Raw genomic sequence first — 57,671 nt, forward strand, 5'->3', positions numbered from 1 at the left:
CCAGCAAGCTGCTGGTACAGCATGAATCCAGCGATGCCGGAGATGGACAAAAAACCCAACAAAATAAGTTGTGCAATGCGTGAACTCATTCTTATGTTTTTTTTGAACATAAGTTCTTTAGCATAGACCAGTGTGATTGTGGCGCTCAAAAATACTAATAGTGCCCCCGCAGCCGTGCTGATACCCGTAGCTATCGCAGCCATGAAATACTTTTTCTTGCGGAGCGACAGAAAAGTAAGGATGACCAGTAGATTCATGATCGAAGTGGGGTAAGCCGATGCAAAAAAAGTGGCGCCTGGATACAGCGCGTAGGCCGCTGTGGCAAATAATGAGGCATTTTCGTTTAATAAGGTTTTAGCGAGCGCATGAAAAGCATAAATGGAAGTGATGCCAATGAACAGCGCTGGAAGAACAGTGGCGATACCGTTGTGCAAACCAAAAAATTGCCCAAAAAATTTCATGATAATTGGATATAAAGGAAAAAAGGCGATATTTTGTTGCAACAAATCGTTACCATTATAATGATAGCCGTGCTGAACAATATCCAGGTACCAACCAGCATCCCAATGAATCATTGCTTGTAAGATATTTGCTGTATTGTTGTAATTGTACGTGACGCCGGGAATAAAAAAATAATAACCTAACCAGATGCCAATCCAGATGGTCAGTAAAAATGCAATTACAATTTTGTCAATTGGTCTTATTTTCAATGTGGTTATCATGACTTTGTGAGTGTCTTTCCCATGTTTGCCGCACCAAATAAATCGGTCGATGTTTGCTTTCTTCATAGATGCGTCCCAGATATTCTCCGATTACTCCCAGCGCCATGAGTTGCACGCCTCCCAGGAAAAGCAAGGTGACCATCATGGAGGGATAGCCTTTGACGGGGTTGCCGTAAACCAGAGTGCTGATCACCAGCCAGATGGCATAGAGAAAGGCCAGCAAAGAAACCACAAAGCCCAGATATGCGGCCAGTTGCAGGGGTATCTGGCTGAATGAAGTGATACCTTCTACGGCAAAATTCCAGAGTTTCCAGTAGTTCCAGGTGGTTTTACCGCTATGGCGGGGGGCGCGATGATAGTAGACATTGGTGCTACGAAAACCGACCCAGGCAAACAGTCCTTTCATGAAGCGCCGCCGCTCCGGAAGGCTGTGCAAGGCGTCCAGTACCGGGCGCGACAGAAGCCGGAAGTCACCCGTATCAGCGGGTATATCTACTTCACTCATGCGGTTGATCACCCGGTAAAAAAAATGGGCAGATGCGCGCTTGAGCCAGGATTCACCGTCACGGGATAAACGCACGGCGTTGACCACATCAAACCCTTCTTTCCAGCGCTTGATGAGCTCGGGGATGACTTCGGGAGGGTCCTGAAGATCAGCATCGAGGGGGATGGCGGCATCTCCCCGGGCTGCGTCCAATCCCGCAGTCAAGGCTGCTTCCTTGCCAAAATTCCTGGATAGATCAATGATATGAATGCGGGAGTCGCGCTGATGCAGGGCAATGAGATGGAGGAGGGTGTCATCCGTGCTGCCATCATTGATGCAGATCATTTCCCAGGGTTCCTGGCAGGCATCCATGATACTGCAAATGCGTGCGTACAATGTCGCCAGGTTGGCCGATTCATTATGACAGGGAACGATGATGGAAACGGTCATGAGCAGTGGATTGTTATAATATCTCTGAATTTTCTCGAAAGTTACCGGCGATTGCCGGGTAAGTCAATTTTTTGAGCCAGATATCCCACTGGAAAATCCCCGATGCTTTGGCTATATTACGGGATGCCTTTTATCATGGGGCTGGGATGCCAAACCCGGCCCTTTTTCTGTTTAGGGGTGACTCAACTATGCAATTGATCGGCGAAGCTCTCACCTTTGATGACGTATTACTGGTTCCTGCCCACTCTGCTGTACTCCCCCGCGATGTCCAGATTGCGACACCGTTGACCCGCCGTCTGCGGCTCAATGTGCCGCTGCTTTCCGCCGCCATGGACACGGTGACTGAAGCCGCGATGGCGATTGGCATGGCTCAGGAGGGAGGCATCGGAATTGTGCACAAGAATATGTCGCCGGATCAGCAGGCGGCATTGGTTCGGCGGGTCAAAAAATTCGAAGCCGGCGTCATCAAGGACCCCATCACCACGCGTCCCGAAGTGAGTATTCGGGAGGTCCTGCAAGTCATGGCCCTGCATGGCATTTCCGGGGTGCCAGTAGTGGAGGATGAGCGTCTGGCAGGGATTGTCACCCATCGGGATCTGCGCTTTGAAACCCGCATGGATGCGCCGGTGAGCAGCGTGATGACGCCCCGGGAGCGTTTGGTGACGGTGGCCGAAGGCACCAGCCTCGATGCGACCAAGGCTTTGCTCCATCAACATCGTATTGAAAAAATATTGGTGGTCAATGATCGCTTTGAGTTGCGGGGTTTGATTACGGTCAAGGATATTCGCAAGGCTACGGAACATCCGCTGGCCTGTCGTGATGCCCAGGGTCGCTTGCTGGTGGGCGCGGCGGTGGGCGTCGGCGAGGGTACGGATCTCCGGGTGCAGGCGCTGGCGGAGGCCGGTGTCGATGTCATCATCGTCGACACGGCCCACGGCCACAGTCAGGGCGTGCTGGATCGGGTGCGCTGGATCAAGGAGCATTATCCCGACGTGGACGTGATTGGCGGCAATATTGCCACCGGAGAAGCGGCCCTGGCGCTGGTGGAAGCGGGCGCAGACGGGGTGAAGGTCGGGATTGGCCCCGGCTCCATTTGCACGACCCGGATTGTCGCCGGGGTCGGTGTGCCCCAGGTGACGGCCATCAGCAACGTCGCTGATGCCCTCGCCCATACGGGGGTGCCCTTGATTGCTGACGGAGGCATTCGTTTTTCCGGAGATTTTGCCAAGGCTCTGGCCGCCGGCGCACATTCGGTGATGGTCGGCGGCCTTCTGGCGGGTACCGACGAGGCTCCGGGAGAAATCGAACTTTATCAGGGGCGCTCATATAAAGCCTATCGGGGTATGGGCTCATTGGGCGCCATGCAGCAGGGATCGGCAGACCGCTATTTCCAGGATGCCAGCCCCGAAGCGCCCAAGCTGGTGCCTGAAGGCGTAGAAGGCCGGGTGCCTTACAAGGGGCCGGCCGGTCAGGTGATTCATCAATTGCTCGGGGGCCTGCGTTCCAGTATGGGTTATTTGGGCGCCGAAGATCTGGTCGCCTTGCGCAACCGCGCGCGCTTCATCAAAATTACCCAGGCAGGCGTCCGCGAAAGTCACGTCCACGATGTCAATATTACCAAAGAAGCCCCTAATTACCGGGTGGAGTAGCGCATGCAAGAACGCATCCTGATTCTCGATTTTGGTTCCCAGTTCACTCAGCTGATTGCCCGGCGGGTGCGCGAAGCCCATGTGTACTGTGAAATTCATCCCCATAGCATGTCCCTGACTGACATTCAGAACTGGGAGCCCCAGGGGATCATTTTGTCGGGAGGCCCTTCTTCGGTGCATGATCAGGATGCGCCTATGGTCGATCCGGGTATTTTTGTGCTGGGACTGCCTATTCTCGGTATTTGCTATGGGTTGCAGCTGATGGCCCATGTTTTGGGTGGCAAGGTGGCCAAGGCGGAGCACCGGGAATATGGTCGGGCGCATTTACAGATTCACGATGCCCTGGGCCCTTTACTGCCCTTTAAAAGCAGTGAAGATACGGAAGAAGTCTGGATGAGCCACGGGGATCGTATTGAAAAAATGCCCGATGGTTTCCGGGTGCTGGCCAGCAGCACCAATTCACCTCTGGCGGCCATTGGTGATCCCATCCGGCATTTTTATGGCGTGCAGTTTCACCTGGAAGTGGTGCATACCCCCCGTGGTGCCGAAATGCTGACGGCTTTCGTCCGGGGGGTATGCGCCTGTAACGGGCAATGGACCATGCATTCCTACGTGGAAAGCGCCATCGCCAGTATTCGTGCTCAAGTGGGCAAGGGTAAAGTCATTGCCGCCCTGTCGGGCGGAGTGGACTCGGCGGTGGCCGCTGTGCTGATTCATCGCGCCATTGGCGATCAACTCACCTGTATATTTGTGGATAATGGTCTGTTGCGCTTTGGCGAGTCAGAGAAAGTTCAGACAGTGTTCCGCAATTATTTTCAGATTCCACTGCAGGCCATAGATGCGCGGCAGCGGTTTTTGGATGTGCTGGCGCAGGTGACGGACCCGGAAAAAAAGCGCAAGGCCATTGGCAATTTGTTTATCGAAATTTTTGAGGAGGAAGCCAAAAAGGTGGAGGGTGCTGATTTTCTGGCCCAGGGCACCCTTTATCCCGATGTGATTGAATCGGTTTCCTTCAAAGGCCCCAGCGCCACCATCAAGTCCCATCATAATGTCGGAGGACTTCCCGAGCGGATGCATCTCAAGCTGGTCGAACCCCTGCGCGAGTTGTTCAAGGATGAGGTCAGGGAACTGGGGCGGGAATTGGGTATGCCGGAAGAAGTCATTCGTCGCCAGCCCTTTCCTGGCCCCGGTCTGGCCATCCGTTGTTTGGGAGCGATTGATGCACAGCGCTTGGAAGTCCTGCGCCGCGCCGACCGCATTGTCATGGAAGAAGTCCGCGAGGCGGGCTTGTATGACCGCCTCTGGCAGGCCTTTGCCGTATTGCTGCCCGTGCGCAGTGTGGGCGTCATGGGCGATGCCCGTACCTATGATGAGACCATTGCCCTGCGGGCGGTGGAGTCTTCAGATGGCATGACCGCAGACTGGGCGCACTTGCCCTATGACGTTTTGGGCCGTATTTCCACGCGGATTATCAATGAAGTGGCCGGTATCAACCGGGTGGTTTACGATATTTCTTCCAAGCCACCGGCAACGATTGAGTGGGAGTGATTCGGCGTCTGGCACTGGCTGGCACCTATTGGCACGAGAAAACGCAGGACAAGACGTGAGCGCCCCGCAGAACGACAGCAGCCAGGTGGCAACGTCCCGAGGGGGGGCTGCACGCCCATGAACGCCGTAGAAATTGAACAGGCCATCACAGACCTGGCGGCGCAGCCCTTTGATCCCGCTGAATTCCCCTATGCGTTCCTTGAAGCCTTTGGCAATAAAGCAACGACCATCAAGCGCCTGCGCGCCGGGGCGTCGAACAAGTCCGACCTCGGCGGGGTGCTCCAGACCAGCAACATCCACATCCTGAGCTGCGAGGCAGGGCAGGTGACCCAGACACTGGCCGCGCTCAAGGCCAGCCCTGCCACAGCCAAGGGCAAGGCCAAGTTCATCCTCGCCACCGACGGCACGGACTTCGAGGCGGAAGATCTGACCAGCGGCGAGACGGTCGCCTGCGCTTATCCTGACTTTCCCGACCACTTCGGCTTCTTCCTGCCGCTGGCGGGCATCAGCACCGTCCGCCAGATCAGCGAAAACGCCTTCGACATCCGCGCCACCAGCCGCCTCAATCGCCTGTATGTCGAACTCTTGAAAGACAACCCCGCATGGGGCACGGCGGAGCGCCGCCACGACATGAACCACTTCATGGCGCGGCTCATTTTCTGCTTTTTCGCCGAGGACACCGGCATCTTCGGCGGCAAGGGCAAGTTCACCGAAACCGTCGCGCAGATGAGCGCACGGGATGCGTCCAACACGCACGAGGTCATCAGCACCCTGTTTCTTGCCATGAACACCCCGCGCGAGGAGCGGGCAGCGGCCCATCTTCCCCGCTGGGCCAACAGCGACGACTTCCCCTACGTCAACGGCGGCCTGTTCTCTGGCAGCATGGACGTGCCGACATTCAGCAAGATCGCCCGGACCTACCTGCTGCACGTCGGCGGCCTCGACTGGACCCGCATCAACCCCGACATCTTCGGCTCGATGATCCAGGCCCTCGCCGAGGACGAAGAGCGCGGCGAGCTGGGCATGCACTACACCAGTGTCCCCAACATCCTGAAGGTGTTGAACCCGCTGTTCCTCGACGACCTGCGGGCGAAGCTGGAAGAGGCGGGCGACAACCCGCGCATATTGCTCAACCTGCGCAAGCGCATGGCGAGAATCCGCGTTTTCGATCCGGCCTGCGGATCGGGCAACTTCCTCGTCATCGCTTACAAGGAAATGCGCGCCATCGAGGCCGAGATCAACCAGCGGCGCAACGAACGTGATCGCCGCTCGGACATTCCGCTTACCAACTTTCGCGGCATCGAACTGCGTGACTTCCCGGCGGAAATCGCCCGCCTCGCGCTGGTCATCGCAGAGTATCAGTGCGACGTACTCTATCGCGGGCAGAAGCTGGCGCTGGCCGAGTTTCTGCCCCTGAGCCATGACAACTGGATCACCTGCGGCAACGCCCTGCGGCTGGACTGGTTGAGCATTTGTCCGCCGACTGGCACGGGTGTGAAGGTGCAGGCGGATGATTTGTTTGAAACGCCGCTCGATCAGGCGGAGATCAACTTTCAGAACGAAGGGGGCGAGACATACATTTGCGGGAATCCGCCGTACCTTGGGAGTCAGTGGAGAAATGATTCACAACAAGATGATATGGATGCGGTATTTTCGAATGAGACAAAGACCTACAAAGATCTCGATTATGTAGCTGCGTGGTACTTGCAGGCAGCGCGCTATTGCTCGACCGAGAATGCTGACTTCGCACTGGTTGCGACAAAAACAATATGCCAAGGGATTCAAGTGGCGATGCTGTGGCCTCTTATCCTAGGTCGCGGTATGACAATTTTCTTCGCCCATAGATCATTCACTTGGGGCAACTTGGCCAAAGACAAAGCTGGTGTGACATGCGTAATCGTTGGCGTATCCAAGAGGAATATTCGGCCAAAGAGAATATTTGAAGGGGAGACGATCAAGGAGGCGGACAACATTGGGCCATACCTTATAGATATGCCTAATGTCATCGTTCAAAAGCAGGCTCTGCGATCAGATGCTCTGCCAATCATGGACTATGGAAATAAGCCGTCTGATGGTGGCAACCTTATCTTTGAGGACCGGGAAAGCGTTGATATCTTTTTGCAAAAACATCCTGAGGCAACGCACCTCATTCGCCGCTATGTAGGCTCACAAGAGTTCGTCAGATCGACCGCACGTCATTGTCTTTGGATTGAAGAAGAAGACCTTGACCTAGCAATGAGCATACCGCCCATTGCGGAAAGACTCGCGCGAGTTCGGGCGCTGCGAATGGCGAGCAAGGGAAAACAGTCGAACGACAACGCGAAGACACCCCATCGTTTCGTCTACACCCCTCATCGTGACGGAAGTGCGCTCGTGGTTCCGAGGGTCACATCAGAGAATCGCCCCTACCTACCTTGTGGATTCGTTGATGTCGGAACAGTGGTGGCTGATACCGCAGCCGTGGCGTATGACGCTCCAACGTGGATGTTGGCGATCGTAGCAAGTCGTCTGCATCAACAGTGGATTGCGACTGTATGCGTCAGGCTGAGAACCGACTACCGCTATTCCAATACCCTCGGCTGGAACACGTTCCCGGTGCCGACGCTTACCGAGAAAAACAAGGCCGACCTCACCCGCTGCGCGGAGGACATCCTGCTGGCGCGGGAGCATCATTTCCCGGCCACGATTGCCGAGCTCTACGCTCCCGATAAGATGCCCGCCGACCTGCGGGCGGCGCACGCGCGCAACGACGAAGTACTGGAGCGCATCTACATTGGCCGCCGTTTCAAGAACGACACCGAGCGGCTGGAGAAGCTGTTCGAGCTGTACACGAAAATGACGGCAGAGACCAAGCCTGCTTCGAAAACAAGGAGAGGCAAACCCCAATGAGCGGACAACGCACACTGGCTCTGATCGATGAATCGCGCCATCTTCCGGCGGAAACCGCGTGGGTGGAGTTCAAGGTAAACAATGCCGACGCTGACATGATCGGCAAGCATATTTCGGCCATGTCCAATGCCGCCCGACTGGCCGACAAAGCTTATGCTTACCTGCTTTGGGGAATTGCTGATGCCGACCATGCTGCGGTCGGCACGACATTCGAGCCTTCCAGTCAGAAGCAACAGAGTCAGCCCCTGGAACTGTGGCTGGCACAACGCCTGCAACCAGCCATCGACTTCCGTTTCGAGACCGTCGATTACCATGGCACAAGGCTGGTGTTGCTGGAAATTCCAGCGGCCACCAGCAGTCCAGTGGAATTTGATCGGTTGGCGTATATCCGTATCGGCAGCGCCACGCCCAAGCTGTCCGATCACCCGGAACGCTTGAAGGTTCTGTGGGCGAAATTGCAGTCCTATGCCTGGGAAACGGGCATCGCGGCGCAATTCTTGAGCGGCGATGAGGTGTTGTCGCGTATGGATTATGCCGCCTACTTTGATCTGACCGGCCAGCCTTTGCCGGATAACCGGCAGGGCATTTTCGACAAGTTGGTGGCGGATCATCTGATTCAGTCGGATGTCGGCGGCCATTGGAACATCACCAACCTGGGCGCGGTATTGTTCGCCAAGCGGCTGTCGGATTTTCCGTCCTCCATCGCACGTAAGGCTATTCGCTTTGTGGCCTATGACGGCAACGGCCGCGCCGACACGGTGACACACCGGCTGGATGGACAAAAAGGCTACGCCATCGGCTTCACTGGCTTGATCGACTATGTTGATGGGCTTATGCCGCGCAATGAATACATCGGCAAGGCATTCCGTGAGGAGCGACCGTTGTATCCCTCCATCGCCATCCGTGAACTGGTTGCGAATGCCTTGATTCATCAAGATATGTCCATCACCGGCACGGGCCCCTTGGTGGAGATGTTCAGTGACCGGCTTGAAATCACCAACCCAGGTCAGCCCTTGGTACAGCCCGAGCGATTCCTGGATTTTCCCCCGCGTTCGCGTAATGAAGCGCTGGCTTCACTGATGCGCCGGATGCGTTTGTGCGAAGAACAGGGCACGGGGATCGACAAGGTGCTGGTAGCCGTCGAGTTGCACCAGTTGCCGCCACCTGATTTCCGCGTAGAAGGCGATGCGGTGCGTGCGGTGTTATATGCGCCCCGCCGGTTTGCCGACATGACCCCGCAGGAGCGAGTGCGAGCTTGCTACCAACACGCTGCGCTGAAGCATGTCAGCGGCCAGCGAATGACGAATTCCACCCTGCGCGAGCGGTTTGGCATCGATCCGCAAAACGCGGCGCAGGCTTCTGGGGTGATCCGGCAGGCAATACAGGCGGGGCTGGTTCGCCCTGCTGATCCGGAACACCCGCGTTCTGGCTATGTCCCCTTCTGGGCCTAGTTCGGAAAGTTTTGATTGAGTTTTGATTTCGCCCGCCAGAAACCGAGTCATGGCCGGATGTGAAGCAAAAAATGAAAATTTAACAGATAGTTATGAAAAAAGTGGCTCTGGAAAGTTTTGATCCACTTTTGATCGCCTAATCCAGATGTTGCACTCTCAAGATGGAAACCATGAACGCAATGACCAACTCCACCAACATTTATAGGGTGCCATCGGTATCCATCACCACGGTGCGTACTGGCGCATCCACCAAGGCCAACGCCCTTGGGATGCGGCCCATGCAGGAGCGGGCCTACGAAAAACGCGGCGAGCAGTACCTGCTTATCAAGTCGCCACCCGCATCGGGCAAGAGCCGTGCGCTGATGTTCGTGGCACTCGACAAGCTCACGAACCAGGGCCTGAAGCAGGCCATCATCGTCGTGCCCGAGAAGTCCATCGGGGCCAGTTTCAATGACGAACCGCTGTCGAAGAATGGCTTCTGGGCCGATTGGCACGTCGAACCCAAATGGAACCTGTGCAACGCGCCGGGCAACGACAACGGCGGCAAGGTAAAGGCACTGGGCGCATTCCTCGAAGGCGACGACAAGGTACTGGTCTGCACCCATGCCACCTTCCGCTTCGCCGTCGATGCCTTCGGCGTGGAGGCGTTCGATGACCGCCTGATCGCGGTCGATGAGTTCCATCACGTCTCAAGTAATCCCGACAACAAGCTCGGGTTGCACCTCGGGCAGTTCTTCGCGCAGGGCAAGACGCATATCGTCGCCATGACCGGCTCCTACTTCCGGGGCGACGCTGAGGCCGTGCTGGCACCGCAGGACGAGTCGAAGTTCGATACCGTCACTTACACCTACTACGAGCAGCTCAACGGCTACGAGTACCTCAAACAACTCGACATCGGCTACTTTTTCTACAGCGGGCCTTACGTTGATGACATCCTCAAGGTTCTCGACCCGGCCGAGAAGACCATCATTCACATCCCGAATGTCAATTCGCGTGAAAGCACGAAGGACAAGATGCGCGAGGTGGAACACATCATCGAGGCGCTGGGTGAATGGCAAGGCATCGACACCGCGACCGGCTTCCAGCTCGTCAAGCGTCCCGATGGCCGGGTGCTGCGCATCGCCGATCTGGTAGATGACGATGCCGCCAAGCGCGACCGCGTGTCCGCCGCGCTCAAAGATCCGGCGCAGAAGAACAACCGCGACCATGTAGACATCATCATTGCGCTGGGCATGGCGAAGGAGGGCTTCGATTGGATTTGGTGCGAACATGCGCTCACCGTGGGCTACCGCGCGAGCCTGACCGAGATCGTGCAGATCATCGGCCGAGCGACCCGAGACGCCCCCGGCAAGACCCGCGCGAGGTTCACCAACCTGATCGCCGAGCCGGATGCGGCTGAGGAAGCTGTCACCGAGGCCGTCAACGATACATTGAAGGCCATCGCGGCGAGCCTGCTGATGGAGCAGGTTCTTGCGCCGCGCTTCGAGTTCAGGCCCAAGAACCCCGACAACGGCCCGACGCCGGGCTTTGACTACGGCGAGGGTGGCTACGACCCGGATCGCTGTAATGTCGGCGTTAATGAGCAGACTGGTGCCTTCCAAATCGAGATCAAGGGCATCGCCGAGCCCAAGAGCAAAGAGGCAGCGCGAATTTGTCAGGAAGACCTGAACGAAGTGATCGCGGCTTTCGTGCAGGACAAGCCCAGCATCGAGCGCGGTCTGTTCGATGAGGAGCTGGTTCCCGAGGAGCTGACGCAGGTTCGCCTGGGCAAGATCATCAAGGACAAATATCCCGAGCTTGACGCTGAAGATCAGGAGACCGTGCGCCAGCACGCCATCGCCGCCCTCAACCTCACGCAGCAGGCCAAGCGGCTTGTCGCCGAAGGCCAAAACGGAGGCGACAGCGATGGGTCGCCCAACACCGCCCTGATCGACGGTGTGCGCCGCTTCGCGATGGATGTGCGCGATTTGGATATCGACCTGATCGACCGCATCAACCCCTTCGGGGAAGCCTACGCCATCCTCGCCAAGGCCATGAGTGAGGACAGTTTGAAGCAGGTCGCGGCGGCCATATCGGCCAAGCGTACGAGCCTGACGCCGGACGAGGCGAAGGAGATGGCCGTTCGCGCCGTCCAGTTCAAGAAGGAGCGCGGTCGAATTCCGGCGCTCGATTCCCAGGATGCCTGGGAGCGCCGCATGGCCGAAGGCGCGGTCGCCTTCATGCGTTTCAAGGCGGAGGGACGCTATGAGTAAGTCCGATCTTGACGAACTCGCTGCGGAGCTTGCCGAGTTCGCACCGCCCAAAGCGAAGGGCGGACGGCCAGCCAGCGAGGAGCGCGTCATCGCGGGCTTCGAGGAGATCCAACGCTTCACCGAGAAGCACGGGCGTGCGCCGCAGCATGGTGAGGATCGCGATATCTTCGAGCGCCTTTATGCCGTGCGGCTTGACCGTCTGCGCGCGCTCCCGGATTGCCGCGCCCTGCTGGAGCCGCTGGATCATCAGGGCTTGCTTGCCGGGGTGCCGACCGTTGCCGCTTCGGCGGATGAAGCTGTCGACATCGACGACCTGGCCGCCGAACTGGCGGATGTTGCCGGCGCGGACGACATCGCGGTCCTACGCCATGTCCGCACCAGCGCCGAAAAGCGCGCCGCCGAGGAGATCGCGGATCGCAAGCCCTGCGAGGACTTCGAGACCTTCCGGCCCTTGTTTGAGCGCGTGCAAGCGGAAGTCAAAACCGGTATGCGCCAGTCCCAACCCATCGAAGCAGGCCGCCGCGCGATTGAAGCCGGGGACTTCTTCGTTCTCGATGGCCTTACTCTCTACGTCGCCGAGGTCGGCGAGCCGTTGAAAATTACCGCCGGAGAAGTGGACCGCCGCCTGCGCCTCATCTTCTCCAACGGCACCGAAAGCAATCTGCTGCTGCGCTCGCTCCAGCGCGCGTTCTACGACGACCCCGCTGCGCGGCGGCTGGCCTCGCCCGAGAGCGGGCAACTCTCTTTCGGCGGTGAGCTTGAGGCCGATGATGTCGAAAGCGGCACGATCTACGTCCTGCGCTCCCTCTCGGATCATCCCTATGTCGCGCAGAATCGGGGCCTTATTCACAAGATCGGCGTGACCGGGGGCAGGGTGGAGACGCGCATTGCCAACGCCGAACACGACTCCACCTACCTGCTGGCGAAGGTCGAAGTGGTAGCGACCTACAAGCTCGCGGGCATCAACCGCACTCGGATGGAGAACCTGTTCCACAGGCTGTTCGCGCCTGCGCGGTTGAACATCACCATCAACGACCGCTTCGGTCACCCCGTGCAGCCCGAGGAATGGTTTCTTGTTCCGCTGTTCGTGATCGACGAAGCTGTCGCGCGCATCAAGGATGGCAGCATCACTGGCTACATCTACGATCCTAGCGCCGCGAAGCTGGTGAAGGCATAGGAGAGCCCAAATGCATGAATAGCCCTGGCCGCCTGCTGCCGAGGCCAGAGACACTGGCAGCGGAGATTGATATCTTGGCGGCCTGGGCGGATAGCTTTCGGCAGCGTCATGGTACTGCGAGGTTGCCCTTAATCCTTGGCGTCATCCAAGTGCTGTGGAGCTGAGCGTGGTATTTTACATGGCACTTACAGAGCAGCCGTTAGTAAGGCATCGATATGTATGGTGTTTTCTTGGCTATTTATGATCGAGTGGGAGTGAGTGAACAGTCTAGTGTAAAATCACTTATGGTCATGGGGAATAGAAACACTGTTGCAATTGGTTTCACAGTTATTTTGGTGTCAGGGCGATTTCTTCAAAGAAATATGTTATCTTAATCACATGTTAACTGTTGATTTGGGTAATCATGAAAAATAAATCACCGGAAAAATCACGGAATTTATTACAAACAAAAGCACAGCGCTGGATTATAAAAATAGGGAGCAGCCTTCTCACCGATGATGGTCGCGGCTTGGATCGGGAAGCGATTCGGACCTGGGTCAAGCAAATTGTTGCCTTGCGCCGTTCGGGAGTTGAGGTCATTTTGGTATCATCAGGATCCGTCAGTGCGGGGGTGCAGCGCTTGGGATGGTCTCAGCGCCCTGCAAACCTCAAGGAGCGTCAGGCTGCTGCCAGCGTGGGTCAGTCGGCATTGATTCACACCTACGAAAAATTACTCCGGGAAGAGGATATTCCTGAAGAGGTGCCGGTTCACTGTGGACAGGTGCTACTGACCCATGATGATTTACGCAGCCGACGACGCTATCTCAATGCGCGCTCGGCCCTGCTTACACTGTTAGAAATGAATGTATTACCCATTATTAACGAGAACGATACGGTATCTTATAATGCCATCAATCTGGGCGATAATGACACCTTGGCGGCGGTAGTCAGTAATTTGCTGGATGCAGATTTGCTGGTCATATTGACGGATCAGGACGGTATATTTGATGCGGATCCGCGCAGTAATCCCAACGCAAAACTACTCGCTGAGGTCAATGCCGGTGCGGCGATGTTGGAACGAGTGGCCGGAAGCGGCGGTTCTGGTGTAGGCACTGGCGGAATGTTGGCCAAAGTGCGCGCTGCCACTCGGGCGGCTCGATCCGGTACATCCACCATTATTGCCAATGGGCGTTGTGAGGATGTTTTGCTGCGGATTCGTCATGGTGAGGCTTTGGGTACTTTTATCCATGCTCGACTTCCCAAACTGGATGCTCGTAAGCGCTGGTTAGCAGGTCATCTGCGTGCACGGGGTGTCCTCCATTTGGATGCTGGAGCTGTTCTTGCTCTCAAACAGGAGGGGGGAAGCCTGCTACCCGTGGGCGTGACTGCACTTGAGGGTAATTTCCATCGTGGTGATCTGGTTCTTTGTAAGGACCCCGAAGGACATGAATTCGCTCGCGGCCTGGTGAATTGGGATGCTACTGTTGCCCTGCGATGCCTGGGTAAAAAAAGTCGGGATATTGCCGATGATCCGGATGTTGCTGAAGGCATCCTGATTCATCGCGATAATTTGCTGATTCATTGAGGGCCTGATTCCAGAGCGTCCTGTGCTTTCCCGGTAGCTTCGTTGATTGGCAGAATCTGGCTGGGGATGATGTGTACATCCTGCTGCTGATGAGCCAGCCGAATATTATGGCGTAATAGACTCTCTACCACGGCTGACCGTAAGTCGGTTTGCACATAGAAGCTTTTATTGCAGTCATCCAGGTAAACACGCAAATAAAACTGCAGGGCATTTTCACTGACATCCAGTAACAGGGCAGTGGGTGGAATACCACGCGGATCATCCTGCAGAACATCGGGATGATTTTGTCCTTCCTTGACCAGCAGTTCCTTTACCAATGCAATGTCCGCGTTGTGCGCCACATTGAAAGGAATCATCAAGCGCAATACATTGTTGGTATACATCCAATTGGTGACCTGTCCGGAAATGAGCTCGGAATTGGGTATAAAAACTTCGGTACGATCAAAAGTCAGAATCAAGGTATAGCGGATACTCATTTTTTGAACGGTCCCCTGAGTACTCCCGACTTGTATCCAGTCACCAACCCGAATAGGTCTTTCCAGTAATAAAATCAGCCCGGAAACAAAATTATTGACGATATTCTGTAATCCAAAACCAATACCGACGGATAAGGCCCCGGCTATGATGGCCAGATTCTGAAGGGCAACCCCTGCCGTGGAGAGAGCGACCAGTATGGCTATGATAAAGCCTGTATAGCGGACAATAGAGAGTATGGAATGTCTTGCCCCGCTTTCCAAGTGCCCGATGATTCGGGAGTTTTCGGAAAGGTACCTTTGTATGAATGCGTTGATATTAAAGAGCAGAATCAGCAGGACAATAGCAATGATCCAACGGAAAGGCTGGACATGGAATGTGCCAACAGAGAATCCTGTAATAAAGTATTTCCAGATCAGGGAAAATCCTGCGTGAGTCAAACCCCAGGCAAAAAGGACAAAAGCAGCGACGGCAAGCCAGACAGCAATATGACTGAGGGCACTAAACCAGCTGAGCCAGGGCAGTGGCTGATCATCGTTCAGACCCAGGCGTTGTTTGAGAGCATGCTGCCAGCGGCCGTTTTTTTGAGCGGTGTAATTCCAGAAATCACTGAGCCCCCAGGAAATAAACAAGCCGCAACCAAAAGCCAACAAGGACATGAGTAAGCCAAAAAACAGATAGCCGGTCAGATTGCGGTAGCCTAACAGGGTAAAGACGACTGTGGTTGCCAAAGCCAACAAGATGATGATCCGCAGAAAAGGATAAGCCCGAAAAGGTTTTTTGGCGCCGGCTACCCATACCAGTCGGAAAACGGCTCCTAACATGACGAGATGATAGGCGGACCAAAAAAAGGCTTGCTGTTGGGAATTAAGATAATCCTGCGGTGCGGTGAGCAACCACGCTATCGCGAAACCGGCAAGCAGGGCGATAAAACGCAGATTACGTAAAGTGGAGCGGAGAGATTTTGGACCCCAAGCAAAATGATGAAAAACCATGCCGCTTGGACGTAATGCCCAGGTGACCAGAATGGCGAGCAGGGCATACGTGCCCCAGGTAAACAGAATAATACGCACCAGAGGCGAAAAAACGCCCATAAAATGTGCGATCACTGCTGTAGCGGTAACGCCAGCTATGATTGGTAGATAGTGATAAAGGCTTTTTTGCGCTGCGGATAATTGCGTGCCATGTGCTGCACTTTCGGGCAGTGACTTGCGCACGACCAGCAGCAGCAAAAAAACAAACAGACCAATAGCGATGGCTATTTGTACGTTTTTCTGGGCGAGAATGAAGTGATCATGATGTACTAACCAGTAATTTTTTTCCTGACCCCATGTATAGCCGCTGACGGCGGTGAGGATCGTGAATTGCTCCCAGATATTTTGATCTCGACGCAATAATATTCTGGCGTGCAGACTCTCCTTGGCACTATCTACTTCCTCCGCCAGATCGGTGCTGGCAACAGTCAGTACCTTGCAGGTGGCTATTTCCCCACGTAAGTTTTTCTGACGATTAGTCAGCTTCACCCTTAATGCAGTGAGATTTTCAGGTTCTTCAGCAACAGCGGGTCCAAGAATTTCAAGTCCATTATCGGTTTGTTCGAGCTGCTTGTTTTTTTTATCCAGGCAATTTTTCGCATCATGTTTAATGGTGTTGATGCTTTTATTCCAGGCAAGGAGCTGCTGCATCGAAACTGGTTGTTTGAGTTCCGTATGAATTTTCTGTAAAGTCTTACTGTCTTGTGCGATGTTATCGCCAGCAGATGCGCCAGTAGATGCGTATGCCGCAAATGGTAATATTAACAGAAAATATAAAAAAAATTTAAAAAAACAAGAGGGATTTGGTAATGCTGAAATATAATAATAAGGTGCTATCGAAGAAAGGATTTTTTGTTCCGTCACAATAACCCCTACAGAAGAAGATTTAAGCAAATATTTTCGTAAAACAAGATAACATACAACACCGGATATAGCCAAATGCTACAGTTTTGTAAGTTGCGGTAAAGCCACTAAAAACCCGCGCCCTCCGGCGCGGAAAACCAATTTCCCTGCAAGCTTTGTCCCCTCTTGACTGGACTAGCTGGCTAAAGCGCGACGGGCACTGCGTTTCAACAAAGGCAGCGCCATTTTTTGCAGGGCGGGGGGGAGCGATACCGGCTTGAGCAGCATTTTGATAGCCATTTCAAAGGGATAATGGCGGCTGACCCAGTCACCCATCCGTTCTCGAAATGCCGCAAAATCCTTGCCGGAAAAGGTCTGCCCCGAGTTTTTCACTTCAAATGCACTTTTGATGGCGAGATAACTGTCTTCCTGATCTGCTTCAGAGACTCTTTTCCAGAGTTCCCGTCCAATGCGCCAACGCGAATTTCTTTCGCGGCGCTGGTATTCCCTAAAAAATTTGTAGAAGTGCTTGTAATGATGCACTTCATCGGCACGAATACGTCCTGCCAGCAAGCGGAGCACCGGTTCCGGACTGGCTGCCTGAATCATGGTGTAGAAACTTGCAGTACCGGTTTCGACGACACAGCGAGATGCCATTTCCAGGGCCTGAGTGGGTCCCAGCAAGTCTGTCTGACAATAGGGCTGGTAGGCTTTGACGAAGCGCCGATATGCCCGGTCCCAGTCAAAATCTGGCCAGACCTCCAGTACATAGGTTTTCAGAGCCAAACCGTGCTGGACTTCTTCCTGTTCCCACTGCTGGTTGAGCCAGGTCGTGGCGGGAAGGTTTTCTTGAAAGTATTCCACCAGATTACTGGCATAAAGATCAGAGAGCGTTTCGACAAAGGAGGCTCCAGCCAGCAGATAAAACCAGTCTGGTTGATCTTGGATGCTGGCTTTTTCGATATTGGCATAGGGAATATCCGCAACCGACCAGGTCGGATGTGTTCTAACGGCGTGCATGAATTGTGTCTGTCTCCTGCGCATGAAATACCATCGGATCAATTATCATAACCCATATCCGGGTCGTTGACTCCAGCCAGGGCAAAAGCAGCCTCTCTTTTCAGGCATTGAGGGCAGAAACCGCAAGCTGGCGTGCGGCCGAGCAGACAGCTGTAGGTTTTCGCCCAGGGAACACCCAAGGCGTTACCGTACTGAATGATAGCGTCTTTGCCAAGATGGATGAGGGGTGTTTCCAGTTGCAGGCCCAGGCTGCCCAGGGTGTCGTGTATGGCGTTTTGAAAGGCCGGTCGGGAGCAGGTGTCGACTGCTGCATCATCGGCACTCAGTCCGATGACGATGCGCTTGATGTTCAGGTTGCTGGCAATGGCCGCAACTGCTGCGATAGCCACAAAATTTCGATGGGGCAGGGGAACGTGATAGCGCGCGGTGCGCAGGGCGCCGACGGCATTCCCGAAGGCCGAAAGGTCATAGCGTTGTGGATCGATATGCAGTTGTAAACTCAGCGTTTGCACTGCCTGCCACTCTTGCCGGGCGGCACGCTGCGCATAATCCAGGAAAACGGGTTGGGGATTTTCCTTTTGGGCGAGCTGGAACAGCAGCGTACTGCTTTCTATGCCGCCGCTCATGAGCAGCAGGCATCTGCGGTCTGGTGACATTGACTCAGGCTGGCGTATGATCGTTGCGGTTTCGGAACGGGTATTCATGGGGGCTAAAGATAACATGAGTTCATGTATAAGGGTGCATCCTGCGAACCCCCAGCGGCGTCTGCTAGAGCCGGTACTGGATGTGTTGCGCAGCGGTGGATTGATGGTTTTTCCGACAGATACCTGTTACGCCTTGGGTTGTATGGTAGGCGCCCGTGAAGCCCAGGAGCGTTTGCGGCGGATTCGACAACTGGATTTGCAGCATGATCTGTCTCTGCTTTTTTCAGGCATTTCCCAACTGGCTGAGTATGCCAAGCTGGATGACCGTGCCTTTGCCTTGCTGCGCAAGGCGTTGCCGGGACCCTACACGTTCATTCTCCCGGCGACCAAAGATGTGCCCCGGCGTCTGGCGGACCCCAAAAAACGGAGTATCGGGGTGCGTATTCCTGCGCACCCCATTTGCGAACTGCTCCTGACAGAACTGGGTGAACCTTTGATGACTTCGACCTTGCAACTTCCCGATGCGGAACTGCCCTTGACTGATCCGGAAGAAATTTGTGCGCTTTTGGGGAATCAGGTGGATACGGTCATTCTGGCGGAGCCGGGACGGGCCAAATGTTCAACCGTGATTGATTTGCTGCAATGGCCGCCTCAGTTGCGGCGCAAAGGTGCCGGAGATCCTTTGGCCCTGGGCATCGAAGCCTAAGTTCTGCCCGTGGCAGCATTAGGTAGCCGATAGCCCCTGCTGATATACTCTCGGCCATGTTTGATCTCACGCATTTTATCCGTACTCTGGCAATTTGGGCGATTCCGGTGCTCTTTGCCATCACCGTACATGAGGTGGCCCATGGTTGGGTGGCCTGGAAGCGGGGCGATCCTACCGCCATGCTCATGGGTCGTCTGACGCTGAACCCCGTAAAACACATTGATCCATTCGGAACCATTTTGCTGCCAGGTATATTGTTGCTCTTTCATTCCCCTTTTCTGTTTGGTTATGCCAAACCGGTGCCGGTGAATTTTGCGGGTCTGAAAAAGCCCAAAAGTGATATGGTCTGGGTGGCGATTGCCGGTCCCGCAGCCAATTTGTTGATGGCTATTTTCTGGACGGCGGTGCTGTGGTTGGGCGGGCATTTGCCCGGGGCTCTGGCTTATGTGGCCGAGCCCATGCAGTTGATGGGCGAGGCGGGCATTATCATCAATGTCATTCTGATCATTTTCAACCTGATTCCGATTCCGCCGCTGGATGGAGGGCGAGTAGCGGTTGGCCTGTTGCCCGCTTCCGCCAGCATCGCCCTCAGCCGGGTGGAACCCTACGGATTTATCATTCTCATCGTGCTGCTGTTTACCGGCATTTTGTGGTCCGTGCTGGGACCTTTGTTTTTATGGATTTATCATTTTTTTCTGGCAGTAGGTGGCGGATCATGAAAGAAATCATCGTGTCGGGAATGCGTCCTACCGGACGTCTGCATATTGGTCATTACCACGGTGTGCTGAAAAACTGGGTGCGTTTGCAGGATGAAGGGGAATGCTACTTTTTTGTCGCTGACTGGCATGCCCTGACCACACATTATGAAACTACTCAGGGCATTTCCATGGCCGTCTGGGATATGCTGGTCGAATGGTTGGCGGTGGGCATAGACCCGGAAAAGGCGGTGCTTTTCATTCAGTCCCAGGTGCCCCAACATGCCGAATTATCCTTGCTGCTCGGGATGCTGACGCCCTTGTCCTGGCTGGAACGGGTGCCGACCTTCAAGGATCAGCAGGAAAAACTCCGGGAACGTGACCTGGCGACTTTCGGTTTTCTGGGGTACCCCTTGTTGATGACGGCCGACATCCTCCTTTATGCAGCCCAGCAGGTGCCGGTGGGTGCCGATCAGGTGGCGCATCTGGAAATCAGCCGGGAATTGGCGCGGCGTTTCAATAGCTTTTACGGGCGGGATGCAGAAACCCAGGAGCTGGTTGATAAGGCTTTGAAAGCTATGGGAAAGAACGCTGCCAAAACTTTTGCGCGCTTACAGCAGCGTTTTCAACAGGATGGGGATATGCTGGCGGTCACTGAAGCCGCTGATTTTCTCCGGCAGCAGGCGGGCTTGAGTCCGGCGATGCAGGCCCAGTTGCTGGCCCATCTGGAAGGAAAAGGTCGGGAAATCCTTCGGGAACCCCAGGCTTTGTTGACCGAAGCCTCCAAATTGCCGGGGCTGGATGGTCAGAAAATGAGTAAATCCTACGGCAATACGATTCCGTTGCGGGAGGACCCTGCCGTAATACAGAAAAAAATGCGTACCATGCCCACGGACCCTGCCCGCGTTCTGCGCACCGATCCGGGGACTCCGGAAAAATGTCCGGTATGGGGTTTTCATCAGGTTTATTCCAGTCCGGAAACCAGACAATGGGTCAGGCAGGGCTGTACCAGTGCCGGGATTGGCTGCGTGGAATGCAAGCAGCCGGTGATTGATGCCGTGCTGGCAGAACTGGCCCCCATGCGCGAGCGGGCGGAGTACTGGGCGGCACGTCCGGAACAACTCCGTGAAATCGCCCATGCCGGTGCGCAACGCGCCCGCCACAAGGCCGAACAGACCATGGAAACAGTGCGGGCAGCGATGGGCTTGGCCCACGCGCGGGGTATGGGCTGAGTACTGCGGGCATGAGCACAGCCCATGGACCCGCAGGACAGGGCGTGCAGGTGCATGGCCAGCCTTTGGAAGCTTTGCCCGAGGGGTTGTTCATTCCACCTGATGCCTTAGAACTGCTGCTCGACAGTTTTTCCGGGCCTCTGGAGTTGCTGCTCTGGTTGATCCGGCGGAATCGCATGGATATTCGCGACATTCCGGTGGCGGAAGTCACCCGCCAGTATTTGCTGTATTTGCAGGAAGCGCGACGGCGCAATCTGGAATTGGCGGCAGAATATCTGCTCATGGCCGCCTGGCTCGCGGAAATCAAGGCGCGTATGTTGCTGCCCGCGCCGCCAGCTGGTGATGAAGAAGAGTTGGATCCCCGTCTGGAGCTGGTCCGGCGTCTGGAGGCCCTGGCGCAGGTGCAGGCCCAGGCGGAAAATCTGCAGCAATTACCACGTGCCGGTCAGGACTTCTGGATGGCTGCCGCCATGGGTCCCGAACACTGGCCGTTGCCGCCACCTTTGTTGACTTTAGAGAATGTTGCCGGGACCTGGTTGCGTATCCTGACACGCCCGAAGCCCGATGAAATACCGGCACATACGCTTTCCCAACCGCAAATGGGCTTGCGCCAGCGCATGGTAGACCTGCTGCGGCACTGCCGTCAGGATGCTTCCCGCGCCTGGTATCTTGCAGAATTACTGCCAGATCTGAATCGCCATACCTTGGCCATATCCTTGTTGGCCATTCTGGAGCTGTTGCGGCAGCAGGCTTTGCAACTGCGGCAAGAAGAATCGCTGGAATGGCAGGTACAGATCGCAGTGCAGGAGATTCCGGCCCATGCGTGAAGCCCTGCTGGCCTTGTTTTTGTCCAGTGCGGAATCCTTATCCCGCGAACGTCTGGCGGCTATTTTTGGGGATGATCCCGCCTATGTGGGTTGGGAAGCGGCCTTGGATATACTGTTGGCAGCGGGAGAGGGGCCCCTGCAACTGATATCTGTCGCCGGAGGCTATCGCCTGCAGATTCACCCCCGGCATCGTGATCTTCTGGTTCGCTTGCATGTGGATGCTCCCCGCCCTTTGTCCAAAGCGGTGCTCGAGACCTTGGCGGTCATCGCCTATCAGCAGCCGGTTACCCGGCCGGAAATCGAGCACTGGCGGGGGGTTTCGGTGAATGCCCAAATCATGCAGCAGCTCCAGGAGCTGGGCTGGGTTGCGGTGGTGGGGCATCGGGAAACGCCGGGACGTCCAGCGCTTTGGGCAACAACCTCAGAATTCCTGCAACATTTTGGTCTGGCTTCTCTGGAAGATTTGCCGACGGTCATGCTGAGTAAATAGAAAGATTATTTTAATATTAGAAAAAACTTATTTGACGACCTGGTAATATGGTCGCATATTTCTTGATAATTTGTTGATGACGGGTCTGTATATAGATGCCGACATCCGCACTGAGTGAGATGTGGTCAATAATGTGATGAGGAGCAGACCAATGGCACATGTAGTGATTTTAGGAGCAGGAACAGGCGGTATGCCCGCAGCCTATGAAATGAAGGACGCCCTGGGTTCCGGGCATGAAGTGACGCTCATTAGCGCCAATGATTATTTTCAGTTTGTGCCCTCCAATCCGTGGGTGGGCGTGGGTTGGACCAAACGCGACGATATTGCATTCCCCATTAAACCCTATGTGGAACGTAAAGGGATTCATTTTATTCCCCAGCCAGCTGAAAAAATTGATGCCCAAGGGCAGGAAATTACCTTGGCTGACGGTAGCAAGGTGCATTATGACTACTTGCTGATTACTACTGGACCCAAGCTGGCTTTTGAAAATGTCCCTGGCTCCAATCCCCACGAAGGTCCTGTCCAGTCCATATGTACGGTGGATCATGCCGAAAAGGCCTTCCAGGACTATCAGGCGCTGCTGGCCGAACCCGGTCCTATTGTGATTGGTGCCATGGCCGGCGCCAGCTGCTTTGGTCCCGCCTATGAATACGCCATGATTGTCGCTTCTGATCTGAAGAAACGCGGTATGCGCGACAAGATTCCGTCTTTTACCTTTGTCACCAGTGAACCCTATATCGGCCATCTGGGTATTCAGGGCGTCGGTGATTCTACGGGTATTCTTACCAAGGGCCTGAAAGAAGAGGGCATTGAAACCCATACCAACTGCAAGGTCACCAAAGTCGAAGACGGCAAGATGTTCATCAACCAGGTCAATGATAAGGGGGAAGTGACCAAGGAGTTTACTCTGCCCGTCAAGTTCGGCATGATGATTCCTGCTTTCAAGGGTGTTCCTGCAGTAGCCGGTGTGGAAGGACTGTGTAATCCCGGTGGCTTTGTGCTGGTAGATGAACATCAGCGCAGTAAGAAATACGCCAATATTTTTGCCGCCGGTATTGCCATTGCCATTCCTCCGGTGGAAGCTACCCCCGTTCCTACCGGTGCTCCCAAAACCGGTTATATGATTGAATCCATGGTGTCTGCTGCAGTACACAACATCAAGGCCGATCTGGAAGGACGCAAAGGTGAACAGACCATGGGTACCTGGAATGCCGTCTGCTTTGCCGATATGGGGGACCGTGGTGCGGCTTTCGTCGCCCTGCCGCAGTTGCGCCCCCGTACGGTAGATGTGTTTGCCTATGGTCGCTGGGTGCATCTGGCCAAGGTGGCTTTTGAAAAATATTTCATCCGCAAGATGAAAATGGGTGTTTCCGAGCCTTTTTACGAAAAGGTCTTGTTCAAGATGATGGGCATTACCCGCCTGAAGGAAGAAGTGCCGCCGCATCGCAAGGCTTCCTGATCCTGATCTGATTGGTTATATCCTGAAGACCCCGCCTTGAGCGGGGTTTTTTGTAGGGTTTGTGCGGCAGACAGGATATGATGGCGCACTCGCTTGGTCGCTTATTCAAGAACCGGGTATGTTTGGAGAAAATGGATACATGGACGAAAAACTACAAAAAGTGCTGGCACGATTTGGCCTGGGTTCGCGGCGCTTGATGGAGCAGTGGATTACCGCAGGCCGTATTCAGGTCAATGGCCAAATCGCAAAGCTGGGCGACCGGGTCACCGCCCAGGATAAAATTGCTGTGGATGGTGAAGCGTTGCGGATACCTTCCTGGGTGCGCCCCCGATTGCGCGTCTTACGTTACCACAAGCCAGCCGGGGAGCTGACAACCCGCAAAGATCCAGAAGGTCGTCCGACGGTGTTTGATCGCTTGCCGAAATTGCGGGGAAGTCGTTGGATTGCCGTCGGCCGCCTGGATTATAACACCGAGGGCTTGCTGCTGTTGACCAATGACGGTGATCTGGCGAATGCCCTGATGCATCCCCGTGCAGGTATTGAGCGGGTCTATGCTGTGCGTACCCTGGGCGTGTTGACCGCAGAGCAGGAAAACACCCTATTGAAAGGCATAGCCCTGGATGATGGAGAGGCCCGTTTTCTGCAAATCGAGGACGCCGGCGGAGAGGGAGCCAATCACTGGTATCACGTAACCTTGGCGGAAGGGCGCAACCGCGAGGTACGGCGCATGTTTGAAGCTTTGGGCATGGCGGTCAGCCGCTTGATCCGGATACGCTATGGCGTCGTGGAAATGCCGCGACTGCTCAAAACCGGTTATTTTGATGAGCTGCCTGATGAGGAAAGGGAGAACCTGCTGGCGAGCGTACACTGGGTGAATCCGGCGTCTCGTTCCTGATACAAAGTACCGTCATAACGTCAATGTAATATTATTGAAACAGGTGTAAGTAATGTGATAAATTGAAACGGATTATATTTTTGGGGGATGGTGTCAATGGATTTTCAGCACGCATCAGCAACTTCGCCAGCAAGTTTTGCCTCCAGTCACAGTAAAGCAGGCCGGAGTAACCAGGCTGCAGATACTAAGGCTGATGAAGAATCGGTTTTACATGTTTCATGGTTTACTCTGGTTGTATTTATCGTTGTTTCAGAGCTTACTGGATTTGTAATGAAACTACTTTAAAGTATGATAATATTCATTCAGAATTTCCCAGGCACCAAAAATAATTTTGGTGATGACGTAAGCAGAAAACCATAATACCAAAAAGCGTAATATACTTATCAGTAAGGGAACCCACACGGGTAATCCGTCTTGTGCGGATAAGGGTTGCGGTAATAGGCCCCACTCAGCCGCAAAAATAGCCAATAGCCAGGTAATGGCCCAGCTTTTAATCGCCCCTTTTTTGGGTGACTGAAATTTTTTAGTCTCTTCTATATTCAGAGTGGGTTCTGACTTTTTCTGCTTTTTAGCCATGCTGTTCCGGATCCGGTTGCATCAATGGCCCATAATATGATCACGTAATTTATCCAGTTGTTGTTGCACCATGGTACTCAAGCTTTTCAACTGTTCTGCACCTTTATGTACGGCTGAATTGTCGCCTTTTTTCATGGCATTGATAATGGCAATACCAAGCTTGTGCACCTGCGGATGAACCTGTTGTACGGCAACAAAGGCCTCGGATTGACCAATCGGGGTATCCACCATGCTGTCCATCCATTGCCCCAGACGGCATTGGTGGTGATCTTTCAAAGTGCTGTCATCCATTTCGGCATTAGGATGACCTATGGCTTCCAGAATTTTATTGACCCATAGTACGTGATCCGATTTTGCCACGGTCAAACGGGTCGCCAGAGCCGGTTCTCCCTGGGTGGCTGCTTCACTTCCTTGAACAAGGGCTTCTTGAACCTGATCCAGATTGTGGCGAATACCCTTGAACTGCTGAGTAAATTGCTGCATGGATTGTTGCAAGGCATTCATATGTGTTCCCATGGCTTCAGCGGCGGTAATTTCCTGAACGCTGCCATGCACAATGCTTTCAATGTTGCCACGCGTTTTCTGGGCGGACTGATTGGCCATGCCCAGCACTTCAGCTACTGTTTCAAGAGAGTCTCCACCGCGACGCAAATGGACGATACTGGCGCTCACCCCTGATTCCACCTGTATGGCCCCTTTGTTGATGGTGGTGGCCGAACTGCGAATATCCGCCGCAGCCCGAGCAGAACTCTGGGCCAGCTTTTTCACTTCGTCAGCTACGACCGCAAAGCCGCGTCCATGTTCCCCGGCGCGAGCGGCTTCAATGGCGGCATTGAGGGCCAGCAGATTGGTCTGCTTGGCAATTTCCTGAACTTTGGCAGCCAGTGTGGTAATGGTGCGGGTTTGTTGCAGAAAAGCCTGGACGGTTTCCCCCATAGCGGTCACAGACTGTTCGACAAGATCCATTTCGCCAATGAGCTCAGACAATCTTTCGTTACCCATTTGTACATCATGCAGAGTCGCTTCAGCCAGTTCCTGATTGGCTCCCACACTCTCGGCTATATGACGTACCGCAGCCACTACTGCCTGAGCCTGATCGACCAATGCTTGACTGTCCTGCTGAGCGCTTTGCAGGTTTTTGTCAAAATTCATGCCCAGCAGATGACTGTCAGCGGTTTTTTCCAATGCGACCACCTGATGATCCAGGACGCGACAGCCCTGCCAGAGACGGGCTTTTTGCCAGTCACAGATGGGCGTAATGGTTTTCGCGAGTTCAGGATCCTCCTGAATGAGCCGGGCTGTGTCAGCGTCTCCGTCCAGACAGGCGGAAAACAGGGAGAGTAGCGTTGGGTTTTCGGTAGACATGGGGTAGCCTCTTCAAGATACGGTTTTTAATGAGGACGAATGACGTTGGTGATGGCACGAGCGAGATCATCGGGCAAAAATTTTGCCACATAGCCATCGGCATTGACGCTACGCGCGTGGGCCTCATTGGCGGTACCCGACAAGGAGGAGTGAATGACTACTGGTACATCGTGAAGCGCTTCGTTTTCCTTGATGCGCCGGGTGAGAGTGAAGCCATCCATCTCCGGCATTTCCAGATCGGTCAATACCATGGCGACCTTGTCATGAAGCGGGATACCCGCCACTTTCGCATCCTGGGCCAATTGCTGTAGTCGCTCCAGGGCTTCTTTCCCGGTTTTGGTCCCGATGAAGGCCAATCCCAGGCTTTTCAGGGTTTTTTCTATTTGATTGCGGGCCACGCCAGAATCGTCCGCGTAGAGGATCACGGCGCCTTTGGGGATTTCTACTGCATGTTGCTGTACCAGCTCATCTCCAGCCTTGAAACGGGAGGGCAGCACCTGGCGGAGAATGTGTTCCACATCCAGCACCAGGGCCAGACGCGCTTTTTCTTCATCTTCATCAAGCCTGGCCAGACTGGTGACCAGGCCCCCTACGGAAGCACCTTCCGCCGAAAGTACTCGACTCCATTCCAGGCGGACTATTTCTTCCACATCTTCCACAGCGAAACCTTGCACGGAGCGCTCATATTCCGTGACGAGAAGAATATTTAATCCTTCGGTTTTACAACCGACTACTGCAGGTAAATTAATGACAGGGATGATTTGCCCGCGAATATTGGCTACCCCCATCACATGCTCGGGAGCGCCGGGCATGGGCGTGATTTTAGGCATGACCAACGCTTCCCGCACCTTGAACACATTGATGCCAAATAACTCACGACTATTGGTGCCGGGATCTGAGCCGAGGCGGAATACCAGCAGTTCGAACTTGTTGGTACCTGCCAGTTGGGCTCGTTCATCCACTTCCCGTAATAACTGATTCATGATGTAGTCCTCACTGACTTTCCTGAAGGGTGGTGTTCAGCGCATCCAGTTGTTGAAAAATCCTGTCACGATTCCCCAAAACTTGCTGTAGCATTTGCTGAGATCGTTCCTTGTCCCCTGACTGATGGAGAGCCAGAAGTTCTCTGGTGCTTTGATGAAACTTTCGATGCGGTTCTGCCAGAGCGATAAATGCGGCATCCTTACCCAGTAGTTGAGCACCAATACCGTCATACCAGCGGCCCAGCGTGCAGCTATGATGATCTTTGAGATCTTCCAAACGCAGGCTGTGCTGATCTCCCAGTAACTCGTTCTGCAAGCGCTGCACAACAATTTCATGCCTTTGGCGGGCTGCAGTCAGGGTCATGGAAGCCGCCAAAGTACGCAACTTTTTAATTTCATACTGCAAATTTTTGGCAACATCCCCAGACTGCTGCGCCTGAGCCTGGTTTTTCTGGGCTGCTTCATCAATATGCCGCGCGGTGCTGGTGACGGCAGTAATATTGTTTTGCACTTCGTCTGTAGCTTCTTGCACTCGGCGGGATAGGTTGCGGACTTCATCGGCCACTACGGCAAATCCCCGACCATGCTCCCCGGCTCTGGCCGCCTCAATGGCGGCATTCAGTGCCAGTAAGTTGGTTTGATAAGCAATATCACGAATAGTCTGAGCGATCTGTCGAATGGAGCTCACTTCTCCTATCAGCGATTTAGTGGCCTGATGATTGTCATCAATGGATTTTGCCAGCAGAAGCAGGTTCTTGTTGACGGTTTCCATGGCCGTTGCCGTTTCAGCAGCAGTATCGGTGAGCATCTGGGCATTATGCGTAGCTTGCTCGGAGCTGAGGTTGGAAAATTCTACTATCCGGCGCTGAGCACTCAAATCTTGCCAAGAAGCATGATAAGCAATGGGCGTTCCGGATGTATCACGCAGAACAGTAAATTGTAGTGCGAAGGTGATGGTCCCCAATCGCAGTTCTGCCTGGTGGCTTTGAATGCTTCCTTTGGCCAAATCCCGAAAAATCTGCCGAATCCGCTCTGGATCTTTGTGAAATTGATGAATGGAATGATTGAGGGCATTACGGACATCTGCACCACGTAATAATGGATTTAGTTGATCATGATAAAAATCCATGATTTTTTGTGCACTCGGATTCATGTAAAAGATGCAATTTTCCATGGCAGCATCGGCTTCGCAGAGCATTTCCAGGGTCGGCAACGGATCCAGCAGTGCTTGCGCATACTCTTCCAGGGTTGATCTATCCATAGGGTTATTCCATCCAGTGATTAAATGATGGCCGTGCCGACAGTGAGCTTGTCGAACCAGTCCAGAAAGCGTTTGACGTTATCACCACTGTATATGGCCCCATGCTGCGGACACAGGTATTGAATATCCATCTGGCTGACCCGCTCTATCCAGTTTTTCTTGGCAGCATTGGAAGGCATCCAGCGTTCGTGAAAATATTTGGCCTTGCTGATATGTTCTGCAAATGCCCGCCCGGTTTTGTCGCGCCGATCCACCCAGGCATCATGACCGGGAGGTAACAATGCCGCCCCTACATCGCCTGAAAAAAGAATTTTTGCTTCTGGATCATAGAGGTGAAAATTGGCGGAGGAATGCAGGTAATGCGCGGGAATAAACTCCAGGCGTCTTCCACCGATAATGATACTGCCACCGGTATCCTCGATATTTTGCAGGGGAGCATCCAGAGCCCCGTAATGCCGGATAAAGCCTTCCCAGAGCTTGGGGATATGCCATTCCATTTTTTCATTACAAGCGTGCCAGAGGGGCAGACTGGAGGCGATATCGGGATCCTGATGCGATACAAAAGCCGCTTTCAGGCTGGAAGGTGGTACGGCTTCGACCAGTGCGGCAAACACCTGAGGAAATATCTCAAAACCACCGGGATCCAGGATGATGGTTTGCTCATTAGATTCGATGACATAGACGTTGGAATCAATGACACGATGTTCATCCTGATCGTAAATAATCCACCAGCGGTGACTGCCTGCTTCAAAGATGGGTGCTGCTTTCATGTTCCAGACTCTCCAATTGGTGACGATAGCTGCGAATCGCCAGTGCGACGGTGCGGACGGCTTCGCCCATTTCTCGGGATACCCGCATCAGGGGGGCTCCAGTGCTTTCTGCCAGAGCGGCTTCAATGCGGCCATTGGTGACCACATATTCCTGCTCTTCAATACCTTCCTGAAGCAGCTGAACCATCTCCAGAAGCCTTTCCAGTACTGCCTTTGCTTCAGCTTCTTCTTCCACAATGATTATTTGCCATTTTTTTTGGGTACTGCGCAGGCCTGGGCAGTGTTTTTCATGATCTGCGTTATGCGCGAGCATCTGCTCAAAAGAATCAGAAAAGCGTTGATGCTGCAAAATACGCATATAGGCTTCGATGAGCGGGGCAATGCTTTCCTGGAGATGTGCAGCGGAGTCCTTGAGGGTGGCGGCGCGCTCCCGAAAAGCCTGGGCTACGACCCCATATCCAGCCAGGGCATTACCATGCCGCTTCACGAGAACCATGGCGTTGAGGGCGCGGCGGTCAATTTCCCGCAAGGCTTTTTCGATGCTTTGACGCGCGGCAAAAGAAGCATCTACAACTCCCATGATATGCTGAATATTCATCAGGCAGCTCCTATGCAGGGCGTGTTTTTTGTTGTTGGATCGCTGCTGTGATCAAGCACATGATTCACCAGGGCATTGGCGTCGAGAATCAGCACGACATTGCCCTTACCGGAGATCGTCGCGCCCTGATACCAGTTTTGTTCAGCAAGAAAATCTATGGGCTTAACCACTGAGTCTTCGTTCCCCAGTACTTCGGAGACCATGAATAGTCCACGCTCAGTCAGTACGCCTTCAATAGGCTCGGAACCTAATCGGAGCGAGCGTTCGTGGAGTAAGGCACCCAAGTCGACAATGGGTACGACCTCAGTACCATCCACCCGATAGACCGTACGTCCACTCATACGATGTATGCGGGTTTTCTGTATATCCAGCAAACTTTCGATACTGGAAACCGGGAGGGCATAGATCTCTCGCCGCAAACGTAGGTAAAGTACCGGAAGTACAGCCATGGTCAGCGGGAATTCCATGGAAATGCGAGTTCCCAATCCGGGGCGAGTCTGAATGTCCAGACGGCCACGCAGCTTGCGGACGGTCTCCTTGACTACATCCATACCCACACCGCGTCCGGAGATGTCGGTGACCTGGTCGTTGGTGGAGAATCCAGGTCGGAAAATCAACTCCACTGCTTCCTGCTCCGAAAGTCGAGCACCTTGTTCGGCACTAATAACGCCCTTATCGATGGCTTTCTGAATCACAAACTGGCTATCAATGCCGCGACCATCATCGGAAACATCAATCCTGACCTTGTCACCAAGGTGTATGGCAGCTACGCGTATTTTGGCGCTTCGCGACTTACCTGCGGCCTGGCGCGCTTCAGGAGATTCAACCCCATGATCCAGACTATTGCGGAGCAGATGGGTCATGGGACCGGAAAGTGCATCGACAACCGCTTTGTCGATTTCTACATCTTCTCCGACAATTTCCAGGGCAACCTCCTTGGAGAGTTGTCGGGATGCATCGCGAACCACTCGAGGCAGCTGCTGAAACAGTCGCTTGCAGGGCTGCATCCGCAAGCGCATAACGGTACTCTGAATGTCGTTTACCGTGAGATCGACTTCTCTGGCGATACGCAGCATGTCTTCATTTTCTTCGCCGAGGCTGCCAATGGCCGAACTGAGGCGATTGCGCAGGAGAACCAGTTCTCCGACCTGGTTCATCACGGCATCCAGGCGAGCTGCATCGACCCGCAGGGTAACATCCGCAGTCTCCTGAGTGCCGGGACTGCCACGCACAGCTGCCGGAGCCGCCGGTTGGGATGTTGGAGAAGGTGGAGCCGCTGGACTTGGGGCAGGGGCAGTCTGTACCGAAGCAACTGGTGGATTGCCTGGCGCTGCGGTCACCGGCAGATCTTCCGCACCTTTGGGCGAAATTTCTGTATCAAAGCCCGGGGCTTTGTCACCATAGAGCTGATCCAGTACCTGTTCAAATTCTTCCGGAGAAATCTCATCACTGGCAGCGCATTGGCTTTCCGGAGGGGGGGCATAACCGGGTGCTTGCGTTCCATAGAGTGCGTCAAGTGTGGCTTCAAATTCTTCTGCGGAAATTTCGTCTGATCCCGTGTCAGGGGAGGGTGTTGCGTCAGCGCGTTCCAGAAAAAGACCTGCTTGCCCATCGGCTGTGGCGCGTTGGCTGACCTTAAGGGTCGCTTCTGGTGCAGTACAAGCGGGAAGGGTGGGCTGCAAGGGTTCCACTGGAGTCGTTCCAGCTGCCAGTTGACGAATGATACCGCTCAACTCTTCTGGTCCTGGCGCAGGATATTCCCCATTGGCGAGTTGCTGCAGCATATCATCGATGACATCCAGACCCCGCAAAATGGCATCAATCATTGGGCCGGTAACAGTCAAAGTATGGGAACGCAGCTTGTCGAGCAGATCTTCCAGATGATGCGTCCAGTTGACCAGATTTTCGGCTTCGAGAAATCCCGCTCCGCCTTTCAGGGTGTGGAAAGCACGGAATACTGAAGCCAGAACATCGTCATTACCCGGATCAGACTCCAGACGCAAGGTGTCGTCCTGGGCCTTTTCCAGTAGCTCCCGGGCTTCGGGTAAATAATCCTGCAGAATTTCCATATCCATGCTTTTAGATCCCCAATTCCGCCAATAAGCTGTCGACTTCGTCCTGATTGATGCTGGGATTGCTATCGGTAGATACCTCGGGTGTTGGATGCTTGCTGGTATCCAACCCGGTTTCTGCCAGAGTCAGGCGAATCCGCTCTTCAACCGCCTGGAGCAGAGCAATAGCCTTTTTTAACCGCTGACCGGCAAGATCCTGCCCCTGCTGGCTGGCCAGAATCACCAGTAGTGCACTTTCGATCTGCTTGAGGGGTTCATCTATGAAGCTGTTATGGGCGTTGCGAATATCCGCGACCGCATCCTGAGCTCTTTCCACAGCGGCCAAGGTGGCCATGGTCTGTTCTTCGGTCAGACGCAGGGCTTCTTCCAGGGGGTTTTGCGCCCCGGAGAGTTTTTCTTCAGCGGTATTGGCAATGCGTTTCAGGCCTTCTCGTAGCAGGAGTTCCGCTTCGCCCAGCAATCGATTGGGATCCAGTGGATTTTGGGTATTCATCCCTGGGCTCCTTGGGCGGCTTGCAGTCGTTTGAAGACACTATCGAGTTTTTCTTTCAGGGTATCCGCTGTAAAGGGTTTGACGATATAACCGTTGACTCCCGCCTGGGCTGCTTCGAGAATATTTTCGCGCTTGGCTTCGGCCGTCACCATCAGAACCGGTATGTGCTTGAGTTGCGGATCGGAGCGGATGGCACGGAGCAAATCAATACCCTGCATGTTCGGCATGTTCCAGTCGGACACCACAAAATCAAAAGGACGAGTATGCAGTTTTTGCAGTGCCTGGACGCCGTCTTCAGCTTCATCGAAATTACTGAAGCCCAATTCACGTAATAAATTACGCACAATGCGCCGCATGGTAGAGAAATCGTCCACTACTAAAATGTGGATGCCCTTGTCGACCTGGTCAATGCCCATAAATGATGATCTCCTCCTTGAGTCAAACCCCGCCGCTCGGGGTATCAGCAAGCAATTACTGTACCAATATACGACGGGGCTTTTAGCAATGTCATATGCTTGCTAACGGCACGTTCACCCCATAACTAAAGGGTGTCTGTTCCAGAATTTTTACAGTTCTGCCTCAGCCGCGCTGGCTGATGCTCCCTGCCATAATGGGATCAGTACCAGCTTTGCTGGGATTTTGCGGCGCTACCACCACAATGCTGACGCGCCGGTTCATGATCAGCCCCTTGGCGGTGTTGTTGGAAGCTACGGGATGATATTTGCCATATCCGGCAGCCACCAGATGATGGGGATTGACGCCTTGCTGGATGAATAATTCGACCACCGATACAGCGCGTGCCGCAGACAGCGCCCAGTTGGAACGGAATTGTGGGGTACGAATGGGCAAATCATTGGTGAAGCCGTTGACCTGAATCTGATAGGGAATTTGCGCCAGAATCTTAGCAATTTTGCTGAGGGTGCTGGTGGCGTTGGGGCTGATCTGGGCAGCGGCTGATGGGAAAAGAATTTTGGCATTCAAGTCGATCACAATACCCAGGTTGCTTCTATGAATGGCTACGCTTCCCTGTTCAATCAGCGGCTTCAGCAAATCGCGCATCTGTGCTTCTATTTTTTGCATTTCCGGGTTGGCCGGGTTTTCAGGATTTTTTGCTTTTGGTGAAACCTGTCCCTGCTGCACATGGGGTACCGGTGCCATGCTGGCAACCTTGGGTAATGCGGGCAAGGCAACCGGCGTTTGGGTAAGGCTGTTGGTATCCGAGCGAATAGGTACCGGCGACCAGGGCTGACCACTGAACGCAGACACCAGAGTTTTCGATAATACTTTGTATTTCCCTTCGTTAACCGAAGAGATAGCGTACATGACCACAAAAAACGCAAAGAGCAGGGTGATGAAGTCGGCATAGGAAACCAGCCAGCGCTCATGATTTTCCCATTCTTCTTCTTTCTTCTTGCGTGCCATAGGGTGTTCTCCTCTCTCATGTTTTGCTGTTCATACCTACTAAGTAGTCGGGATGTGTTGCTTTGCAGCCCATTCCGACCTTTTCAAGCGAGATTCGTGCCGTCCGTGCTGGACGGTTGATAGGCATGAATCCTGCTGTGTATTTGCCTGATATCAACCATCTTCCTGGTGTCAAAAGTTTGACAATGGGTTCATATGAGGAATGAATATGGTCAACGAAAAAAACCTCGTCGATAAATTGTTTGCCCACGCCAATCGTTTGACGTTAAACACAGCCGTCGAGCGAATGTTACAGTCCCTCGTCGACGCGCAACAAAACATGCAGGTATTGGTGGGTCAACGCAATACTGTTCTAGGTCACACCAGCCTGTTGGCTGAAGATGATCAGAAAAATAGTTTGATTATGGATGCCTTGATGCCAGAAGCCGTCAATACTCATTTGCATCCAGGAGAAGATTTGTTGTTGTGGACTGTTGATGCCTTGCCTGCTGGCTTCCAGACTACCGTGCTGGAGCAGCTCACTTGGCAACGTTTTGCCGCTATCCGGATTCAGCGACCCGAAGTGGTTTATCAGTGGCAAAGACGAGCAAATCTGCGTGCAGTACTTGATGTCTCTGACAAAATGACCGTAGTGCTGCGTCGTTTTGGTGCGCGTGCGCTGGAGGGGGAATGCGTGAACATTGGTGCGGGTGGCATGCGGATGCGAATCACGATTCCTCATGACTATCCGTTGGCTGCAGGCGAGCTGCTGGCGCAGATACAGTTCCGATTCCAGAATCACCCTTATTCGCTTGCTGCCAAAGTCTGTTATTTGAGTGGCGGAAGGCGTCTACAGGGCGGTATGCAAGAGCTGGGCTTGCGTTTTATGGATGTTTCTTCCGCCCTCGAAGATAAAATCATGCAGTTCGCACTGCGTTATGATCGCGAATGCTTACGCCGTGCCAGTCGATAAGGGTTGCTTTACCTGGGTATCGCTGCTGGACAACTCCTGAAGGGGAACCACAGTCTGGGCACCCAATGCAGCAGGAGGCAGATGACTGGTCAGTAAAGGCTCTGACACTATTTCCTGATGTTCGACAATCCACTGTCCAAACTGCATTTTGTCGGGCAGAAAATAAAGCGGCGCCAGAGCATTGCTCTGCAGTTTTCCATTTTCTGTCTGTGGCAGGATGACCATGACCATGGTAATTCCTTCTTTTTCGCTTTTGGCAAAATGCGGAGTTTGTGAATAGCGCAGATTAAAGTGCTCTGGAGCTATTAACAGAAAGGTGATCAGCGGGTCATCCAGAGACTGCAACCAGACAAAGGGACCTTGACTGGGTAGATGTAACAAGGCGAACTGATGCAGTTCCGTAAACCCAGGCATGGGTGCAATGCAGTGCCAGATATCTTTTTCAGCGATGGACAAGGGGCCAAAACGGGTACTATAGGTGCTCATCAGGATTCATCCTCAGGATGACCATTGTCATCCGTATGGTGTTGCTGTCTCAACCAGTGTTCAAAATCGTTGGGCGCCAGGGTTTGGGCGGATTGGTTGGCCAGTTTGACGGTTTCCAGCAATTCTTCGCGTAAAATCGTGAGATTTTCGCTGCTTTCAATGCCTAGTCTTACCTGGCCGTCATCAATGCGGGTAACGACAATGCGAATGTTGTCGCCTATGCAAATGGCCTGACCACGACGCCTGGTGAGTACCAGCACGATTCAGGCGCTCCCGATCAAATGGTTTGCCGGGGTTGATCGAGTGGTACCAAGGTCCGTATAGATGGGCTGACTGTTACCAAAGAAAATTTCCCATGCACCTTGATTGAAGCGCATCAAAGCCTGGATGATTTGCCCGTTTAATTGGTTCTTGCGCAGGATTTCGGTCAGCAAGCTGCGTCCCGGAACAGATTCCAAGGTATTGCGGAACTCGGAATTTGACGATTTCATCTGCTCAAGCTGGGCGAAGCAGCGCATTTTTTCTGAAGCAACTTGCTGGAGATTCTGCATATGGCCTGTCTTCAGGCTGGCAGTCTCATCATCCAGTAACCGCTGCAGTTGTTCCAGCAGTGGAAACTGTTGAGAAATTTTATGCGCATCCGGATGCATACTGTGATCAGGCTGGGGTGCCGGGCTTGTTAGGCATAAACTGCTGATTATCCTGGGTCAGCCCCAGTCCGATTTGCTGCGGAGCAATCTGATAGCTGCCGTTGACAATACTGGAACGAATTGCCGCCAATTGTTCGGTGCTGGCAGAGCTCTCTTTTTGCGCCGCCATCAACTGCCTGGCTTTGGGTGACAAGGTCAAATGATCTTGTGCCACCGAATTGCCACCAGCAGGCTGAACTGCATTTTTTTCGGAACCCGCATTACTGACGGATTGTTCAGGGTTACTCCGGGTTTCCTTGGACGCTATTCCCGTAAGTAATCCATTGTAGGGGTTGATGGGATTCATGAATGTACCTCCTGCCTGACTATGCTATCTCTAGTATTTACGACACATAACAACAATAACTGAAGGTGTTTGAGCCATTTATTTTTCACCATGTCCCTTAAAAGTTTACCACGACATGTCCTTGCGCGGTGACCGTACCCCGTATTATCCGACCGGATTGCAAATTTCTGACCATGATGTTTTGTCCGGGACGACCATTTTCAATGGCGTCGGCAATGGTAGCAATGCGAATGCCATCGCCTTCAGCGTAAAGTGTCACCTGTTCCCCAGCATGTACCACATCAGGAGCGTTGAGCATGCCGGTGGTGATGGGCTGTCCGGCCAAGGTACCGAAGCGCAGGACTTTACCAATAACTGCCTGAGGGGAACGAATCGCACTACCGCTCAAGCCACTGGTATTTCTGCGGACAACAGCCAGATCACCGGCTTGGATGACGGAGCCCGCCGTCAGGGGGCGGGCCGCAATGACCACGGCCTGATCCACCTGGACTTGGACTGGTAGATATATCTGCCAATTGCTGGGTGCCTGACAGAGCACTTTTATGGTCTGGTTGCCATAGGGATTACTGTACCCAAAGTAACTGACTTTGAGCTTGGTACAGCGAGGAAAATGAATGCCCGAAGCAGGGCCATCCAGATGGATATGCAGCCCGGAAGACTGAGCAGGTAAATGGGCGCGAACAAAACTCAGAGCAGCGTTGCGAATAGCATCGGGACTCTCCACGCCAATTTGCGCATGGGCAGCAGTGCTCATCATCATAAGCATGAGTGTCACGACGGCATGGTTGTACCTTCTCCCTGGCGAAGATCTGTGCTTCATTTAATGCCCATGCTCCCTACGCTTGTATCCATGAGATCTCATCAGCAAGAGCGAAAGCAAATAACGCGCCACAACCCAGAACCGGCACATGGTCTTTGAAGTGAACGCTTCTGCTTGCGTGGGCAGCAGGATGCGGCATTTTTTTGCCGATGCGCCTGAGTCAACCCAATGCAGGCGGCCCTTATCTGCCGTTGAAGACAAGGCAACGGGGTGGAGTCAGCGATAAATACTGCTGTAAAAGATGCTCGGTATGAAAAGATCATTGTGGCATATTTTTTGCTTTTAAAAGCCCAAAGGTTTCTCAGGGAGGTCGAGCGGATGTCGGGTTTATTGGATCAAGCGTTGGATCCCTTGGCGGATGCACTGAAAGTGACCGGCTATCGGCAACAACTGCTGGCCGCCAATATAGCCAATGCTAATACACCGAATTATCACGCCGTAGATATCCCTTTCCAGCAGACCTTGGCCGCTGTGCAGTCTGGAGATGATGGAGGCCTTACTCTGGAAACCGATCATCACCGGCAGTTTGCTGCTACTGGTAATGACGCGAGTATGGCAGCTTTTGTGCAGTATCAGCGTGGTAGCCAGGTAGGCCTGGATAATAACTCGGTGAATATGAATCGTGAGCAGGCCAGTTTTTTACAAAATAGTGTGCATTATCAGGCCGATCTCACTTTTCTGACCGGAAAAATCAAAACGCTGATCTCGGCCATTACGGGAACAACCAGTTAAATGTTGCAGGAGTAAATACTATGTCATTGTTTTCAGTTTTGGATGTGGCAAGTTCGGCGCTGACGGCTCAGGGTTATCGGCTGAATGTGGTTGCCAGTAACATGGCGAATGCCAATTCGGCCACCAGTTCTGATGGCCAGCCCTACAGGGCGCGCGAAGTAGTATTTGCGGCACAACCCTTTGCGGGTGCGGGCGCTCCGGCAGGAGTGAATGGTGTGCGTGTGGCGGAAGTCGTCAGCAAGCCTGGGCCATTCAAAATGGTGTATCAGCCCGGTAATCCCCTAGCCGACAAGGAAGGTTACGTCAAAATGCCCAACGTGAATCCGGTGGATGAAATGGTGAACATGATCTCGGCCTCACGGGCTTATCAGGCGAATGTGAATGTGATGAACACCACCAAAGCCTTGCTGCAGAAAACCCTTACTCTGGGAGCCTGAACATGAGCGTCAATTCTCTGACATCCAGCGTCAATCCTTTTTATCAGTCCTTACAGACCAGTTCGGCAGGCAGTTCGGGTACGGCCAGCAGTGGTGCCAGCGGCCTCGCCAGCGAGAGCACTTTTTATAATTTGCTGGTCACCCAATTAACCAATCAGGATCCGCTTAATCCGCTCAGTAATCAGGATTTGTCCTCACAGTTGGCGCAATTCAGCATGGCCAACGGCGTGCAGGCCATTCAGGGTTCACTCAGCTCGCTGATGGCACAGATTAACCAGAATCAGGGTTTGCAGGCGGCCTCATTGATTGGCAAATCGGTAACCACTTCCGGCAATCAACTGACTTTGAGTGGCAGCAGTTCTACGGGTGCTTACGATCTTGCCGGTGATGCCGCTGCAGTGAATGTGCTGATAAAAAACAGCGCCGGACAGACGCTAGCGATTTTGCCCCAGGGTCCACAGTCTTCGGGAATGCAGAGCTTTTCCTGGAATGGTAAAGCAGCCAACGGGAGCGCTCTGCCAGCCGGCAATTATCAGTTTTCCGTTCAGGCTGCTGGCGCCAATGGCGATGCGGTAACGAGTACGCCGTATATGTTCGGGGTGGTCAATGGCGTCACCCTCGGAAATGCAGGTCCCACCCTGCAATTACAAGGTCAGCAAGGTTCTGTGCCTTTCAGCTCCGTGCAGAATATTATTTAAGGAGTTTTAAAATGGGTGCATTCAATACAGCATTAAGTGGTTTGCAGGCGGCCAATTCTGATTTACAGGTGTTGGGTAATAATATCTCCAATGCGAATACGGTGGGGTTCAAAAGCTCCAATGCCGAGTTTGCCGATGCCTATGCTTCGGCCATGGCCAATACTGCGCCTACAGACGGACAGGTAGGTATTGGTACAACGGTTCAGACGATTGCCCAACAATTTACCCAGGGCAATATCCAGACAACCAGCAATCCGCTGGATGTGGCAATCAATGGTAATGGTTTTTTTCAATTCAATTATAATGGCTCTACGGTTTATGGACGTAATGGACAGTTCCAGCTCAATAAAAATGGCGTCATTGTAGACGCCAATGGCGGCGAGTTGATTGGTGTTCAGGCGCAGAATGGCAAGCTGACCGGAGCCAGTGGTCCATTAACCATCAATCAGAATGCCATTGCCCCACAGGCTACCTCGGGATTGAGTCTGGGCTTAAATCTGGATTCCACTAATACACCGCTGAGTGGTGCAATTAATATCAATGACCCAAGCACTTATAATTATTCTACGACGACAACTGTTTACGACAGTCTGGGAACCCCACAGTTATTGACCACTTATTATCAATTACAAAGTGGTTCAGCAACAACAAGCTCTGGACAGACCTGGAATGTCGATTACTCGGTTACGGGTACCAATGGCGCCAGCGGCATTACGTCTGGCAGTGTAGGCACCTTGCAATTTAATAATCTGGGGCAGGAAACCAGTTCGACCTCCACCCCTATATCCGGTATTTCCTGGGCAGATGGCGCAGCTTCCACCACCATCAATGTGAATTTTAGCGGTAGCACCAATTACAACTCTCCCAATTCGGTGATTACCAATAACAGTAATGGTTATAGTGCCGGCCAATTGTCAGGGCTCTCCATTGACTCCGGTGGTAATATTTTCGGGCGTTATAGTAACGGTGAATCGCAGCTCATGGGGCAAATCAGCCTGACGCGGTTTCCGGATAATAACGGTCTACAAAATCTCGGCAACAATTACTGGGCGGAAACCTATGTATCCGGACAACCGCTGTCCGGTCAGCCGGGCAGTTCCAATCTTGGGGTTTTGCAGGCGGGTGCTGTGGAGCAGTCCAATGTGAATATTTCAAAGGATCTCGTCAATCTGATTGTGGCGCAACAAGCCTACCAGGCCAATGCCCAGACCATTAAAACTCAGAATACCGTGGTGCAGACGCTCTTGAGTTTGTAAGAGGATAAATCATGGATACCCTTTATATTGCCATGAGCGGTGCCAACGCCATTCTGCAGAAGCAGACGGTCACCGCCAATAATCTGGCCAATGCCAACACCACCGGTTACCGCGCCGACGAAGCCCAATTCAGCGCATTGCCTGTTTATGGACAGGGTTTGCCGACCCGCGCCTATACGGCTACGGAAACCCCCAGCTTGGATTTTCAGTCGGGACCCATTGTCCACACCGGCCGACCGCTGGACGTGGCAGTGAATGGCCAGGGCTGGTTGACCGTGCAGGGCCCTGACGGTCAAGAGGCTTATACCCGGGATGGGAACTTGCAGCTCAATGGTCAGGGTATTCTCATGACGGCAACCGGCCATCCGGTGCTGGGCGTCAATGGCGCACCGATTTCTCTGCCACCCATGCAGTCTCTGGTGATTGGCAGTGACGGGGTCATCTCTGGAGTTCCGGTAGGGAGTCAGCCCAATGCCATCGTGACCATCAACCAGATCAAGCTGGTGAATCCTTCAGAAAAAGGCTTACAGAAAAATCCCGATGGTCTTTTTCAGAACAGCGACGGCAAACCCGCCCCCGAGGATGGTAATGTCGTGCTGGAGCCTGGCGCTCTGGAAGGCAGCAATGTGAATCCGGTCAATGCCATGATCCAGATGCTGGAAGACACACGGCAATTCGACATGCAGACCAAATTGATGCAGACCGTATCCCAGGATCGGCAAAGCGCCAATCAATTGCTGGTTCTGTCATAATTTATCAGGAGTAATCCATCATGATGCGTTCTCTTTATGTGGCAGCAACCGGGCTGGAAGGTGAGCAGACCAAAATGGACGTAATCGCCAATAATCTGGCGAACGTCAATACCACCGGGTTCAAGCAGTCCCGAGCTGTATTTCAGGATCTGCTTTATCAAAATCTGCGCCAGCCCGGTGCCCAGTCTTCACAAACCACGCAATACCCATCGGGGCTGCAGTTGGGAACCGGTGTAAGGGTGATGTCCACAGAGCGATTGATGACCCAGGGCAACTTGACCCAGACGGGGAACGCTCTGGATGTGGGGATCAATGGGCAAGGTTTTTTTCAGATCATGCAACCCAATGGTACCATTGCCTATAGTCGGGATGGCACTTTTCAGATGAATAATCAGGGACAATTGGTCAATTCCAATGGTTACCTGCTCCAGCCGCCGGTCACCATTCCACCCAATGCCCAGTCCATCACTATCGGCAATGATGGTACGGTATCGGTGGTCTTGCCGGGGCAAGCGCAGCCCCAGCAGGTCGGTACCATCCAACTTGCCAACTTTATCAACCCCACGGGTTTGCAGAGTATTGGCGATAATCTCTACTTGCAGACTGGATCTTCCGGAGCTCCGCAAACAGGGCAACCCACCCTCAATGGGCTGGGCTCCGTGCAGCAGGGTTATCTGGAATCCTCCAATGTCAATGTGGTGTCGGAACTGGTGGATATGATTGCTACCCAGCGCGCTTACGAAATCAACAGCAAGGCGGTATCCACGTCGGATTCCATGCTGGGTTATCTCACCCAGAATTTGTGAGGCTGATACAATGCGCACTCCAGCCATGAGTAAACACAGCACTGATTTTGCGGCGTCTTCAGGACATATCGGGATGCTTTTGCTGCGTCTGGGGCTGCTGCTGATATTGGCTATGGGCTTGAGTGCCTGCGCCAGTCTGCAGGGAGATCATGATGTTAAACCCTTAAAGCCATTGCCGATACCTGCAGAACCGGAATCATTGGCGGCGCATGCCCCTAATGGTGCCATCTGGCAGGCGGGTACCAATGTGTCCTTGTTCAGTGATAATCGCGCCAATCGCGTGGGTGATCTGATTACCGTTCTGATTCAGGAAAACTCTAGTGCCAGCAATAATACCAACACGGCCATCAACACTTCGGATTCTCTGAGTGCGGCGCTGACCAATTTCTTTGGCATAGTTCCTGCTTTTGGAAGTGTGGCGGGAACACCCTTCAGTCCGAGCATGGGCGCTAATAGTGCCCAGAAGTATGGCGGAACAGGGGCGACATCCCAGAGTAATACGTTTAAGGCGACCCTGGAGGTGACTGTGGTGCGTGTGCAAGGTAACGGCAATCTGGTCATTGAAGGCTCTAAAGAGGTGCTGCTCAATGGCGGTCATGAATACATCCGGGTCGCGGGTGTTGTGAGGCCTGCAGATGTGACCCCGCAGAATACGATACTTTCCACCCAGATTGCTGATGCCCGCGTCGAATACAGCGGCAATGGCACGATTTATTCAGCAGCAAGAATGCCTTGGCTGGCGCGCTTCTTCCTGTCACTATGGCCTTTCTGAGGAAGGTGATGATGAACAAGCACTTTCGCTCCTTACTCGCGCTATGCATGATACTAGGTCTGACCATTCTGGTGGGCTTGGAGACTGCTCAGGCGGAAACCATCCGCAATCTGGTCGCCGTAGGTGGGGTACGGAGTAACCAGTTAGTAGGTTATGGCCTGGTGGTCGGACTCAATGGTACCGGCGATCAGGCCACCCAGGTGCCCTATACCACCCAATCCCTGCTGAACATGTTCCAGCGCCTGGGCATCAATTTACCCGCTTCTGTGGCCACGAACCTGCAGCCCAAGGATGTGGCTGCGGTGATTGTCACCGCACATCTGCCGCCTTTTGCGCAGCCCGGGCAGACCATCAATGTCACGGTTTCGGCGGTGGGTAATGCCAGCAGCCTGGCCGGGGGAACCCTGCTGATGACGCCGCTGAAGGGTGCCGACGGGCAAACCTACGCGGTCGCCCAGGGTAGTTTGATTGTCAGTGGATTCGGGGCCAGCAGTAATGGCTCTTCGGCGCAGGTGAATATTACCACTGCGGGGACCATTCCCAATGGTGCCAACGTCGAGCGTTCCGTGTCTTCCGGCTTTGACCAGGCCGGGCCAATGATGCTGGAGTTGCATCAACCGAGTTTTACTACGGCAGCGCGGATTGCCAATGTGATCAATCAACAGATGGGGTATGGGGTGGCAGAAGCCCTGAATGCCGGAGAAGTACGGGTGAATGCCCCCGGCACCCCCGGTGCGCGTGTCAATTTTCTGTCGCAGATCGAAAACCTGAACGTCAGTCCCGAAACGCCGCTGGCGAAAGTGGTGATTGATGCGCGCAGTGGTACGGTCGTGCTGGGGCAGAATGTGACCCTGGGAGCCTGTGCTGTTGCTCACGGTAATCTGTCGGTGACCATTTCCCAAAAGTACCTGGTCAGTCAGCCGAATCCTCTGGGTGCCGGGCAGACGGTGGTTGCCCCCCAGGCCAATGTGAAGGTTACTCAGCCCCAGGCCAAGCTCTTGATGTTTGAACCGGGAGTCAGCCTGGAGGCAGTAGTGCGGGCGCTGAACGCTGTTGGGGCGACACCGACGGATCTGATCGCCATCTTGCAGGCCATGAAAGCCGCAGGCGCCCTGCATGCACAGCTGGAAGTGATATGAGTGGCACTGGAATACAGCTGACGGCAAACACCACGGCCACAGCCGTCAGCCCCCAGGCAGCGGCTGCGACGGCCAGTGACGCTCTGAATTTTTCTGGTCTGAGTCAGTTGCGCAGTGATGCCGATGCCCATGATCCCAAGACCATTCTGGCGGTAGCCAAGCAATTTGAGGCGGTGTTACTGCAGGAAATGCTCTCGGCCATGTCGGCAACGTCTTTCGGCTCGGATTTGACCGGAAAAAACTCCGGCCCGCTGATGAAGTCCCTCTTTAATCAGCAAATCGCCCAAACCGTCAGCCAAGGGCAGGGGATAGGTATCGCCCAGACCCTCGCCAAGGAAATTGCCACCCGTTACCACTTGCATTGGGGCAAGCAGAATGCTGCGCAAAGTGCTGACAAGCCGCTAAGCATGCCCGCACGAAATGCGGGCTTGTCCGCTCCCTTGGCATCCTCTGCCATGTCTCCGGAATCCTGGGTGAAACCTTCACAGTCTTTGCTGGAGCAAGCGAAATCCTTTGTCCAATCCATTTTGCCGGCCGTGCGGGTAGCCGCACAGAAGCTTGGCGTGGCACCTACCGCCATTATTGCCCAGGCTGCCCTGGAAACGGGCTGGGGCAGCCATGTGGCCGGTAATAATCTGTTTGGTATTAAAGGCGGTGGGGGCTGGCTGGGCACATCAGTACATAGTCTGACCCATGAATTCGAAAATGGCGTCAATGAAGTTGAAAATGCGGCTTTTCGCGCCTATCAGAATGTGGGGGAAAGTGTGCATAATTATGCCCAGTTGCTGCTGAATAATCCCCGTTATCGCCAGGCTTTGGGGCAGGGCAACAATATCGCCGGATTTGCCGAAGCTCTGCAGCAGGGGGGATATGCCACAGATCCGCACTATGCCAGCAAGCTGGTGGCAGTGGCTGAAAGCCCGCTCATGCAGACAGTCATGGGAGATTTATCAGGTGAAAATGCCGCCAGTTAAACTTTATGGCATTTGTGCCGTTAATCAAATAGGGCCTCATTTGCAGGCGGGAGATTCTCGATGAGCGATGCATCCATGCAGCAGGAACTGGAAACCGTTCGTCAGTTGACTCAGGTTCTGGAAAACCAGAAACAGTGGCTGGCGCAGGGTGACTGGACGCAGCCCATGCCTGATGCCGATATGACGGAGCGCTTGGGAAAGCGCTTACTGAGCATGCGCAGCAATCATCCTGAGGCTGTTCCCTCCGCAGAACTCAAAGAAGCTGTGCTGATGCTGCAGGAGCACTACAGTGCCCTGGACCATGCCTTACGGGTGGCTGGTTCCGGCCTGGGGGAGGCGCTGATGATGCTGCGTGAACAAACAGGTCTGGTTTATGGCAGTGCAGAGTCCACCGGTCGATCTTTAGGGAGTGCTTGACCATGTCGGGTATCAGTGGGTTGGTCAATAATGCCCTCACGGGTCTGCAGGCGGCGCAATCGGCCCTGCAGGTGACCGGTGATAATATTGCCAACGTCAATACCCCCGGTTACAGCCAGCAGAACATCGTGCAGTCCACCGCCGTGCCCACTCTTTTGGGGGGGCAGTATTATGGTAATGGTACCCAGGTCGAATCGGTACAGCGCAGTTACAGCAGCTTTTTGCAGGGTCAGGTCTGGACGGCCAGCGCCAGTGCCAGTGGGCAGGCCAGTCTTTCCAGTTCTCTCCAGAATATTCTGGGCATCCTCAATAACGGGGGTATCAGTTCGCAGGTCAGTCAGTTTTTTTCAGGGGTGGCCCAAGTGGCTGCCAGTCCCACGGATATTCCGGCGCGCCAGAGTATGCTCAGTAACGCCCAGACTCTCAGTCAGACCTTTCAGTCTTTGGGGCAGCAACTCGCCAGTGTGGATAGCGGTGTCAATCAGCAAATTTCCGAATCTGTCAGTCAGGTCAATGCATTGAGCAAGCAGATTGCGCAACTGAATGTGCAGATTGCCGCCTCGCAAAGCGGGGCCAATGCCACACCCAATGATTTACTGGACCAGAGGGATCATCTCATCACCGAATTGAACGGTCAGGTAGGCGTGCAGGTGTTGAAGCAGAACAATCAACAGCTGAGCGTCTATTTGAGCAATGGCCAGGTATTGGTAGCGGGCAGCCAATCCTTTGCCCTGCAAACCCAGCCCAGCCCTTACAACCAGCAAACCCTCAATGTGGGCTATGCCAGCAATGGCGCTGACTTGACCAAAAATCTGACCGGTGGAACCCTGGGTGGTCTGCTGCAATTTCGCAGCCAGTCTCTGGATCCCGCTGAAAACGGATTGGGCCTGCTCGCAGACGGCATTACTGCTGCATTGAACGCGCAGCAGGCCCAGGGCTTGAATCTGTCAGGTTCCAGCGGCACGGCCCTGTTCAGCGCCGGGCCGGTCAGTGTGTATGCCAATACCCATAACAGCAGTGGCAGTGTCTCCGTGGTCGGCACCATCACCAATGCCGGTAATCTCAGCGCCAGTCAGTATATTCTGAGCAAAAGTTCCGGCTCGGTATGGAATCTGGAGAACAGCAGCACCGGTGCTGTCGTGGCGAGCACTTCTGGGACTCCACTGAGTGGTGCTGGTGCGACGACCCTGAATTTTTCTCAGCAAGGTTTTCAATTGCAGGTGTCCGGCAGTGCTGCAGCGGGTGATAGTTTTCTGGTTGAACCCACCCGCCTGGGGGCGATGGACATGCAGACGGTCATGACAGACCCTGCGGGTATTGCCGCTGCCAGTCCTTATGTCAGCAGCCCGGGCCAGTTGCTAAGCGGCAGCAGTCTGGTGAATAACAATCGCGGCAATATGACCCTCTCGGCCGGGCAATATGTAAGTAGTAGTGGTTCGGGCGCCATTGTAGTTTCCGGTCTGTCCACTTTCCCGACACCTTTACAAATTACCATCACCAGCGGCGCCAGCCAGGAGGGCGGCACGGCCAGCTTCCAGATCAGCTCCAGTTCCGGAACCGGATCGGTGCTGGGATCAGGAACGGTCAGTCTGGGTGGTTCCGGTACCGTCATTGATATACAAAACCCCAATGCGCCCGGAGGATATTGGCAGGTAAATCTCAGTGGTAGTCTTGCGGCTTCCGGTGATGCTTTCACCCTGAGTAAGGGGGGGGCAGGCAGCAATGGTAATGCCCAATTGATGACCGGATTGTCCACCAGCAAGATTTTGAATAGTGGAACCGCGACTTTTAATGACAATGCCGCCCAGTTGATTACCCAGGTGACCAATCAGGCCGCTCAGGCCCAGAATAATGCCCAGGCCCAACTGACGGTGCTGCAGTCTGCCCAGGCTGCCCAGCAATCCGTATCCGGCGTCAATCTGGACCAGGAAGCTGCCAATCTGGTTCAATATCAACAAGCCTACCAAGCGGCCGCCAAAGCCATTTCCGTGGGGAATACCCTGTTTCAGTCCCTGATTCAGGCCTTATAAGGAGCAGATCATGCGCGTCAGCACCCAGGAATTTTATCAGAGCAGCCTGTATTCACTCTTGAACCAGCAAAGCACACTGAATAATCTCTCTCAGCAGCTTTCTACGGGTAATGCCCTGATCAATCCCACCAGTAATCCGGTGGCCAATGCCCAGGTGCTGGACCTCAACAGCAAAATTGCCAATCTGGGCAGCTATCAGCAAAGTAATACCTATGCACAGCAGGATCTGGGCATGAGTTCCAGCACGCTGCAAAGTGTCGGCACCCTCATGAATCAGGTCCAGCAACTGGCGGTGCAGATGAATAATGCCACCGTCAATGCCAGTGATCTGCATAACGCGGTGACCACCATGCAGGGCAATTTGCAGCAACTGGTGCAACTGGCCAACACCCAGGACGCCAACGGGACTTATATTTATGGTGGTTCCCAGGCCAACACTCCGCCATTTCAGCTTCAGAGTGATGGAAAGGTGCAGTATCTCGGCGATTCCAGCCAAAAAACCCTAGAAATTGGTCCGGGACTCACGACACCCATTTCCCAGGCAGGAAACGCGGTTTTCATGAACACCCTGGCGGGCAACGGGACGTTTACCGTCAGCGCCTCTGGTAGTAATTATCAGATTCCTGCGGGTAGTTCCGGAACCTCGGTCAATGCCGTGGGAAGTACCACCTTAGGTCCGGGCAGTGTGCTGAATTCTGCAACGGCCAACGCGGAATTTGTGGCGAAGGGCGTACAGTTTGAGGTTACCATCAGTAATGGTGCCAGTGGATTGACTTATAATGTCACCAGCGGAACGGGGGCGGTGGGTAGTGGTCAATGGACGGCCAGTTCCGGCAGTGTCGTCAGTGGAAAATATACCCCCGGGCAAAGTATTGCCATTCCCGCCACAGCAGGAGGTAGTCCATTCATCACTGTGCCCACTAACGGTGAGCCTGCCACCGGGCAAACTGCCTCGTTTACCCTGGCTGCTTCCAAACCACAAAGCCTGTTTCAGACTTTCAGTGACCTGATCACGGCTTTTTCGGGAGGGTCCGGTTCGCCCGGAGCCAATACCCGTCGTTCCCAGGACATCAGCAATGCCCTGGCGAACCTCAATCAGTTTCAGACCAGCCTGCTCAGCACTCAGGCACAAATAGGCTCCCAATTGCAGCAAGCTCAAAGTGTGCAGTCGCTGAATACCAACTTGACCCAGCAGTTCCAGACTGAACAGGGGAAGCTTGCGGATGTGAGTTACCCCCAGGTCATCACCCAGTTTCAGGAAAGCTCGACGGCACTGCAGGCAGCGCAGAAGGCCTTTGTGCAGGTGCAGGGGTTGAGTTTGTTTAATTATATTTCGTGAGCGTTTTGGAATGAACGAGTTGTTAAAAAAGATTTATGTCACACAACCCTTTCTTCCCCCGCTGGAGGAATTTCTTCCCTATCTCGAGCAGATATGGGATAACAAGATTCTGACCAATGGCGGACCTTTTCACGTTCAGTTCGAACAAGCGCTGTGTGAATATCTGGGCGTTGAACATGTGGCGCTATTCACTAGCGGCACAATAGCTCTTGTAACGGCTCTGCAGGCGCTTCGTATCACGGGTGAAGTGATCACAACACCTTACTCTTTCGTCGCCACGTCTCATTCACTATTATGGAATGGTATCAGACCGGTGTTCGTCGACATTGATGCTGATACGCTCAATTTGGATCCGACCAAGATCGAAGCCGCCATTACGCCGCAAACCACGGCCATCATGCCAGTGCATTGCTATGGCCGTCCGTGTGATATGGAAGCCATCGAAAAAATCGCCGATAATTATAATCTCAAGGTCATCTATGATGCCGCGCACGCCTTTGGTGTACGTGATGAAAATGGCAGTGTGCTGCGTTACGGCGATCTGTCGATCCTGAGCTTTCATGCCACCAAGGTTTTTAATACCTTTGAGGGTGGTGCCATTATTTGTCCAGATGTCAAGATGAAAACACACATTGAGCATTTAAAGAATTTTGGCTATGTCAATGAAGTGACAGTTATCGCACCCGGAATCAATGGCAAGATGAGCGAGTTCAACGCTGCACTTGGCCTACTTCAATTGAAATACATTGATCAAGTATTAGGTGAGCGCAGGCGTATTGATGGTGTCTATCGCGAACAGCTCCATGGTATCCCGGGTATTCGGTTCCCTTCGATGCCAGTAGTCAGCGCCGCCAACTACGCTTATTTCCCAATTCTCGTCGGGCCGGAATACCCACTTTCGCGCGATGCACTGAATGAGTTGCTGAGAGAGCACAACATATACGCCCGGCGGTATTTCTATCCGCTGATCTCAGGTTTTCCGATGTACCGTGGTCTACCTTCCGCTAAGCGGGAAAATCTACCAGTAGCCACGGAAATGGCGCAACAGGTGCTGTGTTTGCCCATTTTTCCTGGATTAAACGAATACGAGCAAAAGCGCATCACTGGACTGATTAACTTGCTTGCTCATAATCGAAAATCAGAGGCAATTTTATGAAGCTGGCTATTATGCAACCATATTTTTTCCCATATATTGGATATTGGCAATTGATGAGTGAAGTAGATAAATTCGTAGTTTATGATAATATTAAATACACAAAAAGCGGTTGGATTCGAAGAAATAGAATTTTGTTGAATGGTCACGATAAGTTAATTTCGTTGCCTATAAAAAATGATTCTGATTTTTTGGATATAAAAGATAGGAGCATTTCTGAAATTTTCTATTTAAAAGAAAAAGAAAAAATAAAAAACCTCATTGATGCAGGCTATAGTAAAGCCCCAAATTACGATACAGTAAAACCAATAATAGATAGGATATTAGATCAAAATGAATCGAATCTTTTTTTGTTCATCTATAATTCAATTCTTACCATAAAAAAATATTTAGGCATAGATACTGAGCTTATGATTTCTTCAGAGATTAACATTAACCATTCGCTTCGCAATAAATATAAGGTTATAGAAATATGTAAAAATTTGAAATCTGATCATTATATTAATTCAATTGGTGGCGCAACAATATACAACAGAAATGAGTTTCTATCGAATGGTATTAATCTAATGTTCTTGAAAACAAGGGATATTATCTATCAACAATTTAATAATGGATTCATCCCAAATTTGTCCATAATAGATGTTATGATGTTTAACTCAACGGATCAGGCCAAAGAACTATTAAAACAATATATTTTGCAGTAGGGGGGTAAAGGTATGTGCGAATTTGACAGGCACAAATAAGGATTGATCTATAATGAGCAAATCACAACCCTATCCAAAGTTTAGCTACGACGCCCATGCCAGAACCTGTGCGCCGGACGATTTTCTCGGTCAAGTGTGTCGTACCGTGTGCGGAAAGCCGGTGTCAGAAGATCAAATTCGCATGATTCGTGAGGCTATTCATAATGGCCTGCAACTACGACCGGATGATGTGTTGTTAGATTTGGCATGCGGGAATGGATCATTATCGAGAGAACTGTTCAGGGTTTGTCGTAGTTATCTGGGTGTTGATATTTCTGAATATATGATTTCGATGGCAAAATGGAGTTTTGAGCGCCAACCTACTCACGTATTTGCAGTGCAGCATGGTGTGGAATACGTGCACCAGGAAGGCCATCCGGAACGCTTCACCAGAGCATTGTGTTATGCTGGATTCCAATACTTTTCCGATCCCGATGCCATTGACCTGCTTGCGACTCTACACAAACGTTTCAGTCATCTGGAAAGGATGTTTATCGGAAACCTTCCAGATAAGGAGTGCGTCACCAATTTTTATATCGACCGTACGCCCAGCGAGGATGAGCTGACCGATCCAAGTACGGCCATCGGCATCTGGCGCACGCGTGAAGCCTTTGCGCAACTGGCGGAGGCCAGCGGCTGGCAAGTGGCGTTTACCGTAATGCCGCCTTCGTTCTATGCCGCACACTACCGTTACGACGTCGTATTAACTCGCAAGTGCTGAATGTTTATGATCGAAAAATCGAGTATCGACGATCTGGCCATTTTTGGTGGCCCTTCGGCCTTTGCCCTCCCTAAATCCACTTCCAACCTGCTACAACCGGATTTCGACCGTTTCATGGCCTATTCGGACCTTTTTCTGCAGGCGCAACAGTACACTGATGGCGGTCCGGCCGTTCAATTGCTGGAACGGCGGCTCGCCGATTTTCATCAAGCGGCGGACTGTGTCACCTTCTGTAGCGGTTTCTGGGCCCTGGCGCTGACTATTGCTGCGCTTGCCTTTCCTGGCAAGAGCGAAATCATTATGCCATCGCTGACCTATCGCCGCATGCCAGACATCGCGGCTTGGATTAAACTAAAACCGCATTTCTGTGAAGTGGAGCCGAGTACGTTGGCTGTTAGCGCCGAAACTGTGGCACCGCACATCAACGCGGATACGGCATTGATTCTTGCCCCGCACCCAATCGTCAACAATTGCGATGTGGCAGGGTTGCTTTGTTTGGCGGAAGAACGCAATGTACCGTTGTTATTTGACTCGGTAGAGTCGGTTTACGAAGCCACAGCGGACGGTAAGGTGGGTGGGCTGGGCCACGCTGAAGCCTTTTCGCTGCATGCCTGCAAGCTGCTCAATGGTTACGGTGGTGGCTATGTCACCACCCGTGACGTGAATCTGGCGCGGCAGCTCAGGGCCTTGCGTCGTTACGGCATGGATGAAAGCGGCAGGGCCATTTTTCCGGACGGCATGAATGCCAGTCTGAACGAAATGCATGCTGCCATGGCTCTAGCTAGCCTGGACGATGTCGAACAGCAGGTGCAGCGTAACCGCGAGCGTTATTACACCTATCGGCGCGGGTTGGTCAGTCTGCCGGGAATCCGGCTGCTTGAATTTGACGACAGTCACGCGACCGGCTATAAGAACATCGTCGTGGAACTGCTCGACGACTGGCCCTTGAGCCGCGACGAAACTATCCGCATCCTCAATGCCGAGAATGCCTTGGTCCGAGCCTATTATTCGCCACCGCTGCACCAGAAACCGATGGAATTTGCTTATGTTCCGACACAGTTACCAGTCACCGACCAGTTGGCTGAACGGTTCATGAATTTGCCTTGCGGCCACCTGATTAGCAACCAGGACATCGAGCGGATTGTGGACCTGCTGGCCTTCATCGCAGCCAAATGGGCACCCATCCGGGCACGTCTAGACGCGCAGGGGGCTGCATGAGTGCCAATGCTATAGCCCTGAACGGGGCTGCGCCGCTGTTTGATCGGCCACTCGCGTGCGGGCAGAAGTACTTCCCTTCGCGCGAACGTTATGAAGACGCATTTCGCGGTATTTTTTCGCGGCAGTATTACAACAACAATGGCCCATTACATGAGCAACTCGAGGCCCAGTTGCAGGAATTCCTTTGTGTGCGCCACGTAATTTGTACCAGCAATGCCATTCTGGGACTGATGATCACTGCGGATGCGATGCAACTACATGGCAAGGTGATAGTGCCGGCATTCGCGCATCCGGGCACGATCCAGTCGCTACGCTGGGCTGGGCTCGAACCAGTGTGGTGCGATGTCGACATCAATACCCATATGATTAATCCTGGGCAAGCGGCTGCCCTCATCGACGGCGACACCTGCGCGATCCTGGCCGTCAATCTATGGGGTGGGGCCTGCCAGTCCACTCGTCTGCAGGAAATCGCCAAGGCGCACGGTATCCGGCTGTTTTTTGACTCTTCACAAGCGTTTGGCTGCATGACACCTGCTGGCCGGGTCGGCTGCTTCGGTGAGGCTGAAATCTTCTCTTTCCACGCGGACATGATCCTCAGCGCCGGTGACGGCGGCTGTATCGCTACCAACGATGATGTGCTGGCGCTACGCGCACGCAGCATCCGCCCCAGTTACGGGTTGGAACACCCCGCGAACATTGTGCGAGTAGCTAATGCGCGCCTGTCTGAGGCACAGGCCGCCGTTGCGTTGATGAACCTCGAAGATATTGCTATTCACCAGGCGCACAACCGGACCTTGCGCGCTGCGTGGGCTTCTGGACTGGCCGATATTCCCGGGCTGACGTTGTATCATCCAGTCGGGGTGAAAGAATCCAACTGGCAAAATCTGGTTGTAATTGTCGATGAACTGGACTTCGGCTTGTCGCGCGACCGATTGATGAAATTGCTTATGGTGGAGAACGTCCTGGCAAGGCGCTGCTTTACCCAGGTCGACTATGCGGCTAGTTTACCGAATACCAGCCAGCTGATGGCAACCTGCCTAGAATTGCCGCTTGGGGCACAAGTTACCATTGAGTCTATTGGACGTATATGCGAGATGCTTGCGCGTACTCAGCGGCTTGCCGACAAGATCTGGGGGCGTCATGACAACTAAGAAACTGCCGCTCCCCAATGGATTGATCACCATCAAAACCAGCGAGGCAAGAGTGCTCAACCCGATCAAGACGCGAAAGAGAGTAATGGCCCGCGCAGCGCGCGAATATGTCACCGTTGAGTCTGCAAATTATACATTAACGTCGTGGCAAAAGGACTTAACCCCATGACCTCATACCTCTATCTCAACATCGGCTGTGGCAAGGTCAAACTGCCCGGTTTCGTCAATATCGATCTGGAGCCCGGTGGAGACGTCCAATGCGATGTGACCCAGGGCCTTCCCTACGCTGACGCGACTGTGGACGGCATCTACAGTGAGCATTTCATTGAGCAACTGAGTCAGAAAGATATTCTCAGCTTTCTCCGAGAGTGTCGCCGGGTTCTCAAGCCGAGTGGGCGGATACGTATTGCAACGCCTGATCTGGATGCCATCATTGCGAAGTTCACAGAGAATAACTGGCGTCAGCCATGGCTTGAAAAATACGGTTACGCATGGATAAATAACCGTGCCGAATACCTTAACGTTGCGCTGCGCGAATGGGGGCATTCGTGGGTGGTCGACGAAGAAGAGTTGTCGCGTCTGGCAAAATGGGCCGGACTTGAACAGCCGCAACGCGCAAAAATTAATGATAGCACTGACCCAAACCTTGCAGGATTGGAAACACGGATTGAATCGACGCTGATTATGGAGTTCAAAAAGCGGGAAGATTCTATTGATGACAATCCGCTGGTATCGATTGTCATACCGGCCTATCGTCCTGACTTTCTCGCTGCCTGTCTCGAAAGTGCATTATCCCAAACTTACCAGAATACTGAGATATTGATTCTCGATAGTTGTCCAACTAATGCAGTAGAAAAGGTCATACAATTATATCAACCTCGTGATTCGCGGGTGTCATACCAACGTAATACGCCGCCACTTCTGGAGGCAGACAATCTGACGAAAGGAATACACCTTGCTCGCGGTGATTTTATTAAGCCGCTATATGATGATGATCTACTCGAACCCGATGCGATTGAACGCTTATTGGCGATATGGCGTTTGCAACCGGATGTTCGACTGGCTGCAGGTCGTCGATTGCCGATTGATATGGAAGGCAATAGTCTTGATCCGACTATCCTTGGTGCGCCTCTAACTTCTGTTGATAGCCGACTTTCAGGGATAAAGATTATAGGACACATCTTGTCTACTGGGCTCAATGCCTTGGGTGAGCCATCTGTTATGATGTTTCGCCGTTCTGATGCACTTATGATTGATGAACCAAATGTCATGACTTTATTTGGTAGATTATGTGTTCGTGCTGGCGATGTCTGCCTTGCTTTAAATCTATTATCGCGTGGCGATCTAGCCTATATTGCTTCGCCCATAGCTAAATTTCGGATACATCCTGGGCAGACGCAGAAACAGGACGAAAATCAAGAGGTTGGAGTGGATACTTGGCACTATTTGCGACAACAAGGGGAGAGGTTTGGGTTTCCAATTTCTGCGGTTAATCCTATTGTACAAAGCGAAAAAAGCGATGGAGATCATCGTGATCAAGTTGTAAATAGTTCTAGATCTTATATATTTCAGCCTTGGCTCTCCGAGGCCCGTTGGCTACACCAGGAAGAAGCTTGGGCCAAAGAGCTGATGGAATCATGGCGGAAAGACGGCCAGATTTCGCCGTGCTTTGCTCTGGCCTTGATGGCCGGAGGGCATCGCTCAGCCCAAAGTACGCAGGAAAGCATGGCCGGGCAATGGTTGCCGGGAGAGCTATTGTCTCTCGCTGATGGGACGGGCAAGGACGAAATGCAGTTTAATGTCTTGAACCATCATATCCGGGACATGGCAGCGGACTGGGTTGGCATTGTAGATGCTGGCGATCAGCTCGCCCCCGATGCCTTGTTCCTGGTGGCTCACGCCTTGCGGGAGCATCCCGAGTGGCAAGTGGTTTATACCGACGAGGACTCAATGACCCCAGATGGGCAGCACGTCAATCCCCACTGCAAACCCGATTTCAATATCGACTATTTGCGTAGCCTGCCCTATATCGGTGGCTTGCTGCTCATCAAAAAGGAACTCTTCGCCGAGCTAGGCGGCTTTGATCCCGAAACCGATGGGGCCGAAGATTACGATCTGATTCTGCGGGCCTGGGAAAAGGTGGGAGATGCGGGAATTGGGCATGTTCCCGAAGTCCTCTATCACCGCTTGCAGGGCGGCGGCCATTGCAACAAGTCCGTGGAAGAGATCATTCAGGTCAGCCAGACGGTGCTGCAAGGGCATTTGCAACGCCTGGACATTGCCGCCGAAGTGACTCCTGGGCCTTTCCCGCCGTCCACGCGGGTGCGTTACCCGCTGACCGGTACGCCGCTGGTGTCCATTCTGATCCCTACCCGTAATCAATTGGGCTATCTGCAGCGCTGCGTGGAATCGCTCATCGAGAAAACCCAATATCCCGCTTATGAAATCCTCATCATCGACAATGACAGCGATGAGGCCGAGGCGCGAACCTATCTGGACATGCTGGCGGCCCAGGAGGAGCAACTCGCTGGCCGTTTGCGGGTGCTGCGCCATCCCGGTCCCTTCAATTTTTCTGCCATGAACAATCGCGCCGTGGAAGAGGCGCGGGGGGACTATATCCTGCTGCTCAACAATGATACGGCGGCCTTGCACGAAGACTGGCTGGACGAAATGGTGAGCCATGCCCTGCGTCCCGAAGTGGGGGTGGTAGGAGCCAAGCTGCTTTTTCCCGATGGCAAAATCCAGCATGCGGGCGTCATTCTGGGGATGCGCGGGCCGGCAGAACACCCCTTCATTGGCCAGCCACCGGAATTCCGTGGCTATTTTGGTCGGGCTATGTTGACCCAGAACCTCTCGGCGGTGACGGGTGCCTGTCTGCTCATCAGTAAAGCCCTGTATCAAGAACTGGGCGGGCTGGATGAGCAGCAGTTTCAGGTGTCCTACAACGACATCGATCTTTGTTTGAAGGCGCGGGAAGCAGGGCACAAAGTCGTGTTTACTCCCTGGGCCATGCTCCTGCATGAGGGGTCCGCCAGCCAGCGCGGCGAGGTGGAGAAAAAGCCCAGCCCTGAAAAAGAGCAGCGCTTTGCCGGTGAAAAAATGGCCTTTTACCAGAAATGGCTACCGCAATTGGCCTTTGATCCGGCCTATAATCGCCATTTGAGTCTGGCTAGTACGGATTTCCTGCTGGAGGACCAGGCGGCCCTGACCTGGGACCCGGAATGGCGCCCGCGCCCCCGTATTCTGGTGCATCCCGCCGATCGGGAGGGTTGCGGAGAGTACCGGATCATCTCGCCCATGCGCGCCTTGCAAAAGGCGGGGAGGGCGCAGGGCTGGGAAACCATGCGCATCTTCGAACCCGCCGAAATGTCGCGCTTTTCGCCTGAAAGTATCGTCTTGCAGCGACAAATGGAATGGCCGCAGATCGAAGCCCTGGAACGGCACAAAAAACTGCTGAAAACCTTCCGGGTTTTTGAGATCGACGATCTGATCACCAATTTGCCGGTCAAGAGTCTGCACAAGGCCCAAATCCATAAGGACATCGCCAAGCGTTTCCGTAAAGCCGCTGGCCTGTGCAATCGCCTGGTGGTGGCGACGGAGCCCCTGGCCCAGGCCTATAAGGGCTTCAGTGACGAAGTGCGTGTCCAACCCAATTGCATCGAACAGGCCATCTGGGGAGCCTTGCAGCCCAAGCGGCGCGAGCTGCCCAAGCCCCGCGTGGGCTGGGCCGGCGGAGTAGGGCACACCGGCGATCTGGAAATGATTGCCGACGTGGTCCGCGATCTGGCCGATGACGTGGACTGGGTGTTCTTCGGCCTCTGTCCTGATGCTCTGCGCCCCTATGTGCGCGAGTTCCATACAGGGGTGCCGCTACCTCAGTATCCCGCCAAGCTGGCCAGTCTGGACCTGGATCTGGCCCTGGCACCGCTGGAGAATAATGCTTTCAATGAGGCCAAGAGCCATCTGCGGATTCTGGAATATGGAGTTTTAGGCTACCCGGTGATTGCTTCGGACATTTTTCCCTATCAGGGCGA

General features: G+C 53.4%; 55 protein-coding genes and 1 pseudogene (1 of these 56 running past the window's edge). 35 read left to right on the forward strand and 21 right to left on the reverse strand.

The window, feature by feature from the left end:
- Positions 1–710, reverse strand: a 710-nt coding sequence (locus tag B1757_RS05285) for a mannosyltransferase family protein (RefSeq protein WP_216360824.1), incomplete at its 3' end; no start/stop codon positions are given.
- Positions 691–1,656, reverse strand: coding sequence for a glycosyltransferase family 2 protein (locus B1757_RS05290; RefSeq protein ID WP_101537324.1), 966 nt, complete (start codon positions 1,654–1,656; stop codon positions 691–693). The genes B1757_RS05285 and B1757_RS05290, both read right to left, overlap by 20 nt.
- A 188-nt stretch (positions 1,657–1,844) precedes the next feature.
- Here B1757_RS05290 and guaB point away from each other — a divergent pair, with 188 nt between their 5' ends.
- The 7 genes from guaB to proB all read left to right on the forward strand — a co-directional run bounded on the left by guaB (position 1,845) and on the right by proB (position 14,186).
- Positions 1,845–3,305: an IMP dehydrogenase gene (gene guaB / locus B1757_RS05295; protein ID WP_101537325.1), complete on the forward strand. Its 1,461-nt coding sequence runs from the start codon at positions 1,845–1,847 to the stop codon at positions 3,303–3,305.
- 3 nt (positions 3,306–3,308) lie between these two features.
- On the forward strand, positions 3,309–4,853 hold the full coding sequence (guaA, locus tag B1757_RS05300) for a glutamine-hydrolyzing GMP synthase (RefSeq protein ID WP_101537326.1): 1,545 nt from the start codon (positions 3,309–3,311) through the stop codon (positions 4,851–4,853).
- A gap of 117 nt (positions 4,854–4,970) precedes the next feature.
- Complete coding sequence (locus tag B1757_RS05305) at positions 4,971–7,742, forward strand: class I SAM-dependent DNA methyltransferase (RefSeq protein ID WP_101537327.1); 2,772 nt, start codon at positions 4,971–4,973, stop codon at positions 7,740–7,742.
- The gene (locus tag B1757_RS05310; protein ID WP_101537328.1) at positions 7,739–9,193 is read left to right on the forward strand and encodes an ATP-binding protein; all 1,455 of its coding nucleotides are present in this window, start codon (positions 7,739–7,741) and stop codon (positions 9,191–9,193) included. Before B1757_RS05305 ends, B1757_RS05310 begins: the two co-directional genes overlap by 4 nt.
- A 170-nt stretch (positions 9,194–9,363) precedes the next feature.
- Complete coding sequence (locus B1757_RS05315; protein WP_253253723.1) at positions 9,364–11,445, forward strand: DEAD/DEAH box helicase; 2,082 nt, start codon at positions 9,364–9,366, stop codon at positions 11,443–11,445.
- Positions 11,438–12,622: a GIY-YIG nuclease family protein gene (locus tag B1757_RS05320; protein ID WP_101537329.1), complete on the forward strand. Its 1,185-nt coding sequence runs from the start codon at positions 11,438–11,440 to the stop codon at positions 12,620–12,622. The genes B1757_RS05315 and B1757_RS05320 overlap by 8 nt, the downstream gene beginning before the upstream one ends.
- A 403-nt stretch (positions 12,623–13,025) precedes the next feature.
- Positions 13,026–14,186 carry a glutamate 5-kinase gene (proB, locus tag B1757_RS05325; protein WP_101537330.1) on the forward strand — a complete coding sequence of 387 codons (1,161 nt, stop codon included), beginning with the start codon at positions 13,026–13,028 and terminating at the stop codon, positions 14,184–14,186.
- On the opposite strand, the gene B1757_RS05330 is transcribed toward proB, so the two are convergent.
- The 3 genes from B1757_RS05330 to B1757_RS05340 form a co-directional block, all read right to left on the reverse strand.
- Entirely contained in the window at positions 14,180–16,345 is a 2,166-nt protein-coding gene (locus tag B1757_RS05330) for a mechanosensitive ion channel family protein (RefSeq protein WP_101537331.1), read from the reverse strand. The two genes, proB and B1757_RS05330, sit on opposite strands and share 7 nt — an antisense overlap.
- 387 nt (positions 16,346–16,732) lie before the next feature.
- Positions 16,733–17,557, reverse strand: coding sequence for a ferritin-like domain-containing protein (locus tag B1757_RS05335; RefSeq protein WP_101537332.1), 825 nt, complete (start codon positions 17,555–17,557; stop codon positions 16,733–16,735).
- A gap of 38 nt (positions 17,558–17,595) precedes the next feature.
- Positions 17,596–18,183: a 7-cyano-7-deazaguanine synthase gene (locus tag B1757_RS05340; protein ID WP_172437614.1), complete on the reverse strand. Its 588-nt coding sequence runs from the start codon at positions 18,181–18,183 to the stop codon at positions 17,596–17,598.
- A gap of 46 nt (positions 18,184–18,229) precedes the next feature.
- Between B1757_RS05340 and B1757_RS05345 the strand changes: the two genes are divergently transcribed.
- The 8 genes from B1757_RS05345 to B1757_RS15050 all read left to right on the forward strand — a co-directional run bounded on the left by B1757_RS05345 (position 18,230) and on the right by B1757_RS15050 (position 24,790).
- Positions 18,230–18,907 (forward strand): L-threonylcarbamoyladenylate synthase, encoded by a 678-nt coding sequence (locus B1757_RS05345; RefSeq protein ID WP_253253724.1) that lies wholly within the window; start codon positions 18,230–18,232, stop codon positions 18,905–18,907.
- 56 nt (positions 18,908–18,963) lie between these two features.
- Positions 18,964–19,626, forward strand: a complete 663-nt coding sequence (locus B1757_RS05350; RefSeq protein WP_101537335.1) for a site-2 protease family protein — start codon at positions 18,964–18,966, stop codon at positions 19,624–19,626.
- Positions 19,623–20,834, forward strand: a complete 1,212-nt coding sequence (locus B1757_RS05355; RefSeq protein WP_101537336.1) for a tryptophan--tRNA ligase — start codon at positions 19,623–19,625, stop codon at positions 20,832–20,834. Before B1757_RS05350 ends, B1757_RS05355 begins: the two co-directional genes overlap by 4 nt.
- Before the next feature lie 11 nt (positions 20,835–20,845).
- On the forward strand, positions 20,846–21,661 hold the full coding sequence (locus tag B1757_RS05360) for a segregation and condensation protein A (protein WP_101537337.1): 816 nt from the start codon (positions 20,846–20,848) through the stop codon (positions 21,659–21,661).
- Complete coding sequence (gene scpB, locus B1757_RS05365; RefSeq protein WP_101537338.1) at positions 21,654–22,151, forward strand: SMC-Scp complex subunit ScpB; 498 nt, start codon at positions 21,654–21,656, stop codon at positions 22,149–22,151. The genes B1757_RS05360 and scpB overlap by 8 nt, the downstream gene beginning before the upstream one ends.
- 151 nt (positions 22,152–22,302) lie before the next feature.
- Complete coding sequence (locus B1757_RS05370; RefSeq protein WP_101537339.1) at positions 22,303–23,610, forward strand: sulfide:quinone oxidoreductase; 1,308 nt, start codon at positions 22,303–22,305, stop codon at positions 23,608–23,610.
- A 139-nt stretch (positions 23,611–23,749) separates the two neighbouring features.
- Complete coding sequence (gene rluB / locus B1757_RS05375) at positions 23,750–24,505, forward strand: 23S rRNA pseudouridine(2605) synthase RluB (protein WP_253253725.1); 756 nt, start codon at positions 23,750–23,752, stop codon at positions 24,503–24,505.
- Positions 24,506–24,601: 96 nt separating this feature from the next.
- Positions 24,602–24,790 carry a hypothetical protein gene (locus B1757_RS15050; protein ID WP_143484225.1) on the forward strand — a complete coding sequence of 63 codons (189 nt, stop codon included), beginning with the start codon at positions 24,602–24,604 and terminating at the stop codon, positions 24,788–24,790.
- Here B1757_RS15050 and B1757_RS05380 read toward each other — a convergent pair.
- The 11 genes and pseudogenes from B1757_RS05380 to motD form a co-directional block, all read right to left on the reverse strand.
- Complete coding sequence (locus B1757_RS05380) at positions 24,782–25,081, reverse strand: hypothetical protein (protein WP_101537340.1); 300 nt, start codon at positions 25,079–25,081, stop codon at positions 24,782–24,784. The two genes, B1757_RS15050 and B1757_RS05380, sit on opposite strands and share 9 nt — an antisense overlap.
- A 21-nt stretch (positions 25,082–25,102) precedes the next feature.
- On the reverse strand, positions 25,103–26,446 hold the full coding sequence (locus B1757_RS05385) for a methyl-accepting chemotaxis protein (protein WP_101537341.1): 1,344 nt from the start codon (positions 26,444–26,446) through the stop codon (positions 25,103–25,105).
- Between the two features lie 26 nt (positions 26,447–26,472).
- Positions 26,473–27,429 carry a chemotaxis protein gene (locus B1757_RS05390; RefSeq protein ID WP_101537342.1) on the reverse strand — a complete coding sequence of 319 codons (957 nt, stop codon included), beginning with the start codon at positions 27,427–27,429 and terminating at the stop codon, positions 26,473–26,475.
- A 10-nt stretch (positions 27,430–27,439) separates the two neighbouring features.
- A complete protein-coding gene (locus B1757_RS16170; RefSeq protein ID WP_253253734.1) occupies positions 27,440–27,793 on the reverse strand; it encodes a CZB domain-containing protein in 354 nt (117 codons plus the stop codon).
- Positions 27,794–27,859: 66 nt separating this feature from the next.
- Positions 27,860–28,690 (reverse strand): annotated as a pseudogene (locus B1757_RS15910) (methyl-accepting chemotaxis protein); the annotation flags it as partial.
- 20 nt (positions 28,691–28,710) lie between these two features.
- Entirely contained in the window at positions 28,711–29,460 is a 750-nt protein-coding gene (locus B1757_RS05400; RefSeq protein ID WP_101537344.1) for an oxygen-binding di-iron domain-containing protein, read from the reverse strand.
- On the reverse strand, positions 29,438–30,058 hold the full coding sequence (locus B1757_RS05405) for a hypothetical protein (RefSeq protein WP_101537345.1): 621 nt from the start codon (positions 30,056–30,058) through the stop codon (positions 29,438–29,440). The genes B1757_RS05400 and B1757_RS05405 overlap by 23 nt, the downstream gene beginning before the upstream one ends.
- Positions 30,058–32,133: a chemotaxis protein CheA gene (locus tag B1757_RS05410; RefSeq protein WP_101537346.1), complete on the reverse strand. Its 2,076-nt coding sequence runs from the start codon at positions 32,131–32,133 to the stop codon at positions 30,058–30,060. Before B1757_RS05410 ends, B1757_RS05405 begins: the two co-directional genes overlap by 1 nt.
- Before the next feature lie 4 nt (positions 32,134–32,137).
- Positions 32,138–32,623: a protein phosphatase CheZ gene (locus B1757_RS05415; RefSeq protein WP_101537347.1), complete on the reverse strand. Its 486-nt coding sequence runs from the start codon at positions 32,621–32,623 to the stop codon at positions 32,138–32,140.
- Positions 32,620–33,039 (reverse strand): chemotaxis response regulator CheY, encoded by a 420-nt coding sequence (cheY, locus tag B1757_RS05420; protein WP_101537348.1) that lies wholly within the window; start codon positions 33,037–33,039, stop codon positions 32,620–32,622. The genes B1757_RS05415 and cheY overlap by 4 nt, the downstream gene beginning before the upstream one ends.
- 163 nt (positions 33,040–33,202) lie before the next feature.
- Positions 33,203–34,045 (reverse strand): flagellar motor protein MotD, encoded by an 843-nt coding sequence (gene motD, locus B1757_RS05425; protein ID WP_101537349.1) that lies wholly within the window; start codon positions 34,043–34,045, stop codon positions 33,203–33,205.
- Between the two features lie 208 nt (positions 34,046–34,253).
- Between motD and B1757_RS05430 the strand changes: the two genes are divergently transcribed.
- Complete coding sequence (locus B1757_RS05430; protein ID WP_172437615.1) at positions 34,254–34,997, forward strand: flagellar brake protein; 744 nt, start codon at positions 34,254–34,256, stop codon at positions 34,995–34,997.
- Here B1757_RS05430 and fliW read toward each other — a convergent pair.
- The 5 genes from fliW to flgA all read right to left on the reverse strand — a co-directional run bounded on the left by fliW (position 34,977) and on the right by flgA (position 37,245).
- Positions 34,977–35,483: a flagellar assembly protein FliW gene (gene fliW / locus B1757_RS05435; RefSeq protein WP_101537351.1), complete on the reverse strand. Its 507-nt coding sequence runs from the start codon at positions 35,481–35,483 to the stop codon at positions 34,977–34,979. The genes B1757_RS05430 and fliW overlap by 21 nt on opposite strands.
- The gene (locus B1757_RS05440) at positions 35,483–35,743 is read right to left on the reverse strand and encodes a carbon storage regulator (RefSeq protein ID WP_101537352.1); all 261 of its coding nucleotides are present in this window, start codon (positions 35,741–35,743) and stop codon (positions 35,483–35,485) included. Before B1757_RS05440 ends, fliW begins: the two co-directional genes overlap by 1 nt.
- A gap of 3 nt (positions 35,744–35,746) precedes the next feature.
- Positions 35,747–36,034 (reverse strand): hypothetical protein, encoded by a 288-nt coding sequence (locus B1757_RS05445; protein ID WP_143484226.1) that lies wholly within the window; start codon positions 36,032–36,034, stop codon positions 35,747–35,749.
- A 106-nt stretch (positions 36,035–36,140) separates the two neighbouring features.
- Positions 36,141–36,479 carry a flagellar biosynthesis anti-sigma factor FlgM gene (locus tag B1757_RS05450; RefSeq protein ID WP_101537354.1) on the reverse strand — a complete coding sequence of 113 codons (339 nt, stop codon included), beginning with the start codon at positions 36,477–36,479 and terminating at the stop codon, positions 36,141–36,143.
- A gap of 97 nt (positions 36,480–36,576) precedes the next feature.
- Positions 36,577–37,245 carry a flagellar basal body P-ring formation chaperone FlgA gene (gene flgA / locus B1757_RS05455; RefSeq protein WP_253253735.1) on the reverse strand — a complete coding sequence of 223 codons (669 nt, stop codon included), beginning with the start codon at positions 37,243–37,245 and terminating at the stop codon, positions 36,577–36,579.
- A 372-nt stretch (positions 37,246–37,617) separates the two neighbouring features.
- Between flgA and flgB the strand changes: the two genes are divergently transcribed.
- The 19 genes in view from flgB to B1757_RS05550 are tightly spaced (at most 60 nt apart) and all read left to right on the forward strand, a layout consistent with a single transcriptional unit that may run on beyond the window.
- On the forward strand, positions 37,618–38,031 hold the full coding sequence (gene flgB, locus B1757_RS05460; protein ID WP_101537356.1) for a flagellar basal body rod protein FlgB: 414 nt from the start codon (positions 37,618–37,620) through the stop codon (positions 38,029–38,031).
- A 20-nt stretch (positions 38,032–38,051) separates the two neighbouring features.
- Entirely contained in the window at positions 38,052–38,468 is a 417-nt protein-coding gene (gene flgC / locus B1757_RS05465) for a flagellar basal body rod protein FlgC (protein WP_101537357.1), read from the forward strand.
- 2 nt (positions 38,469–38,470) lie between these two features.
- Positions 38,471–39,166, forward strand: a complete 696-nt coding sequence (locus B1757_RS05470) for a flagellar hook assembly protein FlgD (protein ID WP_101537358.1) — start codon at positions 38,471–38,473, stop codon at positions 39,164–39,166.
- An 11-nt stretch (positions 39,167–39,177) separates the two neighbouring features.
- Entirely contained in the window at positions 39,178–40,422 is a 1,245-nt protein-coding gene (gene flgE / locus B1757_RS05475; protein ID WP_101537359.1) for a flagellar hook protein FlgE, read from the forward strand.
- An 11-nt stretch (positions 40,423–40,433) separates the two neighbouring features.
- Positions 40,434–41,174 carry a flagellar basal-body rod protein FlgF gene (gene flgF, locus B1757_RS05480; protein WP_101537360.1) on the forward strand — a complete coding sequence of 247 codons (741 nt, stop codon included), beginning with the start codon at positions 40,434–40,436 and terminating at the stop codon, positions 41,172–41,174.
- A 20-nt stretch (positions 41,175–41,194) separates the two neighbouring features.
- Positions 41,195–41,980: a flagellar basal-body rod protein FlgG gene (flgG, locus tag B1757_RS05485; protein ID WP_101537361.1), complete on the forward strand. Its 786-nt coding sequence runs from the start codon at positions 41,195–41,197 to the stop codon at positions 41,978–41,980.
- Positions 41,981–42,005: 25 nt separating this feature from the next.
- Complete coding sequence (locus tag B1757_RS05490; protein WP_253253727.1) at positions 42,006–42,752, forward strand: flagellar basal body L-ring protein FlgH; 747 nt, start codon at positions 42,006–42,008, stop codon at positions 42,750–42,752.
- A 47-nt stretch (positions 42,753–42,799) separates the two neighbouring features.
- The gene (locus B1757_RS05495; protein WP_172437616.1) at positions 42,800–43,891 is read left to right on the forward strand and encodes a flagellar basal body P-ring protein FlgI; all 1,092 of its coding nucleotides are present in this window, start codon (positions 42,800–42,802) and stop codon (positions 43,889–43,891) included.
- Positions 43,888–44,865 (forward strand): flagellar assembly peptidoglycan hydrolase FlgJ, encoded by a 978-nt coding sequence (gene flgJ, locus B1757_RS05500; RefSeq protein WP_101537364.1) that lies wholly within the window; start codon positions 43,888–43,890, stop codon positions 44,863–44,865. The genes B1757_RS05495 and flgJ overlap by 4 nt, the downstream gene beginning before the upstream one ends.
- A 60-nt stretch (positions 44,866–44,925) precedes the next feature.
- The gene (locus B1757_RS05505) at positions 44,926–45,282 is read left to right on the forward strand and encodes a hypothetical protein (protein WP_101537365.1); all 357 of its coding nucleotides are present in this window, start codon (positions 44,926–44,928) and stop codon (positions 45,280–45,282) included.
- A 2-nt stretch (positions 45,283–45,284) separates the two neighbouring features.
- Positions 45,285–47,312, forward strand: a complete 2,028-nt coding sequence (flgK, locus tag B1757_RS05510; RefSeq protein WP_101537366.1) for a flagellar hook-associated protein FlgK — start codon at positions 45,285–45,287, stop codon at positions 47,310–47,312.
- 10 nt (positions 47,313–47,322) lie between these two features.
- Positions 47,323–48,651, forward strand: a complete 1,329-nt coding sequence (gene flgL / locus B1757_RS05515; RefSeq protein ID WP_101537367.1) for a flagellar hook-associated protein FlgL — start codon at positions 47,323–47,325, stop codon at positions 48,649–48,651.
- 10 nt (positions 48,652–48,661) lie between these two features.
- Entirely contained in the window at positions 48,662–49,807 is a 1,146-nt protein-coding gene (locus tag B1757_RS05520) for a DegT/DnrJ/EryC1/StrS family aminotransferase (protein WP_101537368.1), read from the forward strand.
- Complete coding sequence (locus tag B1757_RS05525; RefSeq protein WP_101537369.1) at positions 49,804–50,508, forward strand: WbqC family protein; 705 nt, start codon at positions 49,804–49,806, stop codon at positions 50,506–50,508. The genes B1757_RS05520 and B1757_RS05525 overlap by 4 nt, the downstream gene beginning before the upstream one ends.
- A gap of 52 nt (positions 50,509–50,560) precedes the next feature.
- Positions 50,561–51,268 carry a class I SAM-dependent methyltransferase gene (locus B1757_RS05530; RefSeq protein WP_101537370.1) on the forward strand — a complete coding sequence of 236 codons (708 nt, stop codon included), beginning with the start codon at positions 50,561–50,563 and terminating at the stop codon, positions 51,266–51,268.
- Positions 51,269–52,486, forward strand: a complete 1,218-nt coding sequence (locus B1757_RS05535; RefSeq protein ID WP_216360825.1) for an aminotransferase class I/II-fold pyridoxal phosphate-dependent enzyme — start codon at positions 51,269–51,271, stop codon at positions 52,484–52,486.
- Positions 52,483–53,637: a DegT/DnrJ/EryC1/StrS family aminotransferase gene (locus tag B1757_RS05540; RefSeq protein WP_101537371.1), complete on the forward strand. Its 1,155-nt coding sequence runs from the start codon at positions 52,483–52,485 to the stop codon at positions 53,635–53,637. Before B1757_RS05535 ends, B1757_RS05540 begins: the two co-directional genes overlap by 4 nt.
- A complete protein-coding gene (locus B1757_RS05545; protein WP_101537372.1) occupies positions 53,627–53,806 on the forward strand; it encodes a hypothetical protein in 180 nt (59 codons plus the stop codon). Before B1757_RS05540 ends, B1757_RS05545 begins: the two co-directional genes overlap by 11 nt.
- Positions 53,803–57,671, forward strand: partial view of a glycosyltransferase gene (locus B1757_RS05550; protein WP_101537373.1) — the 5' portion only. 175 nt of this gene lie beyond the right edge of the window; only the first 3,869 of its 4,044 coding nucleotides appear in the window; its start codon is at positions 53,803–53,805; its stop codon lies beyond the right edge, outside the window. Before B1757_RS05545 ends, B1757_RS05550 begins: the two co-directional genes overlap by 4 nt.

Source organism: Acidithiobacillus marinus, from assembly GCF_002847505.1.
Classification (GTDB): Bacteria; Pseudomonadota; Gammaproteobacteria; order Acidithiobacillales; family Acidithiobacillaceae; genus Acidithiobacillus; species Acidithiobacillus marinus.

Excerpts from the sequence above, each read along its gene's own strand:
- B1757_RS05290 (WP_101537324.1), bottom strand. The coding sequence starts at position 1,656 with ATGACCGTTTCCATCATCGTTCCCTGTCATAATGAATCGGCCAACCTG.
- guaB (WP_101537325.1), top strand. The coding sequence starts at position 1,845 with ATGCAATTGATCGGCGAAGCTCTCACCTTTGATGACGTATTACTGGTT.
- guaA (WP_101537326.1), top strand. The coding sequence starts at position 3,309 with ATGCAAGAACGCATCCTGATTCTCGATTTTGGTTCCCAGTTCACTCAG.
- B1757_RS05305 (WP_101537327.1), top strand. The coding sequence starts at position 4,971 with ATGAACGCCGTAGAAATTGAACAGGCCATCACAGACCTGGCGGCGCAG.
- B1757_RS05310 (WP_101537328.1), top strand. The coding sequence starts at position 7,739 with ATGAGCGGACAACGCACACTGGCTCTGATCGATGAATCGCGCCATCTT.
- B1757_RS05315 (WP_253253723.1), top strand. The coding sequence starts at position 9,364 with ATGAACGCAATGACCAACTCCACCAACATTTATAGGGTGCCATCGGTA.
- B1757_RS05320 (WP_101537329.1), top strand. The coding sequence starts at position 11,438 with ATGAGTAAGTCCGATCTTGACGAACTCGCTGCGGAGCTTGCCGAGTTC.
- proB (WP_101537330.1), top strand. The coding sequence starts at position 13,026 with ATGAAAAATAAATCACCGGAAAAATCACGGAATTTATTACAAACAAAA.
- B1757_RS05330 (WP_101537331.1), bottom strand. The coding sequence starts at position 16,345 with ATGCAGCAGCTCCTTGCCTGGAATAAAAGCATCAACACCATTAAACAT.
- B1757_RS05335 (WP_101537332.1), bottom strand. The coding sequence starts at position 17,557 with ATGCACGCCGTTAGAACACATCCGACCTGGTCGGTTGCGGATATTCCC.
- B1757_RS05340 (WP_172437614.1), bottom strand. The coding sequence starts at position 18,183 with ATGAGCGGCGGCATAGAAAGCAGTACGCTGCTGTTCCAGCTCGCCCAA.
- B1757_RS05345 (WP_253253724.1), top strand. The coding sequence starts at position 18,230 with ATGATCGTTGCGGTTTCGGAACGGGTATTCATGGGGGCTAAAGATAAC.
- B1757_RS05350 (WP_101537335.1), top strand. The coding sequence starts at position 18,964 with ATGTTTGATCTCACGCATTTTATCCGTACTCTGGCAATTTGGGCGATT.
- B1757_RS05355 (WP_101537336.1), top strand. The coding sequence starts at position 19,623 with ATGAAAGAAATCATCGTGTCGGGAATGCGTCCTACCGGACGTCTGCAT.
- B1757_RS05360 (WP_101537337.1), top strand. The coding sequence starts at position 20,846 with ATGAGCACAGCCCATGGACCCGCAGGACAGGGCGTGCAGGTGCATGGC.
- scpB (WP_101537338.1), top strand. The coding sequence starts at position 21,654 with ATGCGTGAAGCCCTGCTGGCCTTGTTTTTGTCCAGTGCGGAATCCTTA.
- B1757_RS05370 (WP_101537339.1), top strand. The coding sequence starts at position 22,303 with ATGGCACATGTAGTGATTTTAGGAGCAGGAACAGGCGGTATGCCCGCA.
- rluB (WP_253253725.1), top strand. The coding sequence starts at position 23,750 with ATGGACGAAAAACTACAAAAAGTGCTGGCACGATTTGGCCTGGGTTCG.
- B1757_RS15050 (WP_143484225.1), top strand. The coding sequence starts at position 24,602 with ATGGATTTTCAGCACGCATCAGCAACTTCGCCAGCAAGTTTTGCCTCC.
- B1757_RS05380 (WP_101537340.1), bottom strand. The coding sequence starts at position 25,081 with ATGGCTAAAAAGCAGAAAAAGTCAGAACCCACTCTGAATATAGAAGAG.
- B1757_RS05385 (WP_101537341.1), bottom strand. The coding sequence starts at position 26,446 with ATGTCTACCGAAAACCCAACGCTACTCTCCCTGTTTTCCGCCTGTCTG.
- B1757_RS05390 (WP_101537342.1), bottom strand. The coding sequence starts at position 27,429 with ATGAATCAGTTATTACGGGAAGTGGATGAACGAGCCCAACTGGCAGGT.
- B1757_RS16170 (WP_253253734.1), bottom strand. The coding sequence starts at position 27,793 with ATGACCCTGACTGCAGCCCGCCAAAGGCATGAAATTGTTGTGCAGCGC.
- B1757_RS05400 (WP_101537344.1), bottom strand. The coding sequence starts at position 29,460 with ATGAAAGCAGCACCCATCTTTGAAGCAGGCAGTCACCGCTGGTGGATT.
- B1757_RS05405 (WP_101537345.1), bottom strand. The coding sequence starts at position 30,058 with ATGAATATTCAGCATATCATGGGAGTTGTAGATGCTTCTTTTGCCGCG.
- B1757_RS05410 (WP_101537346.1), bottom strand. The coding sequence starts at position 32,133 with ATGGATATGGAAATTCTGCAGGATTATTTACCCGAAGCCCGGGAGCTA.
- B1757_RS05415 (WP_101537347.1), bottom strand. The coding sequence starts at position 32,623 with ATGAATACCCAAAATCCACTGGATCCCAATCGATTGCTGGGCGAAGCG.
- cheY (WP_101537348.1), bottom strand. The coding sequence starts at position 33,039 with ATGGGCATTGACCAGGTCGACAAGGGCATCCACATTTTAGTAGTGGAC.
- motD (WP_101537349.1), bottom strand. The coding sequence starts at position 34,045 with ATGGCACGCAAGAAGAAAGAAGAAGAATGGGAAAATCATGAGCGCTGG.
- B1757_RS05430 (WP_172437615.1), top strand. The coding sequence starts at position 34,254 with ATGGTCAACGAAAAAAACCTCGTCGATAAATTGTTTGCCCACGCCAAT.
- fliW (WP_101537351.1), bottom strand. The coding sequence starts at position 35,483 with ATGAGCACCTATAGTACCCGTTTTGGCCCCTTGTCCATCGCTGAAAAA.
- B1757_RS05445 (WP_143484226.1), bottom strand. The coding sequence starts at position 36,034 with ATGCAGAATCTCCAGCAAGTTGCTTCAGAAAAAATGCGCTGCTTCGCC.
- B1757_RS05450 (WP_101537354.1), bottom strand. The coding sequence starts at position 36,479 with ATGAATCCCATCAACCCCTACAATGGATTACTTACGGGAATAGCGTCC.
- flgA (WP_253253735.1), bottom strand. The coding sequence starts at position 37,245 with ATGCTTATGATGATGAGCACTGCTGCCCATGCGCAAATTGGCGTGGAG.
- flgB (WP_101537356.1), top strand. The coding sequence starts at position 37,618 with ATGTCGGGTTTATTGGATCAAGCGTTGGATCCCTTGGCGGATGCACTG.
- flgC (WP_101537357.1), top strand. The coding sequence starts at position 38,052 with ATGTCATTGTTTTCAGTTTTGGATGTGGCAAGTTCGGCGCTGACGGCT.
- B1757_RS05470 (WP_101537358.1), top strand. The coding sequence starts at position 38,471 with ATGAGCGTCAATTCTCTGACATCCAGCGTCAATCCTTTTTATCAGTCC.
- flgE (WP_101537359.1), top strand. The coding sequence starts at position 39,178 with ATGGGTGCATTCAATACAGCATTAAGTGGTTTGCAGGCGGCCAATTCT.
- flgF (WP_101537360.1), top strand. The coding sequence starts at position 40,434 with ATGGATACCCTTTATATTGCCATGAGCGGTGCCAACGCCATTCTGCAG.
- flgG (WP_101537361.1), top strand. The coding sequence starts at position 41,195 with ATGATGCGTTCTCTTTATGTGGCAGCAACCGGGCTGGAAGGTGAGCAG.
- B1757_RS05490 (WP_253253727.1), top strand. The coding sequence starts at position 42,006 with ATGAGTAAACACAGCACTGATTTTGCGGCGTCTTCAGGACATATCGGG.
- B1757_RS05495 (WP_172437616.1), top strand. The coding sequence starts at position 42,800 with ATGATACTAGGTCTGACCATTCTGGTGGGCTTGGAGACTGCTCAGGCG.
- flgJ (WP_101537364.1), top strand. The coding sequence starts at position 43,888 with ATGAGTGGCACTGGAATACAGCTGACGGCAAACACCACGGCCACAGCC.
- B1757_RS05505 (WP_101537365.1), top strand. The coding sequence starts at position 44,926 with ATGAGCGATGCATCCATGCAGCAGGAACTGGAAACCGTTCGTCAGTTG.
- flgK (WP_101537366.1), top strand. The coding sequence starts at position 45,285 with ATGTCGGGTATCAGTGGGTTGGTCAATAATGCCCTCACGGGTCTGCAG.
- flgL (WP_101537367.1), top strand. The coding sequence starts at position 47,323 with ATGCGCGTCAGCACCCAGGAATTTTATCAGAGCAGCCTGTATTCACTC.
- B1757_RS05520 (WP_101537368.1), top strand. The coding sequence starts at position 48,662 with ATGAACGAGTTGTTAAAAAAGATTTATGTCACACAACCCTTTCTTCCC.
- B1757_RS05525 (WP_101537369.1), top strand. The coding sequence starts at position 49,804 with ATGAAGCTGGCTATTATGCAACCATATTTTTTCCCATATATTGGATAT.
- B1757_RS05530 (WP_101537370.1), top strand. The coding sequence starts at position 50,561 with ATGAGCAAATCACAACCCTATCCAAAGTTTAGCTACGACGCCCATGCC.
- B1757_RS05535 (WP_216360825.1), top strand. The coding sequence starts at position 51,269 with ATGTTTATGATCGAAAAATCGAGTATCGACGATCTGGCCATTTTTGGT.
- B1757_RS05540 (WP_101537371.1), top strand. The coding sequence starts at position 52,483 with ATGAGTGCCAATGCTATAGCCCTGAACGGGGCTGCGCCGCTGTTTGAT.
- B1757_RS05545 (WP_101537372.1), top strand. The coding sequence starts at position 53,627 with ATGACAACTAAGAAACTGCCGCTCCCCAATGGATTGATCACCATCAAA.